General features: G+C 69.7%; 43 protein-coding genes, 1 pseudogene and 1 riboswitch. Of the genes and pseudogenes, 22 read left to right on the top strand and 22 right to left on the bottom strand.

Annotation, left to right across the window (positions count from 1 at the left end):
• The 7 genes and pseudogenes from ABT004_RS21325 to ABT004_RS21295 all read left to right on the top strand — a co-directional run.
• A pseudogene (locus tag ABT004_RS21325) lies at positions 1-131 on the top strand (Rrf2 family transcriptional regulator); the annotation flags it as partial.
• Positions 132-316: 185 nt separating this feature from the next.
• A complete protein-coding gene (locus ABT004_RS21320) occupies positions 317-472 on the top strand; it encodes a hypothetical protein (RefSeq protein ID WP_351339122.1) in 156 nt (51 codons plus the stop codon).
• 505 nt (positions 473-977) lie between these two features.
• Positions 978-1,295: a hypothetical protein gene (locus ABT004_RS21315; RefSeq protein ID WP_351339120.1), complete on the top strand. Its 318-nt coding sequence runs from the start codon at positions 978-980 to the stop codon at positions 1,293-1,295.
• Positions 1,296-1,479: 184 nt separating this feature from the next.
• The gene (locus tag ABT004_RS21310; protein WP_351339117.1) at positions 1,480-3,186 is read left to right on the top strand and encodes an MFS transporter; all 1,707 of its coding nucleotides are present in this window, start codon (positions 1,480-1,482) and stop codon (positions 3,184-3,186) included.
• Entirely contained in the window at positions 3,183-4,622 is a 1,440-nt protein-coding gene (locus ABT004_RS21305; RefSeq protein ID WP_351339114.1) for an amidase, read from the top strand. The genes ABT004_RS21310 and ABT004_RS21305 overlap by 4 nt, the downstream gene beginning before the upstream one ends.
• Positions 4,623-5,521: 899 nt before the next feature.
• Positions 5,522-5,959 (top strand): NfeD family protein, encoded by a 438-nt coding sequence (locus ABT004_RS21300; protein WP_351339112.1) that lies wholly within the window; start codon positions 5,522-5,524, stop codon positions 5,957-5,959.
• Between the two features lie 29 nt (positions 5,960-5,988).
• Positions 5,989-7,095 (top strand): SPFH domain-containing protein, encoded by a 1,107-nt coding sequence (locus ABT004_RS21295; RefSeq protein ID WP_351339110.1) that lies wholly within the window; start codon positions 5,989-5,991, stop codon positions 7,093-7,095.
• Between the two features lie 143 nt (positions 7,096-7,238).
• On the opposite strand, the gene ABT004_RS21290 is transcribed toward ABT004_RS21295, so the two are convergent.
• Entirely contained in the window at positions 7,239-8,603 is a 1,365-nt protein-coding gene (locus ABT004_RS21290) for an MFS transporter (RefSeq protein WP_351339108.1), read from the bottom strand.
• 83 nt (positions 8,604-8,686) lie between these two features.
• Between ABT004_RS21290 and ABT004_RS21285 the strand changes: the two genes are divergently transcribed.
• The gene (locus ABT004_RS21285; protein ID WP_351339107.1) at positions 8,687-10,141 is read left to right on the top strand and encodes an aromatic amino acid ammonia-lyase; all 1,455 of its coding nucleotides are present in this window, start codon (positions 8,687-8,689) and stop codon (positions 10,139-10,141) included.
• A gap of 131 nt (positions 10,142-10,272) precedes the next feature.
• Here ABT004_RS21285 and ABT004_RS21280 read toward each other — a convergent pair whose 3' ends face one another.
• The gene (locus tag ABT004_RS21280; RefSeq protein ID WP_351339104.1) at positions 10,273-10,962 is read right to left on the bottom strand and encodes a hypothetical protein; all 690 of its coding nucleotides are present in this window, start codon (positions 10,960-10,962) and stop codon (positions 10,273-10,275) included.
• Between the two features lie 356 nt (positions 10,963-11,318).
• Here ABT004_RS21280 and ABT004_RS21275 point away from each other — a divergent pair, with 356 nt between their 5' ends.
• The 4 genes from ABT004_RS21275 (at position 11,319) to ABT004_RS21260 (ending at position 16,316) form a co-directional block, all read left to right on the top strand.
• Positions 11,319-12,806 (top strand): DUF4331 domain-containing protein, encoded by a 1,488-nt coding sequence (locus ABT004_RS21275; protein WP_351339103.1) that lies wholly within the window; start codon positions 11,319-11,321, stop codon positions 12,804-12,806.
• Positions 12,803-14,101: a tetratricopeptide repeat protein gene (locus tag ABT004_RS21270; protein ID WP_351339100.1), complete on the top strand. Its 1,299-nt coding sequence runs from the start codon at positions 12,803-12,805 to the stop codon at positions 14,099-14,101. Before ABT004_RS21275 ends, ABT004_RS21270 begins: the two co-directional genes overlap by 4 nt.
• A 46-nt stretch (positions 14,102-14,147) precedes the next feature.
• On the top strand, positions 14,148-15,662 hold the full coding sequence (locus ABT004_RS21265) for a nickel transporter (protein WP_351339098.1): 1,515 nt from the start codon (positions 14,148-14,150) through the stop codon (positions 15,660-15,662).
• A gap of 183 nt (positions 15,663-15,845) precedes the next feature.
• Positions 15,846-16,316: a Rieske (2Fe-2S) protein gene (locus ABT004_RS21260; protein ID WP_351339096.1), complete on the top strand. Its 471-nt coding sequence runs from the start codon at positions 15,846-15,848 to the stop codon at positions 16,314-16,316.
• 25 nt (positions 16,317-16,341) lie between these two features.
• Here the strand turns inward: ABT004_RS21260 and ABT004_RS21255 are convergent, their stop codons facing one another.
• The gene (locus tag ABT004_RS21255) at positions 16,342-17,037 is read right to left on the bottom strand and encodes a cysteine hydrolase family protein (RefSeq protein ID WP_451193375.1); all 696 of its coding nucleotides are present in this window, start codon (positions 17,035-17,037) and stop codon (positions 16,342-16,344) included.
• Positions 17,038-17,193: 156 nt separating this feature from the next.
• Between ABT004_RS21255 and ABT004_RS21250 the strand changes: the two genes are divergently transcribed.
• Positions 17,194-17,661: a pyridoxamine 5'-phosphate oxidase family protein gene (locus ABT004_RS21250; protein ID WP_351339094.1), complete on the top strand. Its 468-nt coding sequence runs from the start codon at positions 17,194-17,196 to the stop codon at positions 17,659-17,661.
• A 157-nt stretch (positions 17,662-17,818) separates the two neighbouring features.
• Here ABT004_RS21250 and ABT004_RS21245 read toward each other — a convergent pair whose 3' ends face one another.
• Complete coding sequence (locus tag ABT004_RS21245; RefSeq protein ID WP_351339092.1) at positions 17,819-18,736, bottom strand: LysR family transcriptional regulator; 918 nt, start codon at positions 18,734-18,736, stop codon at positions 17,819-17,821.
• A gap of 74 nt (positions 18,737-18,810) precedes the next feature.
• Here ABT004_RS21245 and ABT004_RS21240 point away from each other — a divergent pair, with 74 nt between their 5' ends.
• Positions 18,811-19,752, top strand: coding sequence for a DMT family transporter (locus ABT004_RS21240; RefSeq protein WP_351339089.1), 942 nt, complete (start codon positions 18,811-18,813; stop codon positions 19,750-19,752).
• A 189-nt stretch (positions 19,753-19,941) separates the two neighbouring features.
• On the opposite strand, the gene ABT004_RS21235 is transcribed toward ABT004_RS21240, so the two are convergent.
• Positions 19,942-21,273: an aminotransferase class I/II-fold pyridoxal phosphate-dependent enzyme gene (locus ABT004_RS21235; RefSeq protein WP_351339087.1), complete on the bottom strand. Its 1,332-nt coding sequence runs from the start codon at positions 21,271-21,273 to the stop codon at positions 19,942-19,944.
• Positions 21,274-21,310: 37 nt separating this feature from the next.
• Here ABT004_RS21235 and ABT004_RS21230 point away from each other — a divergent pair, with 37 nt between their 5' ends.
• Together ABT004_RS21230 and ABT004_RS21225 are read left to right on the top strand one after the other, a co-directional pair.
• Positions 21,311-21,997: a pyridoxamine 5'-phosphate oxidase family protein gene (locus ABT004_RS21230; protein WP_351339085.1), complete on the top strand. Its 687-nt coding sequence runs from the start codon at positions 21,311-21,313 to the stop codon at positions 21,995-21,997.
• The gene (locus ABT004_RS21225) at positions 21,997-22,647 is read left to right on the top strand and encodes an FMN-binding negative transcriptional regulator (protein WP_351339082.1); all 651 of its coding nucleotides are present in this window, start codon (positions 21,997-21,999) and stop codon (positions 22,645-22,647) included. Before ABT004_RS21230 ends, ABT004_RS21225 begins: the two co-directional genes overlap by 1 nt.
• 4 nt (positions 22,648-22,651) lie before the next feature.
• Here the strand turns inward: ABT004_RS21225 and ABT004_RS21220 are convergent, their stop codons facing one another.
• The 3 genes from ABT004_RS21220 to ABT004_RS21210 form a co-directional block, all read right to left on the bottom strand.
• A complete protein-coding gene (locus ABT004_RS21220) occupies positions 22,652-23,560 on the bottom strand; it encodes a DMT family transporter (protein WP_351339133.1) in 909 nt (302 codons plus the stop codon).
• Positions 23,561-23,921: 361 nt separating this feature from the next.
• On the bottom strand, positions 23,922-24,923 hold the full coding sequence (locus tag ABT004_RS21215) for an EamA family transporter (RefSeq protein ID WP_351339130.1): 1,002 nt from the start codon (positions 24,921-24,923) through the stop codon (positions 23,922-23,924).
• 87 nt (positions 24,924-25,010) lie between these two features.
• Complete coding sequence (locus ABT004_RS21210; RefSeq protein WP_451193369.1) at positions 25,011-25,523, bottom strand: Clp protease N-terminal domain-containing protein; 513 nt, start codon at positions 25,521-25,523, stop codon at positions 25,011-25,013.
• 232 nt (positions 25,524-25,755) lie between these two features.
• On the opposite strand from ABT004_RS21210, the gene ABT004_RS21205 reads away from it, so the two are divergent.
• Positions 25,756-26,184 (top strand): type II toxin-antitoxin system Rv0910 family toxin, encoded by a 429-nt coding sequence (locus ABT004_RS21205; RefSeq protein ID WP_351339078.1) that lies wholly within the window; start codon positions 25,756-25,758, stop codon positions 26,182-26,184.
• A 119-nt stretch (positions 26,185-26,303) separates the two neighbouring features.
• On the opposite strand, the gene ABT004_RS21200 is transcribed toward ABT004_RS21205, so the two are convergent.
• On the bottom strand, positions 26,304-26,930 hold the full coding sequence (locus ABT004_RS21200; protein WP_351339075.1) for a PadR family transcriptional regulator: 627 nt from the start codon (positions 26,928-26,930) through the stop codon (positions 26,304-26,306).
• 182 nt (positions 26,931-27,112) lie between these two features.
• On the opposite strand from ABT004_RS21200, the gene ABT004_RS21195 reads away from it, so the two are divergent.
• The gene (locus tag ABT004_RS21195) at positions 27,113-27,922 is read left to right on the top strand and encodes a PhzF family phenazine biosynthesis protein (RefSeq protein ID WP_351339072.1); all 810 of its coding nucleotides are present in this window, start codon (positions 27,113-27,115) and stop codon (positions 27,920-27,922) included.
• Positions 27,923-27,928: 6 nt separating this feature from the next.
• Here the strand turns inward: ABT004_RS21195 and ABT004_RS21190 are convergent, their stop codons facing one another.
• Complete coding sequence (locus tag ABT004_RS21190; protein WP_351339127.1) at positions 27,929-28,708, bottom strand: CPBP family intramembrane glutamic endopeptidase; 780 nt, start codon at positions 28,706-28,708, stop codon at positions 27,929-27,931.
• Between the two features lie 211 nt (positions 28,709-28,919).
• Between ABT004_RS21190 and ABT004_RS21185 the strand changes: the two genes are divergently transcribed.
• Positions 28,920-30,683, top strand: a complete 1,764-nt coding sequence (locus ABT004_RS21185; RefSeq protein WP_351339069.1) for a substrate-binding and VWA domain-containing protein — start codon at positions 28,920-28,922, stop codon at positions 30,681-30,683.
• Positions 30,684-30,702: 19 nt separating this feature from the next.
• Here the strand turns inward: ABT004_RS21185 and ABT004_RS21180 are convergent, their stop codons facing one another.
• Positions 30,703-32,223: a glutamate-cysteine ligase family protein gene (locus tag ABT004_RS21180; RefSeq protein ID WP_351339067.1), complete on the bottom strand. Its 1,521-nt coding sequence runs from the start codon at positions 32,221-32,223 to the stop codon at positions 30,703-30,705.
• Between the two features lie 537 nt (positions 32,224-32,760).
• Here ABT004_RS21180 and ABT004_RS21175 point away from each other — a divergent pair.
• Both ABT004_RS21175 and ABT004_RS21170 read left to right on the top strand, forming a co-directional pair.
• Complete coding sequence (locus tag ABT004_RS21175; protein WP_351339065.1) at positions 32,761-33,351, top strand: hypothetical protein; 591 nt, start codon at positions 32,761-32,763, stop codon at positions 33,349-33,351.
• Positions 33,352-33,710: 359 nt separating this feature from the next.
• Entirely contained in the window at positions 33,711-33,911 is a 201-nt protein-coding gene (locus tag ABT004_RS21170) for a DUF5999 family protein (RefSeq protein ID WP_351339062.1), read from the top strand.
• A 51-nt stretch (positions 33,912-33,962) separates the two neighbouring features.
• Here ABT004_RS21170 and gcvP read toward each other — a convergent pair whose 3' ends face one another.
• On the bottom strand, positions 33,963-36,848 hold the full coding sequence (gene gcvP, locus ABT004_RS21165; protein WP_351339059.1) for an aminomethyl-transferring glycine dehydrogenase: 2,886 nt from the start codon (positions 36,846-36,848) through the stop codon (positions 33,963-33,965).
• Positions 36,849-37,034: 186 nt separating this feature from the next.
• A riboswitch (glycine riboswitch) is annotated at positions 37,035-37,130 on the bottom strand.
• A 123-nt stretch (positions 37,131-37,253) separates the two neighbouring features.
• Here gcvP and ABT004_RS21160 point away from each other — a divergent pair.
• Positions 37,254-37,628: a PRC-barrel domain-containing protein gene (locus ABT004_RS21160; RefSeq protein WP_351339057.1), complete on the top strand. Its 375-nt coding sequence runs from the start codon at positions 37,254-37,256 to the stop codon at positions 37,626-37,628.
• On the opposite strand, the gene ABT004_RS21155 is transcribed toward ABT004_RS21160, so the two are convergent.
• From ABT004_RS21155 to clsA, 10 genes are all read right to left on the bottom strand, one after another.
• On the bottom strand, positions 37,571-39,040 hold the full coding sequence (locus ABT004_RS21155; protein WP_351339055.1) for a DNA polymerase IV: 1,470 nt from the start codon (positions 39,038-39,040) through the stop codon (positions 37,571-37,573). The two genes, ABT004_RS21160 and ABT004_RS21155, sit on opposite strands and share 58 nt — an antisense overlap.
• A gap of 46 nt (positions 39,041-39,086) precedes the next feature.
• The gene (locus ABT004_RS21150) at positions 39,087-39,707 is read right to left on the bottom strand and encodes a MerR family transcriptional regulator (protein WP_351339052.1); all 621 of its coding nucleotides are present in this window, start codon (positions 39,705-39,707) and stop codon (positions 39,087-39,089) included.
• Positions 39,708-39,899: 192 nt separating this feature from the next.
• Positions 39,900-40,373 carry a bifunctional nuclease family protein gene (locus tag ABT004_RS21145; RefSeq protein ID WP_005475662.1) on the bottom strand — a complete coding sequence of 158 codons (474 nt, stop codon included), beginning with the start codon at positions 40,371-40,373 and terminating at the stop codon, positions 39,900-39,902.
• Positions 40,374-40,459: 86 nt separating this feature from the next.
• On the bottom strand, positions 40,460-41,188 hold the full coding sequence (gene ftsR, locus ABT004_RS21140; protein WP_351339049.1) for a transcriptional regulator FtsR: 729 nt from the start codon (positions 41,186-41,188) through the stop codon (positions 40,460-40,462).
• A gap of 27 nt (positions 41,189-41,215) precedes the next feature.
• The gene (locus tag ABT004_RS21135) at positions 41,216-42,127 is read right to left on the bottom strand and encodes an FHA domain-containing protein (RefSeq protein ID WP_351339125.1); all 912 of its coding nucleotides are present in this window, start codon (positions 42,125-42,127) and stop codon (positions 41,216-41,218) included.
• Positions 42,128-42,249: 122 nt separating this feature from the next.
• Positions 42,250-43,188 (bottom strand): DUF881 domain-containing protein, encoded by a 939-nt coding sequence (locus tag ABT004_RS21130; RefSeq protein WP_351339047.1) that lies wholly within the window; start codon positions 43,186-43,188, stop codon positions 42,250-42,252.
• 5 nt (positions 43,189-43,193) lie between these two features.
• Positions 43,194-43,526: a small basic family protein gene (locus ABT004_RS21125; RefSeq protein ID WP_266722032.1), complete on the bottom strand. Its 333-nt coding sequence runs from the start codon at positions 43,524-43,526 to the stop codon at positions 43,194-43,196.
• Entirely contained in the window at positions 43,523-44,428 is a 906-nt protein-coding gene (locus ABT004_RS21120; RefSeq protein ID WP_351339044.1) for a DUF881 domain-containing protein, read from the bottom strand. Before ABT004_RS21120 ends, ABT004_RS21125 begins: the two co-directional genes overlap by 4 nt.
• Before the next feature lie 88 nt (positions 44,429-44,516).
• The gene (locus ABT004_RS21115; protein ID WP_351339042.1) at positions 44,517-47,012 is read right to left on the bottom strand and encodes a sugar phosphate nucleotidyltransferase; all 2,496 of its coding nucleotides are present in this window, start codon (positions 47,010-47,012) and stop codon (positions 44,517-44,519) included.
• Between the two features lie 110 nt (positions 47,013-47,122).
• Positions 47,123-47,731 (bottom strand): cardiolipin synthase ClsA, encoded by a 609-nt coding sequence (clsA, locus tag ABT004_RS21110; RefSeq protein ID WP_266722026.1) that lies wholly within the window; start codon positions 47,729-47,731, stop codon positions 47,123-47,125.
• Positions 47,732-47,939: the final 208 nt, after the last annotated feature.

The following is a 47,939-nucleotide window of genomic DNA, read 5'->3' as shown; positions in this document are numbered from 1 at the left end:
GCGTGGTGGGTCACGGCATCCAGCCGGCGATGCAGAACGTCTACGAGGGCATCGAGGAGACCCTGAGACACGAACTGGCCCGCGTCACGCTCGCGAACGTACTCCGGGACGTACTCGCGACACCCCGCTAGCCTCCCCGTTACGCCCTGACATCACCAAGATCCCCATCCATGCCCAGGTCGGCGAACAGCCTGGCAACCAGTCACTCCAAGGACGGTTGCAGCATGAGACCGAGTCCTACGAGCTCGTATTTTGATCTTGTTGAAGTGCCCTGGTCCGGCGTGACCGACGTGACGGTTCCGCCGTTCGGGAGGATGTGAGCACCCGGCCGTGGATCGTGGACGAGGACTTGTGGGCGCTGATCGAGCCGCTGCCGCCGCCCTGGCCGGAGAAGTCGCCGGGTCCGCGGCCGACGGCGGACCGGCTGTGTCTGCAGAGCATCCTGTACGTCCTGCACGACGACATGGCCTGACAACTCCTTTCACTGGAGCCGGAGTTCGGTTCCGGACAGACCTGTTGGCGGCGCCTGGAGCGCTGGCGGCAGGCTGGGGTCTTCGGCCAACTGCACCGCATCCTGCTCACCAAGCTGAACGCGGCCGGCGAACTCGACCGGTCCCGCGCGTGCGTGGACGGCTCCCACATCCGCGCGAAAAGAAGGGGGCGCCGACACTGGTCCGTCGCCAGTCGACCGACGGAAGACGGGCAGCAAACACCACCTGATCTGCGACGAACGCAGCACCCCATGCAAGGTCGTCACCACCGCGGCGGCCGCCGCCGGCTGCGCCCTCACGTTCTGCGTCTCCCCCGCGCACGCCTCCGCCATCTGGGACGGCGACGCCTCCCAGGGCGCCGGCGTCCTCACCAACACACTGCGCGACGGCCCCGGCAGCGTCACGACGGGCAACTGGAACGACGGACACGGCACGTTCTTCAAGTTCAACAAGCCCATCGGCACGGCGCGTTGTGAAGGACACGGCGTGCGCACCTCGACAGGCGAGTACACGTCCAGGAACAACAGCACGTACTGGTTCGGCTGGGACTCCATGACCAAGACCAGCAACGCACAGACCGTATACCCGTGGAAGTCCAACGGCACCAACGACCAGAACACCAACTCCGCGGGGCAGGGCACCTTGTCCGTCTACAAGGACGGCTCCCGCGCCGACGCCCAAACCTGGGACGACCTGGGCAACAAGCCACGCTGGGGCACCCACTTCGGCGCAGACACCAGCACCGCCTCCATCAACTGGATCGCCGGCCTGAAGATGGGCACGTCCCGGGGTGACATCGACTGAACAACGCGACCGCCCGGTCCACGCGAATCGCGGGCAGGACCCCGGGCACTCGGCCCAGCTGGTCCGTCGCGACTCTTCTCGGCTCCGGCCTCTTCCCCATACCAACCAGTCGGTACTACCGTCGGGCCACTCCACGCGCACAGTGACATGCCGTGGGTTCACGGAAACCGGACTGGGAGGCACGGTGTCGATCACGCCTGCGGCGGCGCAGCACCCGAGTACCACAGCGCGGGGATCGGTCCTGCGCCGACTCGGCAACCGGCGGCTCAACCGGTATCCCGAACGCCTGCCGCGCTACTGGTACTTGGGGATCGTGGTGGCCGTCACGATCATTCTCTACTACCAGCTCTACGTGCAGTACGCGGTGTCGACCGCCATCATCGGCGAGTACGACATGTCGCTCCGGTACTTCGTGTACATCTCGGTCGCAGCGAACGCCGTGGGTGCCTTCGCCTCGCTGGCGGCGGGCCTCGCCGACCGGTGGGGACGGGCCAACATCGTGGTCTACGGCCTGCTCGTGGTCGGTCTGCTCACCACATTCGCACTGCCGCACGCGCCGGACAAGATGAGCTACCTGCTCGGATACTGCGCCGTCGCGCTCGTCGAGGGCATGATCCTGGTGGCGACCCCGGCGCTGATCCGTGACTTCTCGCCGCAGCTCGGCCGCGCTTCCGCGATGGGTTACTGGACCATGGGACCGATCATCGGCAGTCTCGTCGTCACCGCGGTGACCTCCCGCACCTACGGCGGCGGAACGAACTGGCAGGACGAAATCCGCTTCGCCGGGATCAGCGGGCTCGTGCTGTTCGTCGTCGCGTTGTTCGGGCTGCGAGAGCTCGCGCCGGCACTGCGCGACCAGATCATGGTGAGCCTGCGTGACCGTGCGCTGGTCGAGGCGCGTGCCAAGGGCATCGACACACAGGCGGCGCTGCACGGGCAGTGGCGGCAGATGATGCGCCTGGACGTGATCGGCTCGGCGGTCGCTATCAGCCTGTACCTCCTGCTGTACTACGCGGCCGTCGGCAACTTCGTGCTCTACTTCTCGACCACGTTCGGCTACACACCGCAGCGCGCGAACGCCCTGCTCAACTGGTACTGGGGGGCCAACGCGGTGTCGCTGGTGGTGGCGGGGCTGCTGTCCGATCGGCTGCGGGTACGCAAGCCGTTCATGCTCCTCGGCGCACTCGGTTCGATCGGCTTCACCGCGGCGTTCGCCCTGCGCGCCACCCAACCGGGCACCGGCTACTACACGTTCGCCCTCATCGTCGTGGGGATCGGGGTGACCAGTGGTGTCGCCTACTCGCCATGGATGGCGAGTTTCACCGAGACCGTCGAGCGGCACAACCCAGCGGCCACGGCGACCGGGCTGGCGATCTGGGGCTGGGTCGTGCGGATCACGGTCGCCCTCTCCGCTGCCCTGCTGCCGCTCATCGTGCACTCGGCGACCCCGCTCATCGAGCACGGCGCCGAGGTCAAGCAGGCCTCCGTACAGGCGGCTCCCGCGCTGAAGGTCCGCGCTGCCCACCCGAAGCTGTTCGCCCAACTAGACGCGTACGCACCGGGAAAGGTACCTCCGACCCTGCAGGCGCGCGCGCAGGACGAGGTCGGTGCCGCCGGATTGCGGACCGTACAGAAGGCGGCACCGCAGCTGAAGGCGCTCAGCGAACACGGAGCCGAGGTCGAGCAGGCCGCTGCCGACACCCCGGGCCAGTGGCAGGCCTGGTGGTGGGTGTGCCTGGGCGGGCAGGCACTGTTCCTGCCGTTCGTGTTCGTCATGTCGGGCCGGTGGCGGCCACGGGACGCAAAGCGGGACCTCACCGACCACGAAGAGGCCGTGGCCCGCCAGATGTCCGAGATGCACAGCAAAGAGGAAGAAGGTGCCCGCGCATGAGCGCCCCCACCGAGCTGCACGCACTGACCGCGCTGGAGCAGGCCGCCGCCGTCCGCGCGGGCCAGGTCTCCGCCGTGGACCTGGTACGTCATCACATCGAGCGCGCCGACGCCCACGACAAACAGTTCGGCGCGTTCATCACCCGCACGAACGAGGCAGCACTGGCCACCGCGGCGCACGCCGACGCCACGCCCGCCGCACACCGGGACACCTCTGCACTGTTCGGGGTCCCGACAGCCGTCAAGGACCTGGTGGACACGGCAGGTGTGACCACCACGTTCGGCTCGAAGGCATTCGCGTCGCGGGTGCCGACCCTCGACGCGCACAGCGTGACGCGCCTGCGGAACGCCGGCACGATCAGCCTCGGAAAGACCAACACCCCTGAATTCGGATGCTGTTGCTACACCGACAACGACATCGTGGGACCAGCCCGCAACCCTTGGAACCCGGCCCTGTCGGCCGGCGGGTCGAGCGGGGGCTCGGCCGTCGCGGTGGCACTCGGCCTGGTGCCCGTCGCCCACGCCAGCGACGGTGGCGGCTCGATCCGCATCCCGGCGAGCGTGTGCGGACTGTTCGGCATCAAGCCCTCACGTGGCCGTGTCAGTTCCGGGCCGGCCGGCGCCGAGACGACCGGCCTGTCCGTGCAGGGCCCCCTGGCACGCTCGGTGCGCGACGCGGCCGCACTGCTCGACATCCTGGCAGGGCCCGAACCCGGCGACCCCCACTGGGCAGCCCCGCTGCCATCCGGCGAATCTTTCCTCGGCCACGCGGACCGCCCCCCACGCAGACTGCGCATCGGCAGGTACGCGACACCTGCCGCGCAGGGCATGACCGTGGACCCGCAGTGCCTGGCCGCCTGGGAACACGCCTCCCACCTCCTGGAACGCCTCGGGCACACCGTGGAGGACATCCCCACACCCTTCAGTCCCGAGATCAGCGAGCACTTCGTGACGGCATGGGGCGTGCAGTCCCTCGGCCATGCCCTCGACGCCGAACAAGAGGCGCTGCTGCGGCCGGTGACGCGGGCCTGGCGGGAGTACGGACGCGGAGTGAGCGGCGAGACATTCGCAGCCGCGCTGACCGCAATGCACCGCTCGTCTCGCGCCGCAGTAAGCGCAACGCAGGACTATGACGCCGTACTGACCCCGACCCTGGCGACACTGCCGCAGTCGATCGAGCACTTCGACGAGTCGGGCGACCCGTTGGTGAACCTCCACCGCCAGAGCGCCTTCAGCGCGTTCACCAGCCCCTACAACATGACAGGCCAGCCGGTAGTCAGCCTCCCTCTGTACTGGACGCCCCACACCGGGACCCCGGTCGGCGTCTCGCTGGCAGGACGGCCCGCGGACGAGGCCACACTCATCGCACTCAGCGCCCAACTGGAAGAAGCACACCCCTGGCGCCACGAGTACACACGCCTACTGGCCACACACTGACCCCGCCCCGCGGGCCCGAGGGAGTGCAAATCCAAGAAGTCATCCGCATACCGTTCGGCGGGCGTGATCGTCGAACTGGGTTCTGGATCGGGTGATCGCTGAGGTGTCGGCTCATGAAGGAGGGGCCTCTCGGTAGCTCGGAGTTGCGAAGCTCAAAAGCACCGAGGAGGCCCCTTTTTCACAATCTTGCGTAACCACGTGCGTCCCGTCCAACTCCCGCGTGTCGCCCTGCGATTGTCTTGCGCACAGGTTCCGGAATGCTGCGGACGGGCCGGACCGTAGTGCGGGTTCCGGCTCGGACATGACGGAGGCGGAATGGCAGGTCGTGCGGATGGCGCTACCCGTTCCAGCGTGGCTGCAGCGGCGGCCGGGCCGAGGCCTATTGCCACCGCGTGATGCCAGACGCGGTCCGCTACGGAAAAATCATCGGAGTCAGCGCCGCGGCCGTCTGACTGTCCGCGCGCCTGCTTGGAGTGGAACGCTCCGGCTGCCCGCGTCTGCAAACCCCCGGCGTCATGTCCCGACCGGTGCCGCCTCGTCCTGCGAGTCGCGCGGACCGGGCTGCTCGAAGCGGGGGCGGTCGGAGGTCCAGCTCACGTGTACTGACCCGCGAGGTTGAGGACGCGGCCAGCGGGTTGGTTGCGGTGCGAGAGTGCAACGAGCGCCCGCAGCCGGTAGTGCTCTCCACGCCGGTCGGGAACGCGCTGCACGACGGGTCGGGGGAGGCAGCTGTTCCCTCTCCGCTTCCCCTCCCCTGCGGCGAACGCACACAGCAGGCGTACGCATCCACCGCGGCAGTGAACCACCGGCGTCCTGACTCCCTGCCGGTCCAATCTGTTCTGTCTGATGTGCGAACCGGTAGCGTTGTGTATAGATCCCGCCGAGGGAGGCTGATCGCCATGCCATGGTTCGTCTGGCTGCTCGTTGCGCTGGGGCTCGGTGCCGCGGAGTTCTTCACGCTGGCCCTGGTCTGCGGACTGTTGGCAGGCGCTGCGCTGGTTACTGCCGTGGTCGCCGGAGTGGGTGTCGGCCTGCTGGGCCAACTCGTAGCACTCGGAGTTTCCGCGGCAGCGGGCCTCTTCCTCGTACGGCCGGTTGCTATGCGCCACCTTACACAGTCTCCCCTCATAAAGGAGGGCACCGACGCACTGATCGGAAAGTGCGCCGAAGTCATGCAGGAAGTCACCGCGACTCGCGGCCTGATCAAACTCTCCGGCGAGGATTGGTCCGCTCGCACCCTCGATGAAACCCAAGTCATCCCCGCAGGAGCAATGGTCGATGTCATGGAGATCGAGGGCGCGACAGCCGTGGTCTATCCCCGCGATCTCCTTCCATGACCGGCTGACTCCCAACGACGGAGGAAATCGTGGACCCAGTAGTCATCCCCATTCTGGTGGCGGCCATCGTCGTCATCTTCCTCGTGGTCACCTCCGTCCGGATCGTGCCACAGGCCCGCCGTTACAACATCGAACGGTTCGGCCGCTATCGCCGAACGCTGCAGCCCGGCCTGAACCTCGTACTGCCAGTAGCGGACCGGGTCAACACCAAACTGGACGTGCGCGAACAGGTGTATTCGTCCGACCCCAGTCCGGTCATCACCGAGGACAACCTCGTGGTGAACATCGACACCGTGCTCTACTACCAGATCACCGACCCGAGGTCGGCGGCCTACGAGGTCGCCAATTACCTGCAGGCGATCGATCAACTCACTGTGACCACGCTGCGCAATGTCATCGGCAGCATGGACCTGGAGGAGACACTCACCTCTCGCGAGGAGATCAACACACGGCTCCGCACTGTCCTCGACGATGCCACCGGCAAGTGGGGCATCCGCGTCAACCGCGTCGAGATCAAAGCCATCGACCCGCCGAACACGATCAAGGAGGCGATGGAGAAGCAGATGCGCGCCGAGCGCGACAAGCGCGCCGCCATCCTCCACGCCGAAGGGGAACGGCAGTCCAAGATCCTGACCGCAGAGGGCACGAAGCAGAAGGACATCCTGGAGGCACAGGGCACGCAGCAGGCCATGATCCTGCGGGCGGACGGCGAGGCGAAGGCGGTGGAGCGCGTCTTCCAGGCCGTCCATCGAAACAACGCCGACCCCAAGATTCTGGCCTACAAGTACCTCGAGACGCTGCCGCACCTGGCGAAGAGCGAGAACAACACGTTCTGGGTGATCCCCGGAGAACTGACCGAAGCAGTGCGCTCGGTCTCCAGCGCCTTCGGTGACCACTCCGAGATGGGGCTGCCCAAGAACGTGAAGCCCGCGGACGCCGATGCCGACGACGCCGAAGGCACTGCGGACCATGTCGCGACTCCGGAGATCGAGTCGAGTCCGAAGACCAACGCATCCGCGGCAGCTGACGAGGTCGCCAAGCAGGCCGCCGCCGCGGTGAACAAGGCGAAGGCCGAGGCCGAGGCCGCAATGACATCGCAGGAGCAGGGCCGCGGCAAACCGTCCACTTCCGACTGACCACGCCCCGTCACAGCTGCGGATTCGGTGGCACCTCCCTGGCTCATACTTCAGCCCGCCCGTTGCCAGGGGCCAGGCGACGGACGGGCTCGAAGACGACGTACCCGATGGGGGCCGGGCTTTGGGCCACCACAGACCTGAAGTCAGTCCAGATGGGCGTTCTTGGTCTCGGGCGCCCAGGCCAACGACACCACGGCTCCCAGTACCAGCAGCGTTGTGAGGGCAATCATGGAGGCGGAGAAGCCGAACGCCGAGAGGCTCATCGGGAGCAGGAACGTTCCGATCGCGGAACCCACGCGGCTGAGTCCGTTGAGCAGGCCCACCCCCGAGCTGCGGACCTGAGTGGGGAAGAGCTCCGGGGGATAGACCTGATCGAGGTTGGAGGATGCCGACATCGTGAAGGTGAACACGAGGAACAGCGGGAACAGCAGCAGCGTCGGCGCGTCGGGCCACACCCCGATCACACCGAGGGCAAGCGCCATCACGAAGAACGAGGTGATGAGGAAGCCCCGCCGCGTGAAACGGGCCACGAACCACAGCCCGATCAGCCCGCCCAGCAGCAGGAACAGGTTGAGCAGACCGTTACTGAGGAACTCCTCGTCAGCCAGCCCCACCCGCACCATCACGACGGGCAGGAACGTGTAGATGGCGAAGTACGGGATGACCTGACAGTTGTAGTACAGAACACCGAAGAGGGTGTTGCGGCGATAGCGGCGGCGGAACAGCTCGCGGTAGTCGTAGGACTCTTCGGCCTGCCCCCGGGTCAGGAGGCCCGAGATGTCGATGTTCGGGCCTATGTATTTGGCGACGACGGTCTTCGCTTCCTCGATCCGCCCCTTGCTGATGAGCCAGCGCGGCGACTCGGGTGTCCCGATGCGCATGAGGAGGACGAAGACGGCGGGCAGCGCGCTGCTGGCCAGCAGCCAGCGCCAGCTGTCCCCGCCGAACCCGATCACGTAATTGCCGATGAAGTACGCCGCGATGTAGCCGATCGTCCACATCGCGGTGAGCGAGGCGAGGAAGCCGCCGCGGTAGCGGCGCGGGCAGAACTCGGCGACCAGCGTGGGACCCAGCGCGTAGTCCGCGCCGATTCCGAATCCGATCAGGAGGCGGAGCACGAACAGCTCGGTCGGTCCGGTGACGAAGAACTGGGCGACGGAGGCGACGGCGATGAGGAGGAAGTCGAGCGTGTACAGCAGCTGGCGTCCCCATCGGTCCGCGGCCCAGCCCAGCACGATGCTGCCGGCGAAGATGCCGATGAGTGCCGAGGCGCCGAGCAGGCCCTGCCAGACAGGCCCGAGGTGCATCTGCGGCGCGATGAGCGTCAGTGCGATGCCGATGATGCCCAGGTGGTAGCCGTCCGAGAAGTTCGCGCCGAAGGTGAGCGCCGTGATCTTGAGGTGGAAGCGGTTCAGCGGGGCGTCATCAAGGGTCGTTTCGGTCTCAGAACCCGTCGCTGCCCCGATGCCCGGTGGCTCGGCCACTTCCACAGACGGCGGTTGCTCCACGGCGTCCTCCTGAGCCTTGCGAAACATTTGAATGAACGATTTCATGAAGCCTCAAGCGTGAATACTTCTATGTCAAGGGGTTGATGGCGATCACCAGCGACCGCATACTCATCGACGGTCAGCACCTGAGCTGCGCCGACGTCATCCGCGCCGCACGGCGTGCCACCTCCGTCGAGCTCGACGCCACGGCCCGGAAGAGGGCAGATGAGACCTACGTTCTTGCACGGGACATCGGGGAAAAGCGGGCCGTCTACGGTCGCACGACCGGCGTCGGCGCCAACCGGCACGAAGTCGTGGATCCGGACTCCGCCGACCAGCACGGTCTGCGCCTGCTGAGCAGCCACGCCGGCGGCACCGGAGAGCTCCTCCCGGCCGCCACCGTGCGCGCCATCCTACTGATCCGGCTGAACCAGCTCGCCGCGGCCGGTAGCGGTGTCCATCCCCGCCTCCTTGACGCACTGGAAGAGTCCCTGCACACCGGTGCCCTCCCTCGCGTCCACTCCCGCGGTGCCATCGGTACCGGCGACCTCAGCTCCCTGGCGGAGATCGGACTGACCCTCGCAGGCCGACAGCCCTGGGCGGAGGGAGGTCTCACTGCGGTACCCATCAGCCCCGGTGACGCCCTCGCCTTCATCTCAAGCAACGCCGTGACCCTCGCGAAGTCCGTGATGGTCTGGCACGACCTCAAGGAGCTGCTGCACGCCAGCCACCTTGTTGCCGCACTCTCCCACTGCGCCCTCGACGGCTCGCCCGAAGCACTCTCCGAACGCGTCCACGCGCAGCGCCCGCACCCGGGCAGCATGCGCTGTGCAACCGAAATGCGGCGAGTCCTGTGGGCCGACGGCGAACCGCAACCCGGGCGGCGACTGCAGGACCCCTTCGGCCTGCGCGCCTTCCCCCAGGTCCAGGGTCCGGCCCTGGACGCGCTCGACGCGCTGGAACAGGTACTGACCACCGACCTCAACGCCGCCGCCGAGAACCCTCTGATCGACCTCAAAACGGAGAACGTCTACCACCACGGACACTTCTCCACGGCCTACCTTGCCCTCACCCTCGACCACCTGCGTGCGGCGCTCCACCACGTCGCCGAATTGTCTGCGGCGCGGCTGAGCAACCTGGTGGAGCCGAACCTGACCGGCCTGTCACCCTTCCTTTCCGCTGGGCCGCCCGGCAGCTCCGGAATCATGATTCTCGAGTACGTCACTCACGACGCACTCAGCCAGCTCCGTCACGCCGCATCCCCGGTCACCCTGGGCACCGCGGTCATTTCCCGCGGGCTGGAGGACCACGCGAGCTTCTCGGCGCAGGCGGCACACAGCACATCGGCAGCGGTCACCGCGTACCGGACTGTGCTGGCCTGCGAACTCCTGGGAGCCGTACGCGCATTGCGGCTTCGCGGGAACGAGCTTCCCCAGGCTCCGGTCGCGGAAGCGTTCCGGATCGCGGGGAAGTCCCTGCCGATGGTCGCCGAGGACCACCCCCTGACAGATGAGATCGCACTGGCAGAGGGCGTCATCGACGCCTTGAGCGCCCTCTAGCGGGAGGGGCGGAAAGGAGCATCGTAACGAAGCGTGACAGCAGGGGACGAGTGTCGCCGCTGACGACGGGCCCGGCGACCGTCGTCGCCGAGCCCGTCGTGGGTGTCAACTCTCCTGGAGAGTCGGTCGGTTCAGAGGCTGGGGAAGCCGGTCGGGGACTGGGGGCCGGTGGGGACATAGTCGAAGTGCGGCGTCAGCGTGCCGAAGAGGCTGCCGACGCGGGGGCCGGGGCGCCCGGTCTGCTCGGTGAAGAGGTCGGAGAGCTCCTTCGTGACGCGGAACGGCACCTTCTCCAGGCGGAAGCCGGTCGGGCTGGGGCGGGCACCCACGAGGGCCTCGCGGGCCGTGGTCTCGGCCACCATGACCTCGTCGTCGATGACCTTCCCGTCGACGGAGACGCCGGCGGAGTAGCCGGGCGTCGGCATCACGCGGATGTAGGTCGGCTTGAGGGTGAACGTCTTGCCCGACCGGGCGTGGTGGAGGTTCAGGCCACCCGGGTAGAAGATGCGGCCCTTCGAGTCGAGGCCGTCACCGGCGGTCGAACCGATCGGCATGCTGAAGCCGCGCTTGTCCGCGTCCATCTTGAACGGGCTGATGGCGTCGAGCGTGAAGCCCTCACGGTCCAGCCAGTCCCACGTCTCGTCGCTGATGGCGACGTCCGCGTCGCCCCACGGGGAGATGTACACGCCCGGGAACGGGTCGGCCTGCACGGCCGCCGACCGAGGGGCGTCCGCCGGGGCGGCCGAGGCGGAGGCGAGGCCGAGCGGGAGGGCCAGTGCCGCGGCGACGGCGACAGCGGCGGAACGTCGGATTCTGTGCATACGCATAGAGGGTCCCTTTTCTCTGAATGATGGTTGCGGGCCGAGCGCCCGCAGCCCCTTCACGTACCGCCGCGTACCAGTAGATGCGCACTGAGCAGGGGTTTCTCGATCTCCCTGGAAGTACTGCATGCGGAAAAGCATGCAGAAGGCACGCAGGAGGCCGCCCGGAACGGTTCGTTTGGGTATGGCAAGTGATGCATAGATTTGCACCAAATTGAAAGGCGGCGAGGGGCCGGTTACGCCACCTACCTGAAAACGATCACGCGACTGGACGGACTTCGCGCCCTCAGGTGGATTCAAGATCATCCAGGCCGCAAGTCTGGGCGCCCCACTCCTCGTACGCAATGGAGCGCCCCGTGCCACGACCCATCAGCCGAACCGTCAACAGACCCTCCCGACGACGGCTCGCCCTGCTCGCCACGACGCTCACCGCACTGAGCGTCGCCTCGCTGTCCGGCCCCTTCACCGGCAGCAGCCGGGCCGGCGGCCACATCGACGCGCCCTCGTCCATCACGGACTCGCCCGCCGACATCACCGACGTCTACGCCTTCACCAGCCCCGACGACACCGACATGGTCACGCTCATCGCGAACGTGCGCCCCTTCCAACTCCCCGGCAACCCGGGCAACGCGCTGGTCGACTACCCCTTCGCGACCGGCGCCCGGTACGAGATCCACACCGACGCCGACGGCGACGGCGCACCCGACACGACGTACCGCTGGACCTTCCGCAACGACGACCGGCGCCCCTTCGGCATGGGCCCCAAGGTCGGTCCGCTGCCGGTGCGTTCACTGGAGGACCGGTCGCTCGGCGTCCGTCAGAAGTACACCCTGGAGCGGGTCCGTACAGGCGACAGGGCCGGGACCGAGAAGCTCGTCGACGGCATCGCGGCCCCCACCCACGTCGGCCGGACCCTGATGCCCGACTACGCCGGCCTGCGCGCGGAGGCCACCCGCCAACTGCCCAGCGGCGGCCGGACCGTGGCCGCCCAGTCGGCCGAGGCCTTCAAGGCCGACACCCAGGTCTTCGGCCTCTTCACCGTCGGCACGGCAGGTCCCGTGCCCGGCTGGCTGCCCGACGCCCAGCCGCTGTCGGCGATGAACGTCAACAGCCTGGTCGTCCAGGTACCCAAGGACGAGATCGCCCTCAAGGGCGACCCGCGGCGCAACCCGGTCGTCGGCGTCTGGTCGACCGTCTCCCGGCCCGGCGCCGACCTCGACAAGAGCCTCGAGAAGCAGGCCCCCACCTACCGGCAGGTCTCCCGCAACGGAAACCCGCACACCGCCTTCAGCATCTACGGCACCACCATCGGCCTGGCCAAGCCCGGCGGCCCCGAGGACCGCTTCCAGCGGCGCGAGCCCAAGGACGACCAGTACGAGAAGGACTACCTGGCCGCCACGCTCGACCCGGCGCCGCCCCACCGCATCGAGACCGCGCAGGGATTCAAGGCGCCCGCCACCCCGCGCAAGGACATCCAGGCCCTCTTCCTCAAGGGCATCGGCAAGGACAACGGCTCCAAGTTCGGCTTCGACCTCAACACGCACACCATGAACGCGGACGCCGACCCCTCGCGCATCGCCCTCGCGGAGGAACTGCGGCTCAACCTCACCACCCCCGTCACGGCCGGCCCGAACAAGTACGGCGTCATCGAAGGGGACAAGCAGGGCTTCCCCAACGGCCGTCGCATCAACGACGTCATCGACCCGCCGCTCATCCGGATGCTCGAGGGTGAGCCCGGTGGCCGGTCCGCGGAAGGGCTCCTGCCCAAGCCCGTCGCCAAGCTACAACCGGCCGACGCCCAGGGCACGTTCCCGTACCTAAACGTTCCCCACGCGGTCCTGTGAGACGACTCCTCAGCGCGCCCGGCGCCGTGGTCGCCGTCGCCGCGTGCGTCGTCGGGCTCCTCGCACTGGGACCCGACGACAGCACGCCCGGCGGCGCACCACGCGCCGGAGCAGTCGCGTCCGGCGGCAGGGACCTCCCCGCCGCCGGCGCGGTGCGCACCGCCCGCGACGCCACAGAACGCCACCCCGACGACCCCACGAGCTGGTCCCGGCTCGGCACCGCCCAGATCGAAGCGGCCCGCACCACCCTGGACGCAGGCCGCCTCGACGCCGCGGACAAGGCCCTGCACCGCTCGCTCGACCTGCGCAGCGAAGAGAACTACGCGGCCGTGACCGGTCTCGGCCAACTCGCCAACGCACGGCACGACTTCACAGCGGGCCGCGCCCAGGGCCTGCGCAGCACGCGCATGGCCCCCGACCGGCCCGACGGATACGCGGTGCTCGCCGACGCCGAGATCCAGCTCGGCCACTACCCGGCCGCCCGCACCGCCGTCCAGCGCCTCCTCGACCTGGCACCCGGCTCCGCCGCGTACAGCAGAGCCGCCTACGACCTGGAGACGCACGGCAGGGAACGCGACGCGGCCATCGCCCTGGACCGCGCCCTGGAGAGCGCGTCCACCCCCGACGAGAGTGCCTTCGCGGAGTCCCGCAGCGGCGAACTCGCCTGGTCCGCCGGTGACATCCCGCGCGCGGAAGGCCACTTCCGGCGCGCGCTCGACCTCGTACCCGACCATCCGTACGCCACATCCGGACTCGCCCGCGTCCGGGCCGCACAGGGCCGCACCGCGCAAGCCCTCAAGCTCTACGACCGGCTCGTGGAGCGCACACCCGCACCGCAGTTCCTCGTCGAATCCCTCGAACTGCGGGAGCAGAACGACCGCGACGATCCAGGGATCGCCGCCGCGCGGGCCGCGCTCGACGCGCAGCTGCGCATGACACAGGCGGCAGGCGGACCCGTCGACCCGCACCTCGCCCTGTACGCGGCCGACCACGCGGACCCCGCCGTCGCCGTGAAGCTGCTGAGCCACGAGGCGGAACAGTCCCGCGGCGTCATCGTCGACGACGCGCTCGGCTGGGCCCTGCACCGGGCGGGACAGGACAAGGAGGCACTCGCCCACGCGCGCAGGGCCGCCAGAACCGGCTGGGACAACCCGCTGTTCCAGTACCACAGAGGGGCGATCGAAGCGGCCCTGGACAACCCCGACGCCGCCACCCACCTGCGCGCGGCACTCGACCGCAACCCCCACTTCTCCGCCTACCACGCACCCCGGGCGGCCGCTCTGCTCGCGCGGTGAGCACCCCGCGACGAGAGCGGTACCGCCCGGCAGTTGAGAGCAGTCGATGAACCGTTCACACCCCGCCGTCGCCGCCGCGACGGCCCTGCTCGCAGCCCTGCTGCTGGCCCTCTGCGCGGCCCCGGCCGCACACGCCCACCCACTGGGCAACTTCAGCGTCAACCACTACGACGGACTGCGTCTGACCCCCGGCCGGCTCGTCGACACGGCCGTCGTCGACACCGCGGAGATCCCCACCGCACAGGACCACGACACGGTCGACACCGACCGCGACGGCCGGATCTCGAAGGCAGAGGCGGTCGCCCGCGCCGCGGACCGCTGCGCCGGCCTGGCCCGCACCACCCGGGCCGCACTCGACGGGCGGGCGCTGACCTGGAAGGCGGCCGAGTCCTCCCTCACCTTCGGCAAAGGCGCGGCCGGACTGCCCATCGCCCGGCTGACCTGCACCCTGAACGCCGACGCCGACCTGAGCGGACCCGCGGACCTGACCTTCGCCTCGGCGGCCGACGCGGCCCGCACCGGCTGGAAGGAGATCACCGCCACCGGCTCCGGGGTGCGGCTCACGGACTCCTCCGTTCCCGCCACCAGCACCAGCGGCGCCCTGCGCGACTACCCGGCGACCGCGGCCAGCGACCCGCTCGACACCGTCGAGGCCCGGCTGCACAGCGAACCCGCCGCAGCGGAAGTCGCGGGACCCGGCGCGGACCAGGGCACTCAACACCCTGCGGCCGCCCCCGCACTCGTCCGCGACGCCGTCCTCTTCCCCGCCCTGGAGAACCGGCTCACCGCCCTCACCACGGGCCGCGACCTCACCCTCCCCGTCGGCCTCCTCGCCGTCCTCCTCACCCTGCTGCTCGGCGCGGGCCACGCGGCCCTCCCCGGCCACGCCAAGCTGGCGGTCGCCGCCTGTCTCGCCCGACGCGAGGGCGGCGTCCGGGCGGCCCTCGCCGTCGGAGCGACGGTGACCGCGACGCACACGGCGGGCGTCCTCGTGGTGGGCCTCGTCCTGACCGCCTCCGGCAGCTTCCTCGGCGAACAACTCCTGGGCGGCCTCGGCGCGATCAGCGGCGCCGTGATCGCACTCATCGGCACCTGGCTGGCGGTGACCGCCGTACGAGCCCTCCGCGCCGGCCACCGCCCCACCGGCCTGCACCATCACAGCCACGGTCACGGACATGGTCATACGCACGGGCACGACCACGATGAGCACGAGCACGAGCACGCTGGAAAACGACGCCGCACAGGCTTCGCCGCGCTCCTCGGCGTGGGCCTGGCGGGGGGCCTCGTGCCCAGCCCGTCGGCGCTCGTCGTGCTGCTCGGAGCGGTCGCCCTGAGCCGGACGTCGTTCGGCGTGCTACTGGTCTTCGGCTACGGGGTCGGCATGGCCCTGACCCTCACCGCGGCGGGCCTGCTGCTCGCTGGAGGCGGCAACCGGCTCGCCGTCATCGGCGAACGCCGGCTGCCCGCGCTGCGTCGATTCGCCCCGTACGGAACGGTCCTGACGGCGCTGGTGGTTCTGGCCGTCGGACTCGGCCTACTGGCCCGGAGCCTCTTCCCGTAGCGACCCACCTTCCCTCAAAGGGGTGACATAGCGGGTCACGGTGACCTCGGTGAGCACGCGCCCAGGTTATGGGATCAGGATGGCGTTGAACGTCCAGGGATCACCGTACGTACCTCAGGAAAACCCCCACGGGATCCAGTACGTCCCCTCGAACCGACCCTCCGATGAAGGGACCTTCACCTCATGACCGCTTCGCAGGAGCCCGCCCCCACGAGCCACGTCCCGTCGCGCCGCACCGTCGTCACGGTGGCCGGCGCCGCGGGGATCGCCGCGGCGCTGAGCGCGTGCGGCAGCTCGGACGAGGACACGTCACAGCCCGCGGGCAACGCGTCGTCGGGCGGCGGCGAGAAGAAGAGCGAGAAGAAAGGCCAGGCGATCGCCAAGACCTCGGACATCCCGGAGGGCGGTGGAAAGATCTTCGCGGATGCGGGGGTGGTGGTGACGCAGCCGGCCTCGGGCCAGTTCAAGGCGTTCACCAACATCTGCACGCACCAGGGCTGCAAGGTGAGCAAGGTGGCGGGCGGCACCATCGACTGCCCGTGCCACGGCAGCAAGTTCTCCATCAAGGACGGCAGCGTGTCGCACCCACCGGCCACGCAACCCCTGGAGGAGAGGCAGCTCAAGGTCAGCGGCGACTCGATCGAGCTCGCGTAGGCCCGATCGGGCAAGCCCTGTGCAGCTAACGACGCTTCCACGCGTCGAGCACGTCCGGCGTCGCCGTCACGGTGGCGACAAGGGCGAGCGTGTTGTCGATCATCGCGGGGGTGTAGTCGGCCGGTACCCCCGCGATGGCGTCCCGTGGCACGACCACCGTGTAGCCGAGGTTCACGGCGTCGAACACGGCGTTCGGGATGGCTACGTTGGCGGAGACACCGGTGACGACGAGCGTCCGGCAGCCGAGATTGCGCAGCAGCGGATCCACGTCGGTCCCGGCGATCGGTGAGAGCCCGTGCAAACGGCGTACGACGAGGTCCTCGTCCGCGACTTCGACGGGCGGAGCTACGCGGACGGCATCGGTGCCCGAGAGCTGCTTCACCGGAAGGCGCTCGGTCGCGCGGAAGAGGCGGGCGTTGCGGTTGGCCCCGCGGCCGTCCGGGCGCCGCTCCGCGACGGCGTGCAGGACCTGGACCCCGCTCTCGTGGGCGGCGGCGACCAGTCGCGCCACGTTGGCGAGGGCCCCCGACGCCCGTGCCTCTTCCGCGAGTTCGGGAAGGGCGCTGTCGGCGCCGACGACGCCCTGCTGGCACTCGACGGTCAGCAGTACGGTGCTCGCGGGTTCGAGCAGCTCGGCCAGTTCCCCGCGCTTCGCGCGCTTCTCGCGCCGTTCGTGCTCCTCGTGCTTCTCGCGCTTCTCGTGCTTCTCGTGCGACGGCACGACCGCGCCCCCTGTCCCGTACGGATATCGGCTGCTTCTCCGGGCTGCTGGAGGGTAGCCACCATTGCGTGTACAGGGAAGAGGCCGCATGCTGCGTTCCTGATGTCACGTCAGGCGCGCCGGGGCGCGCCTCGGATGCCGGACAAGGGAGCCCTGATGACCACCGCCACGCAGCGCCGCGGCCGGAAGATCATGATGTCGCCCGAGGAGCGCGACGCGTTCCTCGCCGAGCAGCGCACCTGCCGCGTCGCCACGGTGGCCGCGGACGGCACGCCGCACGTCAGCCCGCTCTGGTTCGCCTGGGACGGCACATCTCTGTGGCTGTACTCGCTGTCCCGCAGCCGCCGTTGGGCCGACTTTCGCGCCGACGGCCGGGTGGCGGTGGTGGTCGACGCGGGCGAGGAGTACGGGGAGCTGCGCGGCGTCGAGCTGTCCGGGCGCATCGAGTTCGTCGGCGAGAGCCCGCGCACGGGCGAGGCATGCCCCGAACTCGACGCCCCCGAGCGGCTGTTCGCGCACAAGAACTTCGGATTGACCGAGATGGTCTACGACGGCCGGCACGCGTGGGCGCGACTCACTCCGGACAAGATCGCGTCGTGGGACTTCCGGAAACTGACCATGTAGAGCCCCGCCGACGATTGACCTTTCCGGCCCAGCCGGCGCTTGAGCCTTTCCAGTCCCGCCGACGCTTGAGTTTTTCCAGCCCCGCCAGCGCTTGAGCATTCCAGCCTCGCCGGCGTTTGAGGCGCGGGGTCCGGGGCGGAGCCCCGTGACGGTGACCTCACCCTTCGGCGAGCCGCCCGAGATCCGCCCCCACCTTCTGAAGCGCCCGCACCGCCGCACGAATCGAGGGCCGCCGATCCGCGTCCGCACGCCACACGACGTACACATGACGCCGCACCTTCTGCCGCACCGGCACCGTCGCCACCCCCTCGGGCATCGGGTCGCGACCGAGCAGCGGGACCACGCAGACGCCCAACCCCGCTGCCACCAGCGCAAGTTGGGTGTGCGTCTCCGCCGCACGGTGGGCGATCTGCGGCTCAACGCCCTTGGCCCGCAGCGTGAACATAAGCCACTGGTCACAGAACTCGCCGCCGCCCCAGGTGATCCACTCGTCGTCGGCGAAATCGGTGAGGTCGACCTCACGGCGATCGGCGAGGGGGTGGTCGGCGGGCATGGCGATATCGGTCGGATCATCGAGGATGCCCGCCTTGACCAGGCCCTCCGGCAGGGGCATCGGCTTGTTGTACCAGTCCAGCACGACGGCGAGATCGAGATCCCCGCGGATCACCCCGGCCACCGCGGCCTCGGGCTCCAACTCCTGTGACCGTACGCGCAGTTGCGGGTGCTCGGTGCGCAGTGCGGCGAGCGCACGGGGGAACAACCCGCGGGCGGCCGTCGGGAACGCGGACAGCCGCAGCTCCCCCACCACCTGCCCGCGCTGCGCCTCCAGGTCGGACTGCGCCAGCTCGACCTGCGACAGGATGCGCGCCGCGTGCTCGGCGAGCAGCCGGCCCGCGTCGGTGAGCCGCACGCCGCGCCCGCGCTTGGCGAGCAGCTGCTGTCCCGCCTCGCGCTCCAGCTTGGCCATCTGTTGCGAGACGGCGGACGTCGTGACGTGCAGCCCCTCGGCCGCACCGCTCACCGATCCGTGCCGGGCCAGGGCATCCAGGACCCGCAGGCGCTCCAGGTTCAACATGTAAGTAATGCTAATCGGTACTCGGAAAGCAATCTCGCTTGTGCTACGAAGACGTCGAAGCCAATCTGGACCCCATGAGCACGAAGACCGCTTCCCGAGCCACTGCGGCTCCGTCCTCCGCCCCCATCGCGCGGCCCGGCCTCGACTGGCGCATCCGCTTCGGTGTGCTCGCCCTCATCTGGGGCTTCAGCTTCCTGCTCATCAAGGTGGGCACGGAGGGCTTCGCGCCGTTCCAGGTCACGCTCGGGCGGCTGCTGTTCGGCGCGGCGGTCCTGGTCGTGGCCATGATCGTGAAGCGTCAGCGACTGCCCCGCGGGGCGCGCACCTGGGGGCATTTGGCGGTCGCGGCGCTCTTCCTGAACGCGCTGCCGTTCTCGCTCTTCGCGTTCGCCGAGGAGACGATCCCGTCGACACTCGCCGGGATCTGCAACGCGACGTCGCCGCTGTGGGGCATGGCGCTCTCGCTGGTCGCGCTCTCCGAGGACCGGCCCACGCGGCGTCGGGTCGCGGGCCTCGGCATCGGATTCCTCGGCGTCCTGACCGTGCTCGGCGTGTGGCAGGGCTTCCACGGCCTGGACGTGGCGGGCACGGCGATGGCGCTACTGGCCTCGCTCTGCTACCCGATCGGCTGGATCTACGTCCGCCGCACGCTCGCGAACACGGGTGAGTCGAATGTGTCGATGATCGGGGGCCAGCTGTTGCTCGCCACCGCCCAACTGGCGCTCGTCACCCCGCTGTTCACGTCCTGGCCGACCCGCTTCGCCATGGGCCCGCTGCTGGCGATCGCGGCGCTGGGGGCGCTCGGCACGGGTGTGGCGTTCCTCATCCAGTACGGACTCGTGGCGGAGGTCGGTCCGACGACCGCGCAAATGGTCACGTACTTCGTCCCGGTCATCGCCACGGCGGCGGGCGTCGCGGTCCTCGGCGAGTCCCTGTCCTGGTCGACCCCGATCGGCGCGGCGATCGTCTTGGCGGGAGCGGCACTTACGCAGTCGCGCAGGCGGGCCCGGGGGTAGCGCCGCGACGCCTCCCCACACCACGGGGCTCCGCCCCGGACCCCGCTGCTCAATCGCCGCAGGGGCTTGAAATGCTCACCCGCCACCTGGGCATGCGGTCGGCCACATCCCGCCTTGGGCGGCAGGGTGGGCAAGGCGGCACCCCGGTGCCGCGCAACGAAAACCACGGGCCCAGCCCCGGCGCCACTGTCACGCGTAACGCCTCCGCGGGCCCGACCTCACCGCCGCCGCCACCGCGTCCGCCACCTCACCGATCTCCCCCACCCCCAACCGGGACACGGTGATCCGTACCCCCGGATCGGCCTCCATCCGGAACCGCGCCCCCGGCGCCACCGCCCACCCGGCGTGCAGCAGCCGCGCCACCGCCCCGGTCTCGTCCGGCACCGGCACCCACACGTTCATCCCGCTGCGCCCGTGCGCCACCACCCCCCGCTCGGCCAGCGCAGCGACCAGCGCGTCACGCCGCTCCCCGTACGAGCCCGCGACGGCCACCGCGTCCACCGCCCCGGCCTCCCAGAGCCCTGCCACCGCCCGCTGCGTGATGCGGCTGACCCAGCCCGGACCGAGCCGCTGCCGCCCGCGCACCCGGTCGACCGTGCCGGCGTCCCCCGTGAGCACGGCGAGCCGCAGGTCGGGCCCGTACGCCTTGGCCACGGAACGGACGAACGCCCACTGCCGCGTGGCCCCGGCGAGCGGGTGCAGCGGCAGGTCGACGATGCCGTGGCCGTGGTCGTCCTCGATGAGCAGGACCTCCGGATACGCGCCCAGGATCGCGCGCAGCGCCTCCGCCCGGCCCGAACCCACCGCGGCCCCGGTCGGATTCTGTGCCCGGTCCGTCACCACGATCGCCCGGACCCCCGCGGCCAGCGCCCGCTCGACGTCGTCCGGCAGCGGTCCCTCGTCGTCCACCCCGACCGGCACCGTACGCAGCCCGAGCGCGGGTACGAGGTCGAGCATGCTGCCCCAGCCGGGATCCTCCACGGCGACCGCGTCCCCCTGCTTGAGGTGCACGGCGAGCACCCGCTCGATGGCGTCGAGCGAACCGGATGTCACGGCGACGGGCCCGTCCGGCACCCCGTCCGCATCGAGGTCGGCACGCGCGCGGTGCGCGAGGCCCGGCTCCAGGGAGTCGTCCCCGTACAGCACCGGCCCTTTGTCGGCGACACCCGCGGCCGCCGTGAACGCCTCCACCAGCGAGGGCAGCAGGGCGGTGTCGGGATTGCCGTCCGACACGTTCCGCACCCCCTCCGGCACGTCCACACGGATGGCCTCGCGCGCGGTGATGACCGGTTTCGGGCGCACACGGCTGCCGCGCCGCCCGGCCGTCTCGATGACTCCGCGCTCACGCAGCGACCGGTACGCGGCCGCGACCGTATTCGGGTTCACCCTGAGCTGTTCCGCCAACTCCCGCATGGGCGGCAGCAGTTGGCCCGGTTCCAGGTCCCCGGCGATGACCCCACGCTCGACGCTGGCGCGGATCTCTGCTGCGCCGCGCCCGCTGATCCGATACTCTCCTAGCACAAACAGCAGTATGTACTAGTGCAATGGAGTTCGCAACATGAGCGTCGCCCAGGAACAGTCAGCCGCCTCCTACGCGCCCACGGAGCGCACGACCCCGACCCGCGCCAAGGAGCGCGCGGCGTACGACCACGCCCTGGTGCACTCGATACTCGACGAGACCTACCTCTGCCATCTCGGCTTCATCCGCGACGGCGCCCCCGTCGTGCTGCCCACGCTGTACGCCCGTGTCGGCCACCATCTCTACGTCCATGGCTCCACCGGATCGCGCCCGCTGCGCATGGCGGGCGACAAGGAGTGGCAGGAGCCCGGCCTGCCGGTCTGCGTGACCGTGACCCACGTGGACGGCCTGGTCCTCGCCCGCTCCGCCTTCCACCACTCCATCAACTACCGCTCCGTGGTGGTGCACGGCACGGCGCACCAGGTCACGGACGCCGAGGAGAAGCGGCTCGCCCTGGACGCGATCGTGGACCACGTGGTGGAGGGTCGCGCCGCCGACTCGCGGGCCGCGAACGCCAAGGAGCTCGCTGCGACGGCCGTGCTCCGCATCGACCTCTCCGAGGTCTCGGCGAAGGTCCGCGAGGGCGGTCCGAACGACGAGCCGGAGGACATGGACCTGCCGCACTGGGCGGGCGTGGTCCCGGTCCAGCGCGGCTACGGGGAGCTGCTCCCCTCGGACGACCTCGCCGACGGCATCGACGTCCCGCCGTACCTCAAGGGGCTGTGATGCTGATCCACCCCTGGGACGCGGCGCGCGACACGGCCGAGTGGCAACAGTGGCTCGCCGCCCACGACTTCGGCCAGCTCGCCGTCAACGGCCTCGACGGCGACCCGCCTTTCGTACAACCCATGCACTTCGCGTACGACCCCGAAGGTCCGGGCGCGTACGGCGAGGTGGTCGCCCACCTCGCCCGCCCCAACCCCCTGTGGTCCGCGCTCGACGCCAACCCGGAGGTACTGCTGAGCGTCGTCGACGACTACGCGTTCGTGCCGGGCCCGTGGCAGGCGCCGCCCGACGTCCCGCCGGAACACGGCACACCGACCAGCGTCTACGCCGCCGTCCAACTCCGCTGCACCGCGCGCGTGGTGGACGATCCACAGGAGAAGGCCGAACTCCTGAACCGGCAGGTGGGCCACTTCCAGCCGCCCGGCCTCTCGGTGCCGGTGGCGGCGGACGAGGCCCCGTACGGCCGGATGCTGCCGGGTATCCGGGGCCTGCTCCTCGAAGTGACCGACGTACGGGCCAAGTTCAAGTACGCGGGGCACAAGCCCGAGGAGGTCCAGGACAACATCGCGGCGGGCCTCGCCGGGCGCGGCGACCCGCGCGACGCCGCCGCCCTCGCCACGCAGCGACGGCGGCGTCACCAACCCGCGTAGGGGCTCAGGCGCCCGACCGGGCCTCCGCCGCGGCGAGGCCCGTCACGGCCGCCAGCATCAGGGCGGTGCCCGCGACCGTCGCCACCGTGAGGTCCTCGCCGAGCAGGGTGACCGCGATGACGGCGGCGCTGACCGGTTCGAGCAGCATGATCACGGACACGGTGGCGGAGCGCACGACCGCGGCGCCCGCGAAGTACAGGGCGTACGCGAGCGCGGTCGGCACGGTGGCGATGTACGCCAACAGGCCGAGCACGGCGAGGTGGTGGCCGGTGTGCGGCACCAGGCCCTCGACCGCGCCGAGCGGCAGCAGCGCGAGCGAGGCGACCGCGAACGTGCCCACGGTCGTGCCGAGCCCGTTCCCTCCCCCGCCGTGCCGCCCGAACCACCGCGTGAGCAGCGTCAGCACGGCGTACCCGGCCGCCGACAGCAGCGCCCACACCACCCCGAGCGGCCGCACCGCCGCCCCGCCACCCCCGAGGACGAGGACGCCGAGCCCGCCGAGCGCCCCGGCCACGGACAGCAGCCCGCCCACGCCGAGCCGCTCCCCGAGCAGCACGCGCGCCCCCACCGCGATGAGCACGGGCCCCGCGCCGAGCGTGACCACGGTGCCGACGGCGAGCCCGGTCGCCTGCACCGCGGCGAAGTAGGCGGTCTGGAACACGGCCAGCGAAAGCCCGAGCACACCGAGCCGGACGGCCTTGCGGCCCCGCGTCTCGTACGACACGGGCGTGGGCCTGCGCCGCAGCGCGCAGCGCACGGCGACGAGCAGCAGGAGCCCGCCGACACAGCGCCAGAACGACAGGGCGCCCGGCCCCAGGTCGCCGGCCCGGAACACGAGCGATGCGGCGGCGCCCGCGGTGCCCCAGGCGGCACCGGCGACGACCAGATACACCAGGCCGCGGGCGACCGGCAGTTGACGTACGGGCCCGGATACAGACCCAGAAGCAGAATCAGCAGGCGCGACTGCGCCCGCTTTGACGACACGCGACACGTGACACTCCACGGAGAACGGCCCTCCGCCGGAAGCCGGGAGGGGGCCAGGAACACGGACCGTCGTGAGGGGACGGCCGAGTCCCTCCGGGAAGCGCCGCCCGCGGCAGGGCAAGCACGGCGCCGGGGAGCACTTCAGGCAGCACGGCTGCGACCGGCACCTTCAGGTGGCGGCCCCACAGTGGCGAAGTCCCCGGACGAACCGGTCCCGGCCACGACGGCCGGGCAGCCCTCAGACGGCCGGGGGCGGAAGGACGAGTGCGCGTGCGTACATGTCCGGCACCCTAAACAGCCCCGCCGGAGCGCGACAACGCGTTTTCCGGCGCGTCGTCGGACGGGGTCGGCGGCGTCGCAGTCGGCCGCGACGACTGTGCGATGAGCGCCCCGACCAGGACCAACGCCCCGCCGAACAACTGCGGCCCGGACAGGTGCTCCCCGAGCATCACCCAGGCGAGGACGGTCGCGACGACCGCCTCCAGGCAGGCCACAACCCCCGCCACCTGAGGCGAGAGAAGGCGCACCGACACCACGCCGGTGAGGTACGCGACGACCGTGGCGAGCAGCACGATCCAGCACAGCAGCAACCACGCGGGCACCGCCGTACCGTCCATGGAGGCACTGCCCGCGAGCACCGACCAGTCCATCCCCCAGGGGCGGGCGATGACGGTGAGCAGCACGGTGCCGATGAGTAGCCCGTACGCGATCACGCCGACCGGGTCGGGCACCTCGGCACCGGACTCGGCCGCGTCACCACCGTGGTCGGACAGCACGAAATAGCCGACCTGACAGCAGGCCGCGCCGAGCGCGAGCAGCAGTCCGAGCGCGTCGAAGCCGAGCCCGGACCACACCTCGACGACACAGGCGAGTCCGGCCACGGCGAGCACGACGCCGAGCGCGGCCGCGCGTGTCACGGGCTTGCGCTGCACGAAACGGACCCAGCCGAGTACGAGCGCGGGCGCCAAGTACTCGATGAGCAGGGCGACACCGACGGGAATGCGGGAGATCGCGGCGAAGTAGCAGGCCTGCACGCCCGCCACCGCGAGAAGCCCGAACCCGGCCAGCAGAGCGGGCCTGCGCAGCACGAGCGCGCGATGCCGCCAGGCGACCGGCAGCATGACCAGGGCGCCGCCCGCGACGCGCAGCCACACCACGTGGAGCGGGTCGAGCCCCGCCTCGATCAGTGGCTTGGCCGCCACCCCGGAACCGCCGAACGCGAGCGCGGAGAGGAGGGCGAGGCCCAGTCCCATGCCGCGCCCGCGGGTTGCCTGCTTCCCCGAAGACCCCATTGACTCGCGCACCGGCACATCATGGCAGGGCGCGTCAGGACCGTCATCCCCGTTGACCCCTGTCTCACGGGATGGACTCCGGTCGTGTCAGTCGAGCCGCCGGCGCAGCCCCTCCACATCGACGCCCGCCCGCCCGAGCACCTCGACCGCCCGGCACTCCGCGTCCGCCGTGAGCGCGGCCAGTACGTCGACGCCGCGCGCCCGCTTCTCCCCGCGCGCCACGGCCCGCTCGACGCCGGCCTCCATCGCGGCGGCCGCGACGGGCGACCAGCCGGGGGCGGAGCTTACGAGGGGGACGGCTCCGGAGTCCTCCACCGAGCCCTGCCAGCGCAGCCCGTAACCGATGCTGCGCTGGACGAGATAGCCGAGCAGCCGCGCCACCTGCGCGCCTTCCGGGAACGCGGCACGCACGTCGGGATCCGTCTCGAGGAGGGAGTGCAGCAGGTGCGCGGTGTCGACCTGCCGGTCCCCATCCCGGACCGCGCGCCGCCGAGCGCCCGCGACGACCGCCGCGAGCTCGTCACTCAGCTGGGCATCGGCCTCGGGTGGGGTTGAACTATGCACATACGTAACCCCATCAGGACCGGTCGAAAGGAACATCCACGGTGAGGAGCATTCTTTTGTCCGACACAAGTTGGGCACTGATCAAGAACATCTCCTCCTTACGGATGAGATCGAACCATCGACCCCCGAGGGGATCCCGCAGGCGCCGGGTCACCCCCGCCCGGAACTGACGGGTCATCAGTATTGAATGTTCGAGGCCAGGCGGCTACTTTCCGCGACGACGCGACATCGAAGCCCGTCATGGCTCTCGACTCAAAGGGGTGGCCGCATGGCCGAAGTCAGCGCGGAAGCACACATGGAAGCACCCGCGGAGAAGGTCTGGGCGCAGCTCACCGACTTCTCTTCGTACGGGAAGTGGAACGCCACCCACACCGACTTCCCGAAAGGCGGGCCCGCCTTGCTGGAGGTGGGCGGACAGTTCGAGGAGAACATGAAGCTGATGGGCTTCCCCGCCGAGGTCACCTGGACCATCGAGGAGCTCGAGACCGCCCGCACGTTCGCCATCAGGGGCAAGGGCCCGATGGGCGTGAACCTGTTCATGCACTACTCGCTCGCGCCGGACGGCGACGCGACCACGGCCCGCATCAAGGGCGTCTTCACCGGTGCGGCGGTCTCGCTGATGGCGGGCAAGCTCAAGGACTCGGCGACGGCCGCGCTCGACGAGTCACTGCGCAAGCTGAACGGGCTCGTGACCTGACCCTTCGTACGCACTACGTAGGTACGCACTACGTACGTACGCGAAGAGGCGCCCCGCACCTGTAGGTGGTTCGGGACGCCTCTTCCGTGCTCTGCGGCCTGTCCTGGCCCGCACGGGACTCAGTCCTCGTCGGCGAGGATCAGGTACAGCTTCTTGCGCGCGTCATTGATGACGGAGATCGCCTTGTCGCGCTGATCCTTGCTGCCGGTCTTCCAGACCTGACCGAAGGCCTCCATGAGTCCGAAGCTTGCCGTCCGGATCTCGTTCATGGCCTCCCAGTCGACGCCGCGACCGGCCTCCTCCCAAGGGGCGTCGGGCCCCTCTTCGGCGGCGGTACGGCCGTCGTCGGTGAGCGAGAAGAGCTTCTTGCCACCCTCGCTCGCGCTGGCGATCAGACCCTCGTCCTCGAGCAGTTGCAGCGTCGGGTAGACCGAGCCGGGGCTCGGCTTCCACGCGCCGCCGCTGCGCTCGGCGATCTCCTGGATCATCTCGTAGCCGTGCATCGGGCGGTCCTGCAGCAGGGCCAGGATCGAGGCACGCACGTCACCGCGCCGCGCCCGTCCGCGAGGCCCGCCACCACGACCGCCACGCCCCCAGGGGCCGGGGCCGCCAGGGCCGCCGAAGCCGGGCCCGAAGGGCCCGAACGCCGCACGCCGACCCTCGAAGCCGCCGCGCTCGAATCCGCCCCTGCCCTGGTGGCCGGGGCCGAAATTTCCGTGTCCGTGTTCATGTCCGTGGTTACGCATGAGAATCAGTCCTTTCACAACTGATCGCGGTTTTCGCTGAACGCGATCATAAACCGATCGCGATGCCTCAACGATATATCGGGACTGTTCGGATGGCGAGCCCCGAGTACCTCCGGGATTCAGGCCGGCCGCGCCCGATTGGCCTTGGCCGATTGTCAGTGCCCTCAACTACCGTCTCTGACATGCGCATTCGTATCGTCGACGCCTTCACCGACCGGCCCTTCGCCGGCAACCCCGCCGGTGTCCTGCTCCTGGACGCCTTCCCTGACGACGCCTGGCTGCAGAGCGTCGCCCTTGAGGTCAACCACGCGGAGACCGCCTTCGCGCACCGGCTGCCCGAGGGCGGCGATGCCGACTGGGCGCTGCGCTGGTTCACGCCGGCCGCCGAGGTCGACATGTGCGGGCACGCGACCCTGGCCACCGCCCACGTACTGCATTCCACCGGGATGACGCGCGGCCCCGTACGGTTCGCGACGCGCTGCGGTGTGCTCGTGGCGACGCCCGGCGAGGACGGCTCGCTCACGCTCGACTTCCCGACGGCGCCGCTCACCGAGGAGCCGGCCCCCGCGGGGCTCGCCGAGGCCCTCGGCGCCGAGCCGCTCTCCGTCCACGACACGGGGCCGTCCGTCGGCGACCTGATCGTGGAGCTCGCCGACGAGAAGACCGTGCGGGCGCTCGATCCCGACCTCAAGGGGCTCGTGGGCCTATCCCGGCGCGGCATCATCGCCACCGCCCGCGCCGAGGACCCCTCCCGGGGCTACGACTTCGTGTCGCGCTGCTTCTTCCCGGGCCTCGGCGTCGACGAGGACCCGGTGACCGGGAGCGCACACACGGCGCTCGCCCCGTTCTGGGCGGCGCGCCTGGGCCGCGAGGAGCTGACCGGCCTGCAGGCCTCCGCCCGCAGCGGTCTCGTACGGGTCGCCCTGCGCGGTGAGCGCACCCTCCTGACCGGCCGCGCGGTCACGACCATCGAGGGCGAACTGCACGCATGACAGGGGCTACGCGGTGGGCAGCCAGTCCACCTTGCCCGCCAGCACGGCGTATCCGACGAACGCGCCGATGTCCAAGAGGGAATGGGCCACCACCAGTGGCCCGACGCGCCCCCACCGCCGGTACAGAAAGGCGAAGACGACACCCATCGCGAGGTTCCCGAAGAACCCGCCAATGCCCTGATAGAGGTGGTACGAGCCGCGCAGCACGGACGACGCGACGAGCGCCGTCCCCGGCGTCCACCCCAACTGCCCGAGCCTGCGCAGCAGATACCCGACGACGATGACCTCCTCCAGTACGGCGTTCTGCACCGCCGAGAGGATCAGCACCGGGTACTTCCACCACACGTCGGGCAGCGCCTCCGGCACCACCGTGAGGTTGAAGCCGAGGCCCCGTGCGGCGAGGTAGAAGGCGATCCCCGTACTGCCGATGACGGCGGCGACCGCGGCGCCCCGGCCCGTGTCGAACCACGGTCGCTTCCGGTCGAAGCCGATCGTGCGCATCCCCTCGCCCTCCCTGAGCAGGAAGTGCGCGACGAGCACGACCGGCACGAGCGCGCTCGCGATGCCGAACAGCTGCCAGGCGAGATCGAGCCACGGACGGCCGGGCGCCGCCGAGGCGTTCAGGGTCGCCGCCTGGTCCTTGAGACCGCCGGGTTTCGTGACAGAGCCGACGAAGCTGATGAGTGCGGACACACCGCTCGCACCGAGCGAAAGCCCCAGAACGAGCAGCGTCTCGTCCCGCAAAAAGCGCCGTGAGAGCGGTCCTTCGGGAGAAGAACCGGGCATCGGCTCCGCCTGCACCTGCACACCTGCCTCCAGTTGATGAATCCCGCCGCATCCGTCACAGCGCCCCGCTAGGGTCTCGAATGCAGGTACGAAGATCGCGTGCGACAGGCCGAGGGGGCCGAGGCGACGCAATTCGGCGCACGGCTCCCCTCCGCCGTTCCACCGCTTATACCGCAACTGCCTTTGTGGCTCAGGGAGGGGCTCCACCGCCATGGGACGTCACAGCAGCATGCCCGACGAGTACGGGCCGGCCACCGCCGCACCCCGTCCCCGCTCGCGCGGGCGCACCGTGGCTCTCGCGACCGCCCTCGTCGTGGTGGCCGCGGCGGGCACGGTCGCGGTGTTCCGCCCCGAGCTGCTCGGCATCGACAGCGGATGCGAGGACGAGGTCCATCTCGATGTGGTCGCCTCCCCCGACATGGCCCCGGCGCTGCGCGAGGCGGCGGACCACGCCCGCCGCGAGAAGCTCACCTCCGACGGCAACTGCCTCGACGTCGCCGTCACCGCGCGCGACGCGTACAAGGTCGCCGACACCCTGCGCGCGGGCAAGGGCGCCGCGGACTTCCAGGTCTGGGTGCCGGACTCGGACATCTGGGTCCAGCGCGTCACCACGGGCGGCGCGAACACCGCGGTCACGCCGGCCGGCAACATCGCCTCTTCACCGATCGGCGTGGGCATGGTTCCCGCGGCCGCGAAGTCCTTCGGCTGGCCGCGAAAGACCTACTCGTGGGCCCAGTTGACGGGCGCCGCCATGCAGGACGACAAGCTGCGCCTGGGCGCCGCCGATCCCGCCCGCAGCGCCAGCGGACTGCTCGCGCTGACCAAGCTGGCCGCCACGTCCAAGAAGGACGACGGCACACAGGCCGCCTCCATGGCCAAGAGCCTCTCGCAGCGCACGTCCGACAGCGACGCCCAGCTCATGGACACGGTGCCGCGCGACGACTCCGGCACCGAGCAGGGCAACCCCAAGCGCAACGAGGCGCTGATCCTGTCCGAGCAGGCCGCGTACGCGCACAACAAGGAAGCGGGCGAGGCGGGTTCACTCGACCTCTTCTACCCCAAGGACGGCTCCCCCACCCTCGACTACCCGTTCTCCCTGGTCGGCGAGGACCGGCTGAGCACCGACGAGAGCCGGGCGGCCGTCCGCTTCATGACGCTGCTCGGCGCCCCCGAGGGCCGCTCGATCCTGGAGCGGCACGGCTTCCGCACGGACAGCGGCCGGTCCCCCGCGAAGCTCGTCTCACGGGCCGGCGGCCGCTCCCCGCAGCCGTACGCGCACGTGGCGGCCAAGGCACCCACCGAGGAGCAGCTCGAGGAGACCCTCGGGATGTGGACGATCACGGTGCAGAGCGCCCGCATCACGACGGTCGTGGACGCGTCGGCCTCGATGGGGAACACCGTGCCCAGCCGCGGCGAGTCCCGCATGGAGGTGACGAAGGCGTCGATGCTGGCGGCCCTCTCCACGTTCACGCCGGAGGACGAGATCGGCCTGTGGGAGTTCGCCACGTTCCTCGACGGCGACCGCGACTACAAGAAGCTCGTGCCGACCGAGCGCCTCGGCGACCGCGTCGGCTCCGGCACCCGGCGCGACCGCCTGTCGGCCGCGTTCACCGCGCTGCAGCCGGTGCCCGGCGGGGCGACGGGCCTGTACGACACCACGCTCGCGGCCTACAAGGAGGCCACGTCCTCGTACAAGAGCGGCAGGTTCAACGCCGTCGTCGTGGTCACGGACGGCGTCAATGAGGACGAGGGGTCGGTCTCCCGCGAGAGCCTGATCAAGAAGCTCAGGGGCCTCACCGACCGCGACCGCCCCGTGCCGTTGATCGTCATCGCCGTGGGGCCCGACACCGACAAGCGGGAGGTCGAGCAGGTCGCCGAGGCGACGGGCGGCTCAGGACACCAGGTCAGCGACCCGGCGGACATCCAGCAGGTCATCCTGAAGGCCATCATCGAGGCGGGCGCCAAGAGCAACTGAGCGGGTCGGCCGGGCCCCTTCAGCCCAGCGGAACGGCCGGCTCCGGAAGCCCGACCGGCCAGTTGTGCACCGGCTCGCCCCGGTGCATCAGCTCGCAGTACCGCCGCGTGGTCGCCGCGAGCGCCGCGTCCCGCGCCAGACCGCTCTCCAGGGCCCGGTGATACGTCGCCGACTGCCACGCCGCGCCGTTCATCCGCAGTCGGCACCGCTCCTCGATCACTCCCAGGTACCGGTCCCTGTCCGCCGGTTCGACTCCCCAGGCATCGAGCCCGGCAGCCGCGAGCGGCAGCAGCTCGTCCCTTACGAGGTTCACGGCCGGCACCCGCTCCGTGCCGCCGAACCGGCCCCTGCGTGGCCACTCCAGGCGCGCGTCGATGCCGTACCGGCAGGCGGTGTCGAAGTTGCGGGCGGCCGCGGCGAAGGGGAGGCGCGACCACACCGGCCGGGACTCCTCGGCGAGGGCACGGACAACGCCGTAGTAGAACGCGGTGTTGGCGATGACGTCCGTGACGGTGGGCCCCGCGGGCAGCACCCGGTTCTCGACGCGCAGGTGAGGCACACCGTCCGCGATGCCGTACACGGGACGGTTCCAGCGGTACACCGTGCCGTTGTGCAGGACGAGTTCGGCGAGGCTCGGGGTGTCGCCCTTGGCGATGACGTCAAGCGGCCGCTCGGCGTCGAGAATCGGCAGCAGCGGCGGGAAGTACCTCAGATTCTCCTCGAAGAGGTCGTACGCGGAATCGATCCAGCGCTCGCCGAACCAGGTGCGCGGCCGCACGCCCTGCGCCGCGAGCTCCGGCGGCCGGGTGTCCGTGGACTGCTGGAACAGCGGGGGCCGCGACTCCTGCCACAGCTCGCGGCCGAACAGGAAGGGCGAGTTGGCGCCGAGCGCGATCTGCACGGCGGCCACGGCCTGCGCCGCGTTCCACACATCGGCGAAACGCCCCGGCGTCACCTGGAGGTGCAACTGCACGGAGGTGCACGCCGCTTCGGGCGCTATCGAGGAGGACGTGCAGGTCAGCCGCTCGACGCCGGCGATGTCGAGCGCGAAGTCCTCGCCGCGCGCGGCCACGATCCGGTCGTTGAGCAGGGTGTAGCGGTCGCCGTCCGACAGGTTCGCCGAGACCAGGTCGTCCGTGCTCAGCGTCGGCAGAATGCCGATCATCACGATGCCGGCGTCGACCTCGTTCGCCTTCCGGTGCGCATATCCGAGACCCGTGCGCAGTTCCTCGGCGAGCTGATCGAGAACACGGCCGCCGATCCGGTGCGGGGCAATGTTGACTTCGAGATTGAACATCGCGAGTTCGGTCTGGAAATCACGGCTCGCGATGCGCTCGAGAACTTCCGCATTCATCATTCTCGGCAGCCCGTCGGGCCCGGCGAGATTCAGCTCGATCTCGAGCCCCATGAGATTCTGTGGACGGTCGAACCGCTTCTCGTCCAGCAGTCGCCCGAACCCCTCCAGGCACTCCCTGAGCTTCTCCCGATAGCGCCGCGGATCGGCAAGCCCCACCGTCTCCGCAACGACCTTCTCCCCCATGGAAGCGTCCCTCCTCGCACGGGCGACCCGTTGATGCACCGTCCCGGCCGCGTGTCACGGTGGATGATGCCCCGGCAATGTGATCCATAACGCCCCGCGCGCACCCACGGAGCAGTACTCTCGACGCGGTTACCCGCGGGCACATTCCGCAGGCATGCGGCCGACCGCGGATTCTGTGGCATGCGGCCCTGGTGATAAACGCCGACAAGAACACGCCGACCGCTCGGACGAAAGACGTCGAGGTCACGCACGACGGGCCCCTCGAAAATGGGGAGGATAGCCGCAAAACCCCAGGGGAGCCGCGCCCGAATAGCTCCTTGCGAAATCCGGGCGGCGTGCTAGGCGAAACATCCCGTGAACACGCATCGTATAAACTCCGCTGGCGAGACCGAGAGTTGGCGCCCGCGGCCCGGATTCGAACCGGACCCCCGCCCCCTCTGTCCCGTGTACCCCTTGTGCACCCGCAGCAGACAGCGCCGTCCGCTCGTCCCGCACCGCCCTCGCATCACATGCCTGTCGAATGAGAGGCGACCCACCATGCCGCTGTACGTCCCACCGGCTCCCGCGCCCGCCCTGCGCAGTGTCCTCACGGCCCTCGGTTCCCCCACCGCCGTCCGCGAGGCCCGCACCCCGTCCCTGCGCGCCGCGCAGGGACCCGCCACCCCCGAACTCCCGCTGCCACTCCACGTGTTGGACCACATCACCGAGACCACCGGTCCTTCCAGGGCCCGCCTCACCGGCTGGCGCTTCCTGATCCGCTGCGGAGAGCGCGCGGTGGCGGCGGCCGACACCATGCTCACTCCGGACGGCTGGGCCTTCTCGCACTTCTTCGAGGGCCCCTACATCAGGTCCACCGAACGGGCCCTGCGCCAGGCGGAGTCGCTGCCCCAGGCCTACCAGCCGCGGCTGCTGTCGGTGCCCGAGCTCTACATGCTCACGCTGTGGCTGCACCGCGAGCCCACCGCCGACCCGGCGAGCGGCCAGCCGGCGGCCGACGACATCCTCGTCCCGCTGGCACCCGCCCCGCCCGGCATCGCCCCGTACCGCCCGCACCGGGTGGCCGAGCTCCTGCCGGTCCTCACCCACCGTCTGACACCGGCCCCGACCGCAGCCGGCCTGCTCGCCTGACCGACCGGGGCCCGCCGACGGCCCCGGTCGCCCCTGCCTGTGCCCCGCACCGTCCGCCGTCCGGTCGCGGGGCACAGCCCTGCCCGAGCGGACTAGCCCGTACCGACCACTCCTAACCACCCGAAGGGAGAGTGGAGTTGGACTGAACCGTCCGCACGGGTGATGCGTCTCCAATCCATAAGGACCGCTGCAACGAAATCCCTGCGGATTGACGCCCACAGGGCAACACTGGGCTCCAGAACTCACGAAATCGGGGGGCGGCCATGAACAAGCCTTCAAGCCGCAGCACGACAGGCACCACCAGCACCGCCAGTACAGCCCACGTCATCGAGATCACTTCGCAGCGAAAGATCCCATCCATGTGCCAGCACCAGCCAGCCTGCCCGACAGCGGAATCCGAGGACAGGGAAGCCGCGTTCCCCGTGGCTCACCATCCCGAGCAGGGGTGGAGCCTCCTCTGCAACGGGGTCCTGCTCTTCGAGGACACCGGCGAGCTGCTGCCCAGTGGCAGGATCATCGCCCCGCACCGCCCACTGAGCACCGTGGTGACGGCGGCGTAGGGATCGGCTGAGCAGGACTGCGCGACCGACGGCCGCGCAGTCCCGAGTGGATCAGCCCTCGTAGGCGTCGAGCGGCGGGCAGGAACACACGAGGTTCCGGTCGCCGAACGCCTGGTCGATGCGCCGCACCGGCGGCCAGTACTTCTCCGAAGCGACCACCCCGGCCGGGAAGACACCTTCTTCCCGGCTGTACGCGTGCTCCCAGTCACCGCCGAGCATCCCGGCCGTGTGCGGAGCGTTCCGCAGCGGGTTGTCCTCGGCCGCCCACTCGCCGGAGGCGACCCGCTCGATCTCGCCGCGAATCGCGATCATCGCGTCGCAGAACCGGTCGAGTTCCCCGATGTCCTCGCTCTCGGTGGGCTCGATCATGAACGTCCCGGCGACCGGGAACGACATGGTCGGCGCGTGGAACCCGTAGTCGATGAGCCGCTTGGCGACATCGTCGATGCTCACGCCCGTCGCCTTGCTGAGCGGCCGCAGGTCGATGATGCACTCGTGCGCGACGAGCCCGCCCGGACCGTTGTAGAGCACCGGGAAGTGCGGCTCGAGCCGCTTGGCAATGTAGTTCGCGGAAAGCACCGCCACCTGCGTGGCCCGCTTCAGCCCCTCGCCACCCATGAGCCGCACGTACGCCCAGGAGATCGGCAGGATCCCGGCGGAGCCCCAGGGCGCCGCGGAGATCGGGCCGACACCCGTCTCAGGGCCCGCGGCCGGCTGCAGCGGGTGGTTCGGCAGGTACGGCGCGAGGTGCTCGCGCACACCCACCGGGCCGACGCCAGGACCACCGCCGCCGTGCGGGATGCAGAACGTCTTGTGCAGGTTCAGGTGCGAGACGTCGCCACCGAAGCGGCCCGGCTTGGCGAGGCCCACCAGCGCGTTGAGGTTGGCGCCGTCGACGTAGACCTGGCCGCCCGCGTCGTGCACGGCGGCGCAGATGTCGGCGACGTGCTCCTCGAAGACGCCGTGCGTCGACGGGTACGTGATCATGAGGACGGAGAGCTGCTCGGCGTACTGCTCAATCTTGGTGCGCAGGTCCTCGATGTCGACCTCGCCGTCGTCGGCGGTCTTCACGACGACGACCTTCATGCCGGCCATCACGGCGCTCGCCGCGTTCGTGCCGTGCGCGGAGGACGGGATGAGGCAGACGGTCCGCTGCTCGTCGCCGTTCGCCCGGTGATAGCCGCGGACGGCGAGCAGGCCGGCGAGCTCGCCCTGCGAACCGGCGTTCGGTTGCAGCGACACCTTGTCGTAGCCGGTGACCTCGGCGAGCCGCTCCTCCAGCTCACGGATGAGCGTCAGGTAGCCCTGCGCCTGCTCGGCGGGCGCGAAGGGGTGCAGCTGGCCGAACTCGGGCCAGGTGACCGGCTCCATCTCCGTCGTCGCGTTGAGCTTCATCGTGCAGGAGCCCAGCGGGATCATGCCGCGGTCCAGCGCGTAGTCGCGGTCGGCGAGCGCCCGCAGGTAGCGCAGCATCGCCGTCTCGGAGCGGTACTGGTGGAAGACGGGGTGCGTCAGGTAGTCGTCCTCGCGCAGCAGGCCGCCCGGCAGCGTGTCCGCGGCCTCGGCGTCCAGGGCCTCGACGTCCGCCTCGACACCGAATGCACTCCATACGGCGCCCAGTTGGGCCCGCGTGGTGGTCTCGTCGCAGGCGAGCGAGGTGTGATCGGCGTCCACGAGGCGCAGGTTCACGCCGCCTTCGCGCGCGGCGGAGACGACCTCGGCTGCCTTGCCCGGCACCCGCACGGTGAGGGTGTCGAAGTACGCGCCGTGCACGACCTCGACGCCGCCCGCGGTGAGCCCCGCCGCGAGCACGGTGGCGTATCGGTGGGTGCGCCGTGCGATGGACTTGAGGCCCTCGGGCCCGTGGTACACGGCGTACATGCCGGCCATGACGGCGAGCAGCACCTGCGCGGTGCAGATGTTGCTGGTCGCCTTCTCGCGGCGGATGTGCTGCTCGCGGGTCTGCAGGGCGAGGCGGTACGCCTTGTTGCCGTCGGCGTCGACGGAGACACCGACGAGGCGGCCCGGCAGGGAGCGTGCGAACTTCTCGCGTACGGCCATGTATCCGGCGTGCGGACCGCCGAAGCCCATCGGCACACCGAAGCGCTGCGTCGTGCCGATGGCGATGTCCGCGCCGAGGTCACCGGGCGAGGTCAGCAATGTCAGAGCGAGGAGGTCGGCGGCGACGGTGACGATGGCGCCCAGCTCGTGCGCCTGGTCGATCACGGGCTTGATGTCCCGCACGGCGCCGGAGGCCCCGGGGTACTGCACGAGCACGCCCACGACGCCGCGCTCGGCGACCTCGGCCGGAATGCCCTCCCCGAGGTCGGCGACGACGATCTCGACACCGGTCGGCTCGGCGCGCGTCTCGATGACGGCGATGGTCTGCGGCAGGGCGTCGGCGTCGATGACGTAGACACCGTTCTTGACCTTGCCGACGCGGCGCGACAGGGCCATCGCCTCGGCGGCCGCGGTGCCCTCGTCGAGCAGCGAGGAGCCCGAGGTGGGCAGGCCGGTCAGCTCGGCGACCATGGTCTGGAAGTTGAGCAGCGCCTCGAGGCGGCCCTGCGAGATCTCCGGCTGGTAGGGCGTGTACGCCGTGTACCAGGACGGGTTCTCCATCACGTTGCGCAGGATGACGGGCGGTGTGAACGTCCCGTAGTAGCCGAGGCCGATCATCGAGCCGAGCACCTGATTGCGCTCCGCAAGGGACTTCAGCTCGGTGAGCACCTCGGCCTCGCTGCGGGCGGCCGGAAGGTCGAGCGCCTCGGCGCTCTTGATCACATCGGGCACCGCGGCCGCGGTCAGCTCGTCCAGCGAGCCGTAGCCGACCTGCGCGAGCATCTTGGCCTGAGCGGCGTCATCGGGGCCGATGTGGCGCTGCTCGAAGGGGATTCCTCGCTCCAACTGGGAGAGCGGAATACGGTTGGCGGTCATTGGCGGAGGCCTCCTGGTCATTGCGACCTGCGAGGGGCACCACGGCGCGGGTACCCGGTCGGCCTCCCCCTCTGTCATCTCAACCTGAGAGCTTCACCGGCCCACCCCGCGAGAACACGGAACACACCGGCTTGCACCGTCGGTGAGAGCGGAAACCGTGCACCCCGCTCTGCTTTCCAGAGTGACCTCGTCCGTGCGGTACAGGGGCCTGAGAGATTCCGGGGAGGAGTTGCTCCTTCGGCGCCCCCGACGACCGTCGGAAGACTCTCCCGCACGGGGTCAGCAGCCGCCTGCCAGCCTACCAGCGGCTACGTGGCCGGAGCCCCCGAGTGGCCGCCTTCCACAATGTGCTCTTTCGTAGTGTTTACAGACGAGTTGCGATCATCGCGATCAGTTGGAGGGCCCGTGCAGACCGATGTCGATCCGCGCAATCTGATCGGCCGCAAGGCATTCGACCGCAGCGGGGCCAAGATCGGCACCATCGACGAGGTGTACCTGGACGACGCCACGGGCGTGCCGGAGTGGGCCGCGATACGAACCGGCCTGTTCAGCCGCGACGCCTTCGTACCGCTCGAGCCCAGCGACTTCACGGACGGCACGCTGAACGTGCCCTTCGAGCGCTCACTCATCAAGGACTCCCCCGACTTCGGCGTGGGCCGCCACCTCTCCCCGGAGCAGGAGCTCCAGCTCTACCACCACTACGGCCTGGAGATCACGGCTCCTCAGTCGCCCGACGTCACGTTCGGCAAGATCGCGGGCGCGGAGGACGACCCGACCTGATCCTCGGCCTCTTCGACGGCTTCGGCCCCTTCCACGGCTTCGACCGCTTCGACGAGCGGCAACGGATCCGCCGACTCCAGCTCGGGATCGTCGACCCGGAACGTCCGCACCCGCCCCCGCACCCGCGCATACGGCGTCTCGAACCGCACGGTCACCCGCCCCAGCCCGCTCCCCTGCACCCACCCGTGCCCGAACTCGGTATGCCGCACATCGTGCCCGGCCAGCCACTTCCGCTCCACAGGCACCGGCTCGGGCTCGACCGCCTCCACGGACTCGACGGGCCCCGCGTCCCCTTCTGGCTCTCCGGCGGCGGCCTCCTCGGCAGCGGCCTCCTCCGCGGCGGCGAACTGCGCGAACAAGTCCTCCTGCGTGAAGTCGGCGAGCCCACTGACCCCGACCCCCAGCAAGCGCACGCCACCGGTCGTGTCGACGCTCTCCAGCAGCCGCGCCGCGGCCTCCCGCACCACCCCGGGATCATCCGTCGGCCCCCGCAGCGTCTCGGAGCGCGTCAGCGTCGAGAAGTCGTAGCGCCGCACCTTGAGCACCACGGTCCGGCCCGAACGATCGGCCGCTCTCAGCCGCTCCACGCACCGGCCCGCGAGCCTGCGCACCTCCATCCGGACCCGCACCCGGTCATGGATGTCCACGTCGTACGTGTCCTCGACCGATACGGACTTGGAGTCCCGCTCGGCGACGACGGGCCGCTCGTCGCGGGCGAGCGCCATCTCGTACAGGTGGCTGCCGTGCGCCTTGCCGAGGAGTCGCACCAGCTCGTCCTCACCGGCCCCCGCGATCTCCTCCACGGTCTGGATCCCGGCCCGCCGCAGATGATCCGCCGTCGCGGGCCCGACGCCGGGCAGGATCCGCACGGACTGCGGCCCGAGCAGCGCGCGCTCGGTACCTGGGCGTATCAGCACAAGACCGTCCGGCTTGGCCTCCTCGGAACCGATCTTCGCGAGCATCTTGGACGCGGCGATCCCCACGGACCCGGTCAGACCGGTCACGCGCCGGATGTCGGCCCGCAGCCGGTGCCCCACGGCCTCCGCCGAAGCGGCGTCCCAGGCCGCCTCACCGGCCTCCAGATCGACGAACGCCTCGTCCAGGCTCAGCGGCTCCACGAGGGGCGAAAGGGCGCCGAGGAGCCCCATCACCTGCTCGCTGATCTCCCGGTAGAGCCGGAAACGCGGCACCAGATAGGCGGCATGCGGGGCGAGCCTGCGCGCCTGCCCCATCGGCATCGCCGAGTGCACCCCGAACTTCCGCGCCTCGTACGACGCCGTGGCCACCACACCGCGCGGACCGAGCCCGCCCACGACGACCGCTTTCCCGCGCAGGCTCGGCTTCGCCGCCTGCTCCGCAGAGGCGTAGAAGGCATCCATGTCGAGATGCAGGATCGTGGGCGCGGTTCTCACATCACCGATGCTGCCCTACGCCACTGACAACGCGGCGGTACGGACCTCACACAGCCCTGCCCCGCCGCCTCGCGAGCTCGTCCGTGGCGTTCGGCGGCACGATCGTCTCGCCGGTGTCCACACGCTCCCCGTGCAGCTGCGAGAGCGCGGCGTCCACGTCCCGCCAGACCACGCCCACGGCGATCCCGAAGACCCCCTGGCCGCCCTGGAGCAGATCGTGCACCTCGTCCGGCGACGTGCACTCGTACACCGTCGCGCCGTCGCTCATCAGCGTCATCCGCTCCAGATCCCGGACTCCGCTCTCGCGCAGGTGCTGCACGGCCGCCCGGATGTTCTGCAACGAGACGCCCGTGTCCAGGAACCGCTTGACGACCTTGAGGACGACGACGTCCCGGAAGCTGTAGAGCCGCTGTGTCCCCGATCCGTACGCGGAGCGCACACTGGGTTCGACAAGGCCGGTCCTGGCCCAGTAGTCGAGCTGCCGGTAGGTGATGCCGGCCGCCGCACATGCCGTCGGCCCCCGGTATCCCAACTGCTCGGAAGCGGCCGAGCCGCTCTCCCCCGCCACCGCAGGCACGGCCTGCGGGCGCTGCGGAGTGTGATCGGCCGCGCTGCCGTGAAACAGGTACGGACCGCCCGTCGCCGTACCGTCGCCGCTGCTTCTCACGCCGACCTCCTCATTGACCTGCCTTGTCGACGGTAGGCAGTCACGGGGGGTGCGTCAACGAACGCCACACTAGGCACGCCGAGTGATAATCACCCTAAGAGTGGTTTCCCGTGACCCACCGCCGGGAAAGGCTAGCCGAATGTCCCGAGGGCGCCGCCGCTCGACGACCGAGGCCGGCCGCCGGACAGGCGGTCACTGACTGTTGGTGCCGAAGTCCTCGGGAGAGATCTGGTCGAGGAACTCGCGGAACTTCTCCACCTCGTCCTCCTGCTCGTCGGGGATCGCGATCCCCGCGTCATCCAGGACCCCGTCACTGCCGAAGATCGGCGTACCGGTGCGCAGCGCCAGGGCTATGGCGTCCGACGGGCGGGCGCTGACCTCGACCCCGCTCGCGAACACGAGCTCCGCGTAGAAGACGCCTTCGCGCAGGTCCGTGATGCGCACTTCCGTGAGCTCCTGGCCGACCGCCTCAAGGACATCCTTGAAAAGGTCGTGCGTCAGCGGACGCGCGGGCGCCATGCCCTGCTGGGCAAAGGCGATCGCGGTCGCCTCCCCCGGTCCGATCCAGATGGGGAGGTACCGGTCGCCTCCCACTTCACGCAGGAGCACGATCGGCTGGTTGGAGGGCATTTCGACCCGGACACCTACGACGTCGAGCTCGTTCACACAGCAACCCTAGGACGTGCCCGGTCGGTTTGGGTAGTCGGGCAGCCACCGAGGACCGGGCCATCGGCACTCACCCGCGCCCACGATCAGGGCAGACGGACCCCGAGAGCGGTCTGCACAAGTGCCGAGTGCAGCCTCACGGTGAGGCCCGCCAGCTCCTTGGCACGGGCCTCGGCATGCGCCCGCGTCTGCGGGTTGCGGTGCACTTTCAGCGGGGCCACCACCTGGTCCACCAGGCCCGCCTCCCGGTCGGCGGCGGCCCGCATGACCCGCAGGTGCCGCGGCCCGATCCCGAACCGGGCCAGCTCGCCGATGAGCTCGGCGACCGACACGGCGGAGGCGTCGTAGCCACCATCGGGCAGCGGGGTGAGGAGCCCGTAGGACTCCCATTCGTCGAGCTCCTGCTCCTCGGCACCGACGGCGGCCAGCAATTCGTCCCGGCCGATCCGCGCGGCCGTCGGCACGTCGATACCGTCCTCCGCGTCGCCGGAGCGCCCGGGTGCGGGCACGGACAGCGTCTCGCCCGGCTCCAGGGAGTCGAGCTGCTCCTTGATGACCTTCAGCGGCAGGTAGTGGTCCCGCTGCATACGCAGCACATGGGCCAGCCGCTCGACGTCGTCCGGGCTGAACTTCCGGTAGCCCGACGGCGTGCGCCGGGGCTCGACGAGCCCTTCGGACTCCAGGAACCTGATCTTGGAGATGGTGACTTCGGGAAACTCTTCTCGGAGCACGTTCAGTACGGTGCCGATGCTCATCAGCCGACTGTCCGTGGTGGCGGTGCCCCCGGGGGCACCGCCACTCGTCGTGTGCAGCATGGACCTTCCTGAAGGATCGCGGACGGTTCAGATACCGCGCTGGCTCGCGTAGAACACCAGCCGGTACTTGCCGATCTGCACCTCGTCACCGTTGTTCAACGTCACCGAGTCGATGCGCTCACGGTTCACATACGTGCCGTTGAGGCTGCCGACGTCGGCGACGGTGAACGAGCCGTCCTGCAGGCGACGGAACTCCACGTGGCGACGCGAGACGGTCACGTCGTCCAGGAAGATGTCGCTCTGCGGGTGCCGCCCCGCGGTGGTCAGTTCGCCGTCCAGGAGGAAGCGGCTGCCCGAGTTCGGACCGCGCCGCACCACCAGGAGCGCCGAGCCCAGCGGCAGCGCGTCGACCGCCGCCTGTGCCTCGGGCGAGAGCGCCGGAAGCTGCGTCTGGCCCGTCGCCTCCGGGTCGTAGGACTCGAGGCCGGAGATGGAGATCGTGGACGTCGTCTCGGACGGCCCCTCCGGCGCCGCACCGCCACGCAGCGGCGCACCGCAGTTGGAACAGAACCGGCTGTTCTCGCCGTTCCGGTTTCCGCACCTCGTACACACCAGGGCCGACATGGACGGATCCTCCTGCCGCGGCTGCCCCGCGGGGGCGTGGGACGCGTACGGATCGGGGGTCAACCCTCCACCCGTACTTGAGGTTGACGGTTCTCCGAAACCTATGGGGCCGGAACCGGCAGGGTCAACAGACGACGCGCCCTGTTCGCCCGAATTGCCTCCGGCGACCTCGTCCCGGAACAGGGGGCGCTCACCCACCTGGGTCTCGGGCACATCTCCCTGGCGCGACGCGCGATGACGGTTGTCCTCACGCGCGCTCTTGCCGAACAACTTCCCAAACAACTTCACGGGCGATTCCCCTTGACCGAAACAGACCCGCCCGTGGGGCAGGACGAACCCTGACTGCACACATCGGCGTACATCGCGTACATCAATGACACGGACACCCTCACAACGTCCGTATCCGCCAAACAGTTTCCACCACGCACACCACCCTTGCTGCGGCGACCCCCCGCAACCTCATGCCCTCGCACGGTATTCACCATGCACCCCCGGCTTCACTCCGAGGACGACCGAGCGTAATCAGGCCGTTGCGCCGATCGCAAGGCATCCACAACGATGTTGTTCGAGCGGCTCACGGCCACCGTGGCCTGCTCCTTCTCCAGCGTCTGCACCACACCCCCGGGAATGTTCAGGGCCGGCTCCAGGTCCTGCGGCTTGCCGATGACCTTGAACCGGTAGGGCCGGCTGATCTCGTGCCCGTCCACGCTGATCCCCTTCCCTCCACTGCCGTCCGTCAGATACGTGTTGGCCACGACGCGGACATCATTCACCTGGATCGCCTCCGCGCCTGCGGCGCGCAGCTCCTGGACCGCGTCGAGCAGCATGTCCGGCTCCACGGCCCCCTTCGTGTCGGTGACGGTCATGGTGATCCCGGGGCCCTGCGCGGCCGTCGTGCCCGCCAGAATGCCGAGCTGCTTCTGCTTCTCGGCCGTCTGCTTGCGGGCCTCGTTTGCCTGGTCCGAACTGCTCTCCAGCTCGGTGCGCTGGTCCACGAGTCCTTGCTTCTCATCCTCAAGACGCTGAGTTCGATCGTCCAGTTCATCGAGAATGCGAACAAGATCTTCCTGACGCGCACCGCGCAGGGCGCTGTTGTCACTGGTGGACCGCACCTGGATGGCGAGCCCGAGCCCCAGGACGCACAGCAACACAGCCATGATGAGTTGGGCACGCGACGCGCGCGGCGGCCACAGACCCTTCACGAGCCGCTGCCGACCGGTCAGTTCGGGCTCGCCGGCATCCGCTTCGACCGGCTCCGGCTCTACGGGTTCGGGCTCCGCCTCCGCCTTCGTCGTGTCGTCCGGCTTCTTGGCCGGCACCTCGGCGGGCAGTTCGGCAGGCAGTTCCTTGCGCAACTGCTCGGCTTCGTCGTCCGGTTGCACGCGCTTGCGGTTCTCGGCGCTCTCAGCGTTCTCGGCGCTCTCGTCGTTGCTCATCGGCCTCACGCCCGGAACACATGCCGCCGGATCGCGGCGGCGTTGGAGAAGATGCGGATGCCCAGCACCACGACGACACCGGTCGACAGCTGCGCGCCGACGCCCAACTTGTCGCCCAGGAAGACGATCAGCGCGGCCACGACGACGTTCGACAGGAACGAGACGACGAACACCTTGTCGTCGAAGATCCCGTCCAACATGGCGCGCAGCGCGCCGAACACCGCGTCGAGCGCCGCGACGACGGCGATGGGAAGGTAAGGCTCGACGACCGCCGGAACCTCGGGCCGGACGAAAAGACCGACCACGACTCCCACGACGAGGCCCAGTACGGCGATCACGATGTGCCCTTCTGCTCTGCTCTCGGCTGTGCTGTACGTACGATCACGCTGGGTGCGGCAGGAAGCTCGATGTCGTCCTGAGCCGAAATACTGGTCCTGACCCCGAAGTTCTCCTGCAGCGCGTGCAGATAGAGACCATCAGGGCTGTTCTGGAACCGGGTGCTCAGCCGTTGCCCGTCCCCCACCGCCAGCACCGTGTACGGCGGCACCAGCGGCTTGTTGTCGACCAGTATCGCGTCACCCGCGGCCCTGATCGCGGACAGCGAGGTGAGGCGCTGCCCGTTGATGCTGATGGCCTCGGCGCCGGACTGCCACAGCCCGTTCATGACGCGCTGCATGTCCCGGTCGCGTACGCGGCCCGTGTCGGAGAAACCGTTGCTCTCGCGCGGCCCGCTCCCGTCGCCGGTAGTGGCCGACTTGGCGTCGTCGACGACGAGCTTCACACCGGGGCCGTGCACGGCGACAGCACCGGAGAGCACCCCCGCCAACTCCCCTTGCTCGCCCCCGTGCTTCTTCAACGCCTCGCGCTGCATCTCCCCCACGCGCCCGCGCAGCGAGTCGACCTGGTCCTCCAGTTGGCCGGCGGACTCGGTCTCCTGGTCGATGCGGTCGATGAGCTCCTCGCGCTCCTTGGCCACCACCGGAGCGGTGACCCGGGCCTGCGCCGCACCCACCGTCACCACGAGCGCGGCGAGCACGAGACCCGCGGCGAGCCCCAGCTTCGCCCGCAGCGTCTTCGGCAAACCACTCTGCCCCAGCGCCTCTTTGCGCGCGGTGGCCTCCGCGTACCCGTCGTCCAGGCTGTGATCCATCACGTTGGTCAGCAGCGACATGGAGGCATCGAGGCGCGAAGGACGCTCTGGAGTGCTCCGTTCGGGGGGCTGCTGCGGCATGCCGCACATCGTCGCACGTCGTGGCCCCTGCCACCCAACGACCCCACTGACCTGCCGCCCGACGCCCGAATTGGACGTCGAGCAACAGGTGTCCGGGTCAGCGCCCGGCGCTGTCCACGACCGCCGACCACTCGTCGAGCAGCTGCTGCGCCGAGGCGTCGTCCGGCCCTTCGGCCCACAGGTGGGTGACGGCCTCGGCCGGGTCGGGCAGCACCATCACCCAACGTCCGTCGGCCTCGACGACCCGCACGCCATCGGTCGTGTCCACGGACCGCTCGCCCGCCTCCTCCACGACGCGGCGCATGACGAGCCCCTTGACGGCCCACGGCGTCGCGAGGTCCCGCTTGAGCACATGCGCCCTCGGAATCCGCGCGTCGATCTGGCTGAGGGTCAACTGCGTACGGGCGACGAGCCCGATGAGCCGCACAAAGGCCGCGGCCCCATCGAACACACTGCTGAACTCGGGAATGATGAACCCGGCCCGCCCGTCCCCGCCGAAGATCGTCCCGTCCTCACGCCCCACGCGCGTCAGGTCGTCGGGAGACGTCGTCGTCCACTCGACCTGCGTCCCGTGATACGCGGCCACCTGCTCGGCGATACGTGTGGTGGTCACGGGCAGCGCCACCCGCCCGCTCCTGCGCTCCGCGGCGACAAGATCGAGCATCACGAGCAGCGCCCGGTCGTCCTCGACGATCCGCCCCTTCTCGTCGACGAGCGAAAGCCGCTCACCGACCGGGTCGAACCGCACCCCGAACGCGGCCCGCGCCGAGGCCACGATCTCCCCGAGGCGTACGAGCCCGGACCTTCGGGCGTCCGAGGTCTCCGTGGGCCGCGACTCGTCGAGCCCGGGGTTGATCGTCAGGGCGTCGACGCCGAGACGCCCGAGCAGGCTGGGCAGCACGAGCCCCGCACTCCCGTTCGACGCATCGACGACGACCTTCAGCCCGGCCTCCGCGACTCCCGTCGTATCGACGTTCCGCAGCAGCGACCCCGTGTACGAGTCGAAGACGCTCGACGGGAAGTGCAGGTCGCCGATCTCCCCTGGGAACGCCCTGCGGTACTCCTGCCGCGCGTACACCCGGTCCAGCTTGCGCTGACTGCCCTGGGAAAGATCCGCCCCACGCTCGTCGAAGAACATGATGTCGACGGAGTCCGGCACCCCGGGCGTCGTACGGATCATGATCCCGCCGGCACTGCCCCGAGCCGTCTGCTGCCGCGCCACGGGCAGCGGCACATTCTCCAGATCCCGTACGTCCATGGCGCTGGCCTGGAGCGCGGAGATGACGGCCCGCTTCAGCGCACGCGCACCACGGGAGTGGTCGCGCGCGGTCGTGACGGTCGACCCCTTCTTGAGCGTCGTCGCGTACGCCCCCGCGAGCCGCACGGCCAGCTCCGGGGTGATCTCGACGTTCAGGATCCCGGAGACGCCCCGCGCCCCGAACAGATGGGCCTGCCCGCGCGACTCCCAGATGACCGACGTGTTGACGAAGGCGCCGGCCTCGACGGTCTTGAACGGGTAGACCCGCACATTGCCCTGGACGATCGATTCCTCACCGACGAGGCACTCATCGCCGATGACGGCGCCGTCCTCGATCCGCGCGGCCCGCATGATGTCGGTGTTCTTGCCGACCACGCAGCCCCGCAGATTGCAGTGCCGCCCGATGTAGACGTTGTCGTGCAGGACCGCCTTGTGCAGGAAGGCCCCGCTCTTCACGACGACGTTCGAACCGACGACCGTGTGCTCCCGGATCTCCACGTCCGCTTCGACCTTGGCGTAGTCGCCGATGTAGAGCGGTCCCCGCAGCACGGCGTCCGGGTGCACCTCAGCACCCTCGGCCACCCACACACCGGGAGAGATCTCGAACCCGTCGAGTTCGACGTCCACCTTTCCTTCGAGGACGTCGGCCTGGGCCTTCACATAGCTCTCGTGTGTGCCGACGTCCTCCCAGTAGCCCTCGGCCACGTAGCCGTAGATGGGCTTGCCTTCCTTCATCAGCTGCGGGAAGACATCCCCGGACCAGTCCACCGGGACATCGGCTTCCACGTAGTCGAAGACTTCGGGTTCCATCACGTAGATGCCCGTGTTCACCGTGTCCGAGAAGACCTGTCCCCAGGTCGGCTTCTCGAGGAAGCGCTCGACCTTCCCTTCCTCGTCGACGATGGTGATGCCGAATTCCAGCGGATTGGGCACACGCGTCAGACAGACGGTGACGAGTGCGCCCTTCTCCTTGTGGAATTCGATGAGATCGGTGAGGTCGAAATCGGTAAGGGCGTCACCCGAGATGACAAGGAAAGAGTCGTCCTTCAGCGCTTCCTCAGCGTTTTTCACGCTGCCGGCAGTGCCGAGTGGCTTCTCCTCATTGGCATAGGTGAGCTCCATTCCCAGCTCTTCGCCGTCCCCGAAGTAGTTCCTGACGAGTGAAGCCAGGAACTGCACGGTGACCACGGTCTCGCTGAGCCCATGCCGCTTGAGCAGCCTGAGCACATGCTCCATGATCGGCCGGTTGGCCACAGGCAGGAGCGGCTTGGGCATACTCGAGGTCATGGGGCGAAGGCGTGTGCCTTCGCCTCCGGCCATCACGACGGCCTTCATGTCGGAAGCGTCCTCCTTGAAGAGACGACGGTCTGGCCGACTTCGCCCGCCGGGAATGGCCCGCGCTTGTCACGGCGGGCCATCTGGCCTCTGCCAACGCAATGGCGAGCTCAATCGGCCATGGAGTCCGCCCGGACAAGCCGGCGGACTTGAACCACGTAGAGGATCCCTGCCCACCAGTACAGCGTCGTACCCCATCCGGCGAACGCCCATCCGAAAATAGCAGCGAGTTCGTGGATCCAGCCCGTTCCGTCACTGAGAAGCAGCAAGGGGAACGCGTACATCAGGTTGAAGGTCGCCGCCTTCCCGAGGAAGTTCACCTGAGGCGGCGGATAGCCATGACGCCTGAGGATCCCCACCATCACCAGAAGAAGCAGTTCACGGGCCAAAAGTACGGAGGTCAACCAAATGGGCAGAATGTCACGCCACGTCAAACCCACCAACGTGGACAAAATGTAGAGCCGGTCAGCGGCCGGGTCGAGCAGCCGGCCGAGGCTGCTGATCTGATTCCAGCGCCGCGCGAGCTTCCCGTCGAGATAGTCGCTGATGCCGCTGAGAGCCAGCACGAGCAGCGCCCAGCCGTCACTCTTGGGGCCCCCGAACTCAGGGCGCAGGATGAGCCACAGGAAGAGGGGCACGCCGACGAGACGCGCCATGCTGAGGATGTTCGGGATGGTGAGGACCCTGTCCGTCTGAACACGGGTCTCCTGGACCTCCACCCGGGGGCCTCCTGTGGGGAACGAACCAACGATGCCCCCTGACTTTACCCTCAGTGTCGGGAGGCCTGACCTACGGGGGCGTCGTAACGCAGTGCACGACGACACCCTAAACACAGAAAAGCCCGGACCGTATCCCGGCCCGGGCTTTCCTTTTAAAATTAGTTCGGCGGCGTCCTACTCTCCCACAGGGTCCCCCCTGCAGTACCAT

It is taken from the genome of Streptomyces sp. NPDC002790 (genome assembly GCF_040295505.1).
In the GTDB taxonomy this organism is placed as follows: domain Bacteria; phylum Actinomycetota; class Actinomycetes; order Streptomycetales; family Streptomycetaceae; genus Streptomyces.
Note: the sequence above shows the minus strand (reverse complement) of the source record. Positions and strands in the feature narration are given on the sequence as shown.

Excerpts from the sequence above, each read along its gene's own strand:
- ABT004_RS21305 (WP_351339114.1), top strand. The coding sequence starts at position 3,183 with ATGAGCGCCCCCACCGAGCTGCACGCACTGACCGCGCTGGAGCAGGCC.
- ABT004_RS21300 (WP_351339112.1), top strand. The coding sequence starts at position 5,522 with ATGCCATGGTTCGTCTGGCTGCTCGTTGCGCTGGGGCTCGGTGCCGCG.
- ABT004_RS21285 (WP_351339107.1), top strand. The coding sequence starts at position 8,687 with ATGGCGATCACCAGCGACCGCATACTCATCGACGGTCAGCACCTGAGC.
- ABT004_RS21280 (WP_351339104.1), bottom strand. The coding sequence starts at position 10,962 with ATGCACAGAATCCGACGTTCCGCCGCTGTCGCCGTCGCCGCGGCACTG.
- ABT004_RS21265 (WP_351339098.1), top strand. The coding sequence starts at position 14,148 with ATGAACCGTTCACACCCCGCCGTCGCCGCCGCGACGGCCCTGCTCGCA.
- ABT004_RS21260 (WP_351339096.1), top strand. The coding sequence starts at position 15,846 with ATGACCGCTTCGCAGGAGCCCGCCCCCACGAGCCACGTCCCGTCGCGC.
- ABT004_RS21250 (WP_351339094.1), top strand. The coding sequence starts at position 17,194 with ATGACCACCGCCACGCAGCGCCGCGGCCGGAAGATCATGATGTCGCCC.
- ABT004_RS21245 (WP_351339092.1), bottom strand. The coding sequence starts at position 18,736 with ATGTTGAACCTGGAGCGCCTGCGGGTCCTGGATGCCCTGGCCCGGCAC.
- ABT004_RS21240 (WP_351339089.1), top strand. The coding sequence starts at position 18,811 with ATGAGCACGAAGACCGCTTCCCGAGCCACTGCGGCTCCGTCCTCCGCC.
- ABT004_RS21230 (WP_351339085.1), top strand. The coding sequence starts at position 21,311 with ATGAGCGTCGCCCAGGAACAGTCAGCCGCCTCCTACGCGCCCACGGAG.
- ABT004_RS21225 (WP_351339082.1), top strand. The coding sequence starts at position 21,997 with ATGCTGATCCACCCCTGGGACGCGGCGCGCGACACGGCCGAGTGGCAA.
- ABT004_RS21215 (WP_351339130.1), bottom strand. The coding sequence starts at position 24,923 with ATGGGGTCTTCGGGGAAGCAGGCAACCCGCGGGCGCGGCATGGGACTG.
- ABT004_RS21210 (WP_451193369.1), bottom strand. The coding sequence starts at position 25,523 with ATGTTCCTTTCGACCGGTCCTGATGGGGTTACGTATGTGCATAGTTCA.
- ABT004_RS21205 (WP_351339078.1), top strand. The coding sequence starts at position 25,756 with ATGGCCGAAGTCAGCGCGGAAGCACACATGGAAGCACCCGCGGAGAAG.
- ABT004_RS21200 (WP_351339075.1), bottom strand. The coding sequence starts at position 26,930 with ATGCGTAACCACGGACATGAACACGGACACGGAAATTTCGGCCCCGGC.
- ABT004_RS21195 (WP_351339072.1), top strand. The coding sequence starts at position 27,113 with ATGCGCATTCGTATCGTCGACGCCTTCACCGACCGGCCCTTCGCCGGC.
- ABT004_RS21190 (WP_351339127.1), bottom strand. The coding sequence starts at position 28,708 with ATGCCCGGTTCTTCTCCCGAAGGACCGCTCTCACGGCGCTTTTTGCGG.
- ABT004_RS21185 (WP_351339069.1), top strand. The coding sequence starts at position 28,920 with ATGGGACGTCACAGCAGCATGCCCGACGAGTACGGGCCGGCCACCGCC.
- ABT004_RS21180 (WP_351339067.1), bottom strand. The coding sequence starts at position 32,223 with ATGGGGGAGAAGGTCGTTGCGGAGACGGTGGGGCTTGCCGATCCGCGG.
- ABT004_RS21175 (WP_351339065.1), top strand. The coding sequence starts at position 32,761 with ATGCCGCTGTACGTCCCACCGGCTCCCGCGCCCGCCCTGCGCAGTGTC.
- ABT004_RS21170 (WP_351339062.1), top strand. The coding sequence starts at position 33,711 with ATGTGCCAGCACCAGCCAGCCTGCCCGACAGCGGAATCCGAGGACAGG.
- gcvP (WP_351339059.1), bottom strand. The coding sequence starts at position 36,848 with ATGACCGCCAACCGTATTCCGCTCTCCCAGTTGGAGCGAGGAATCCCC.
- ftsR (WP_351339049.1), bottom strand. The coding sequence starts at position 41,188 with ATGCTGCACACGACGAGTGGCGGTGCCCCCGGGGGCACCGCCACCACG.
- ABT004_RS21130 (WP_351339047.1), bottom strand. The coding sequence starts at position 43,188 with ATGAGCAACGACGAGAGCGCCGAGAACGCTGAGAGCGCCGAGAACCGC.
- ABT004_RS21120 (WP_351339044.1), bottom strand. The coding sequence starts at position 44,428 with ATGTGCGGCATGCCGCAGCAGCCCCCCGAACGGAGCACTCCAGAGCGT.
- ABT004_RS21115 (WP_351339042.1), bottom strand. The coding sequence starts at position 47,012 with ATGAAGGCCGTCGTGATGGCCGGAGGCGAAGGCACACGCCTTCGCCCC.